Source organism: Streptomyces fildesensis, assembly GCF_016107395.1.
Lineage (GTDB): Bacteria > Actinomycetota > Actinomycetes > Streptomycetales > Streptomycetaceae > Actinacidiphila > Actinacidiphila fildesensis.
In genome coordinates this window covers 1-54,450 of record NZ_JAAIKO010000050.1, presented here as the reverse complement: position 1 = coordinate 54,450, position 54,450 = coordinate 1, and the positions used below count along the sequence as shown (strand labels likewise).

Below are 54,450 nucleotides of genomic sequence, written 5' to 3'. Positions count from 1 at the left end.
AGCGGCCGAGAGGGCGGCAGCGGAGAAGGCGGCCGCGGACCAAGCAGCGGCCGAGAGGGCGGCAGCGGACAAGGCGGCCGCGGACCAAGCAGCGGCCGAGAGGGCGGCAGCGGAGAAGGCGGCCGCGGACCAAGCAGCGGCCGAGAGGGCGGCAGCCGACGAGCCAGCTCGCGGCCGCGTGAAATTGGCGGACACCGTACGGCCCAAGTACGCGAAGATCCGGCCGGATCAGTGGGGCGCTCTTGACCGCATCGCGCGGGAGCTGATGGACGCCAGAACTCGGATCGGCGGCCCGCGGATCACCTCGAACACGCTCATCCGGATTGCGATTGACGCGCTCGTGGCCACGGAGGGATCACTCACTGGCAACCACGAGACAGAAGTACGAGCCCGGTACTTCAAGGAACTTGGGATCCGGAACTCTCAGATCCCCGGAGATCAAGACTCTTGAAGTCTTGAAGTTCAAAGTGAGCGACCCCGGACGCCTCCACAGCAAACCCGGGGCCGCCACTCACTACGAGGAGGGACACTCCCCATGCACTACGGTACGGCCCGAAATGCCGCCCGAGCCACAGCCGCCCAGAATGACCGGAAGTCCGTCGGGGGCGCCCGATGAGTGCACTGACCAGCGCCGCCGCGTGGGTACAGCAGTACCCCGTCCTCAGCCTTGCCGGGGCTGCGGTCGCCGTCGTCCTTCCCCTTCTGGCCGTCCTCAGCCTCAGGGGCCGGGACAAGACGGAGCAGCGCAAGTTCTCCGCCGGTACGATCGCGGCCGCAGTCGCGTTCCTGGTCTGCACCTCCGTCAGCCTCAACACCAGCTATCGGTTCACCTTGGACGGGCTCGATATGCAGGGGACGGCCGAGCGGCTGCTGTCCTGCGCGGCGTTCGAGTCCCTGATTGCGATGTGCGTACTCGGTGCCCGCGAGCGTCTGGCGAGCAAGGCCGGATCACCCGGTTGGTACGGCAGCGCGGTTTGGATCTTCGCGGGCCTGTCGGCGGTCCCGGCCTGGCACGAGGGCGGGGGACTGGGAACCGGCACGATCGTCCGCATCATCGTCGGCTCCTTCGGTGCCGCCCTGTCGGCACACGCCGCACTCGGTCTCGAACTGCGGCACCGGTCGGGTGATGAGTCCCAGTCCCCGATGGCACAGATCGCGCGTGATCTGCGCGAGCGGCTGATGTCGCTGCTGGGCCTGTCGCAGCGCAACCGGACCGCCCAGGAGATCACCAGGGACCGGGCCCTGTCCCGGGCGGTGGTCCTGGCGGACCGGTACGACCGCATCACGGATGCCGACCTGGAGAAGCGGGGCGCCCGGCGGCTCAGCGCGAGACTGGCGAACGCCATGGACGGGGCCGGCATCGCCGACGACCCCGACCGGCACCGCGAGTTCACGGCGCGGCTGGCCCTGCGCCGATCCACCCGCAGCCTGCGGGAGCTCACCCTTTCCTCACCGTGGGACACGGCCGACGACGCGGCACAGACGGCCGGCCTGGACGCCATGGGCGAGCAGATCCGGCACATCGAGGCACTGGCCGACGAGACCGAACGGGCGGTACTGGCACACCGTCCGGGCGCGCACACTGCACCGTCCGGCGCCCCCGGCACACCGGCACACACCACGGCCGCCGTAGCCGTCGGCACAATCGACGCCAGCGCGGCCGAGTGTGTCGACGACGCCGAGGCATACGAGGACATCCCGGAGCAGGCGTCCGGGAAGGCGGCGGCGGCACACGGTGTGCCGAGTGCGCGGGTGACCGCGCGTGTGCCGGATCAGCCCGGCCAGGAGCGGCACACATTCGCTCCGGAGGACACGGCACATGGCCTGGACCTCAGGGGCTACGCGACCAAGCGGGCCGCCCTGGAAGCCCTGTATGTGGTGCGTGTGCGGGCCGGGGATCAGCGGACGACCAACGCCATCACCGAGAACCTGTTGGCGGAGATGGCACAGGCCGGCATCACCCTCGATCGCGGGTCCGCGTGCCGAGCCATCGGCGAACTGCGCGGCACAAGGTCTGTACGCCGGGTCTCCGCCGCCGCGTGACCGGCACATCCGGGGGGCGGATCAGCGGTCCGCCCCCCGGCCCCGCCTGGCACACCGGGTGTGCCGATGACCGGAGATCGAAGGGACCACGATGACGACCAGGACGAGGATCAGCACACCGGCCGCGTTAGTACCGGCACCGCGGAACAGCGCCGACGTGCCACCAGTGCGGACTGTGCCGCCTGTGCCACCGGCGGAACGTGCCGCCGAGTTCGCCGACCGGTTGGCCGCCGCCGAGGAGCGGGTACGGCGTGCGATGGAACTGCGGTCCGCCGTCGAGGCGGCACACGCCGAGGCGGACCAGGCCCGGGGCGAGGCCGAGCGGGCGCGTGCCGAGGCGGCCACAGCCCAGGAGGAGGCGGCACACTGCCGGGCCCGGACCGAGGCGGCACAGCGACAGGCGGAGGACGCACACCGCGAGGTGGCACAGGCCGTAGAGGAGGCCCGCAGCGCGTGTGCCGCCGCCGACGCGGCACACGCCGAGGCGGTGGCAGCCCGTCAGGAGACGGACGCCGCCCGGCAAGAGGCACACACAGCACAAGAGGCCCAGCGGCTCGCCGAGGGCGCCCGGTCGGCGGCGATGCAGCTCGCCGAGCAGGCACAGCACACGGCCCGCATCGCCCAGAGCGAGGCCGGAACGGTCCGGCAGCAGCTCGCCGAGCTGCGGGAGGCGTACCGCCGGATCGAGACGGCACACAGCGGATGCGACCAGACCCGGCACACGGCCGAGGGCGCCCGGTCGGCGGCGATGCAGCTCGCCGAGCAGGCACAGCACACGGCCCGTACGGCGCACGCCGAGGCGGAGACCGCTAGGCGCGAGAGCGCCGAGGCACACCAGCGCGAGCAGACCGCCGCCGAGCGTGCCGCAGCAAGCGAGCTCCAGGCGCAGGACGACCGGAAGGCGCTCGCCGTGGCACACGGTCAGATCCAGGCGGTACAGACGGCACAGGCCGAAGCCGAGGAGCGGGCCGAGTGTGCCGCACGGGCGTGTGCCGAGGCACATCCCCAGCGGACTGCTCCTGTGCCGGCCAAGCCCACCACGGGCCGCCGGTCGGTCGTGGGGGGCACGAAGAGGCGCGGCAAGCGCCGGTGACGTACCAGCTTGAGTACCGACGAAGGGGCCGACCCGTCCGGGTCGGCCCCTTCTGCTCTCTGGGCTCAAGCGTCGAGGTGGCCGGCTTTCACGGCGGCGATGAAGCTTGCGAAGTCGCCGGCCGTGAAGGCGAGGGCCGGGCCGCCGGTGTCCTTGGAATCCCGGACGCCCACGACGCCGCCAGGCGCTAGAGCGATCTCGATGCATTCGCCGTTGGCACTGCTGGCGGTGGACTTGAACCAGTTCAGGGACGCGGGGTCTGTAATGGTGGGCGGGGTTCGGGGGGTCATCACTGTGTCTCCTTTGCGGCGATGAGGTCACGCAGCAACGCTGCGGATTCGTACTCATCGAGGGCGACCGCTCTCATACGGTCGAAATCATGGATCAGTTGTCGAACCGGTTCATCCCGCTCGACGAACAGCGCCCCGCCTCGCCCGTCCACGTACCCGACCCGCGGGTCGGACGGCCCGAATTCCAGGATCGAGAACGATCCGGCGAGGCCAGGATGCGCGCCCTTGGCGAGCGGACATACCTGAATGGTGATGTTGGGTCGCTCCGCCGCCGCGATCAGCGCCTGTACCTGCGCACGCATCACATCCGGGCCACCGACCGGGCGCAGTAGCGCGCCTTCGTCGATGACCGCCCAGACGTCCAGTGCATCAGGACCGTCGGCAAGGCGTGCTTGGCGCTGCATACGGACGTGTACCAGACGATCGACGTCAGCAGACTGCCGGCGAGCGTCGGAGAGCACAGCACGGGCGTAATCCTCGGTTTGGAGGAGGCCCGGGACGAAGCCCAGTTGCCAGGTCTGCACGCTGCGGGCGTCGGACTCCAGGCCCACGTACACGCCATGTCCGGACGGCAGGACTTGTTCGTACTCCGCCTGCTCCCACCAGCCGGTTTCCGCCGCCTGGCGGTGGATCAGAAGCAGCTGATTCCGGGCTTCATCGTCGGTGACCTTGTACAGATCGAGCAGGCTTCGCAGCTCAATCGCTTTGGCCAGGCCCTTGCCCTTTTCCAGGCGAGAGATTTTGGAGGTGGAGCACTCCAGGTGCCGAGCTGCCGCCGCCTGATCCAGATTGGCCGCCTCGCGCAGCCGCCGCAGTTCGCTACCCAGGCGGCGGCGCCGGACCGTTGGACCGCCCATTTCGCTCATCTGCCGCCCCCTTCGCCGCACCGGTCGTCGTGATGGATTTGCCGGTTGCAAGTCTGCCTCATCCCCAACACCCCGGTCAGCCATGGTCACATCGCCCTTCCGCCCAGTTCTGAGGAGTGAAATCTAGTGATGCACTTGTCTCATGGGATTGCATGACACATTCTAGGAGGGAATCCCGTCACGGGATGTAGCGAGCCGGTCGCGCAATGATCAACGGCCGACGGCCCGCGGAACCCATCAAGGGAGTGCGGACATGTCGCCCATCAGCCGAGGAGCCCAGGACTTAGCCGGCCTGCGATCAAACCCCCGCCGCCGTCTGATGCAGGTTCAGCGGCCTCACGGCAATGACGAGTTCCGCCACCGGGCGGAGGAAGCCCGGTCGTGGGCGGGCCGGTACGCCTCGTATGGATGGCAGGTCACGCCGAGCTGTAATGGCCGCCGGGGCCAGGCGCCGGACGGCCTGTCTCTGCCCCCGTTTCCGTGCCCCCTCCAGGACCTGCATCCCGAGGACTCGCACCGGTGGGAGAAGGAGGCCACCACCAACCCGTACGCCCTGGACGTCCTGTGGGCCGAGCGGGCGGCGTACGGGGTGATCGCACGCGGCGGCGGGACGGCGGTCATCGCCTCAGTAGTGGTTGACGGCCTCACCTGCGATGAAGTGAACGAGCGGCTGGCCGGGGTCGGCATCATCGCTCCCGTCCTGCGTACGGCGACCGTGCGCGAGTTCCGCGTCATCGGGGAACGGGCCACGGTCCTGATCAGCAACGCGCCGCAGCCGCAGCCGCTCCCGCAGGTGCACGGGGTCACCGTCCAGGAATGGCCCCATCCCGTCCCGCTACCCGGCGCGGCCGCGGGCGGACACGTCGAATGGGCCCAGGAGCCCGCCCCTGAGATCCCGCTGCCGCAGGCCGCCGCTGTGATGGTCGCGCTCCGGCCGCCGCCCCGTCCCTGACCCCGCACACGCGCGGTCGAGACGCCCGCGCACGGCACCGCACCCGAGGAGGCCGGGCCCATGACGCCGCCCGCCGCACCCCACGAACTCGGCACCACCCTGCCCGTCGTGCACGATCAACCCCGGCCCCGCCGACGGAGGCGCCCGTCGTCAGCATGTGCCGGCCTGATCCTTCCGCGCGCGACCACCTCACCGGGGCGGGCCCGCCAGCACATCCGGGCGGCGTTGGCCGAGTGGCTGGTCGACGAGGTCGACGCCCGAGGCTGCGAACTGATCGTCAGCGAGCTGGTGACCAACGCGGTCGACCACACCGACACGCCGCTCATCCGCGTGATCTGCCGGTTGCTGGACGATGTGGTGACGCTGACCGTCGCCGCCGAGCGGTCCCACCCGGGCGAGATCCAGGCAACTCGACCGGAGGACGGAGACGACCACGGCCGGGGACTGCTCATCGTGCAGATCACCGCGGACCGGTGGGGAGTGCGTCAGATCGTCGGCGACGGTGTGGCTGTAGCCATCTGGGCGGAGTGCACGGTGTCCGCTCACCGGCAGGGGGCAGCGTGCTGACGCGGACCCACAGCCGGGACGAACGCCGGACACTCATCCTCACTCTGCCGGCACCCGGCACCTACCGGGGCTCGCATGACGCCGTGTCAACGACCGGCAGGCCGATCAAATGCGCACGTCAGGCACTGGACACGCCTCAGGACGCCCTGCGGTGGCTCCTCGACCGGCTCGACCGGATCGCCGCCCAGGCCGATCCCCCGCAGGCCCATCCCATCCGGGGCTGGATCGACGACCCGGGGCAACACAGCACTGTGCTACGGGCCCTTGTCGCTGGCGAAGACGTCGCGGTGTCGCTCTCGCCGGACGGAGACGCGCTTCACCACGTGCTCACCCTCCAACAACCCGCCAACCGGAACGAGGACTGATGTTTGCCATCCAGCCGCCACCCTGCCCCCTGCCAGAACCGGCCGCATCCACGCCCGAGCCCGAGGCGGCACGGTCCGGTGACGAACCCGCCACCCCCGTGGCGTCGGGAACCAACGGATCCCTCCAGCGGCGTGCGGACTGATCCTCACCCCTCCAGCCCCCGTCCCGCCGCCGGCCTCCGGCCCGGCGGGACGGGATGCCGGGGACACCTACCGCCGGCACCGCCTCCCGCCGAGCGCGCGGTGACCCCGCAGCCGCTGCCCGCCCCTCACACCCCCGTTGGGGGCGGGCAGCGGCCCCGATCCACCCGGCAGCACATCCCATCACCCAGGACCAAGGAGATTCCATGCGGATCGCAGCACCCTTCCCACTCCAGACACCGGCCCCCGTCGGAGCCAGGCCCGGCCCCGTACGGCCCTACGCCGTCACCGGCGCCCGCCTCCAAACGGCCGACCCCCAGGCGGTGCCCGACCCCCGGCCGGTGTACGACCCGCGAACCCAGACCGCCGCGTACGCCGACGGGACCCCGTTGACGGCGATGGCGACGAGCAAGAAAACCAACCCCGATGGAGACACCAAAAATCCGCCGCAGCACGACGAGGGCGCCGACCCGGGCGTATTCGAATGAGGACCGTCCTGGTAGTCGACGGCCCCCATGAGGCCGCCACCGACTTAATCGTGCAGGCCCTGACCGACCGGGCTGTGCCCGCTTTCCGCATGGACACCGCGCAGTTCCCGGCCGAGGTGGAGCTCAGCGCCCACCACCGCGGCGGACCCGCAGCGGGCCCGTGGGAAGGCCGGCTGACCACCGCGTGCCGCAGTGTGGACTTGGCCGACATCGGCGCCGTCTACTGGAATCGGCCGCAGCAGTTCGAGTTCCCCGGGCTGTCCGTCGCGGACGAGCACTGGGCGCGCGGCGCGGCCCGGATCGGGCTCGGCGGTGTCCTGACCGGGCTTCCGGTGCCGTGGATGAATCACCCCAGCCGGGCCGCCGCCGCCGAATTCAAGCCCGAACAACTTCGGGTGGCGGCCGCGGCCGGGTTGGACACCCTGCCCACGCTGGTGACCAACAGCGCCGAGGAAGTCCGCCGGTTCGCCAAGGAGGTCGGAGCCCCGCTCATCACCAAGCCGCTGGGCATCCCGTACATCGCGCACACCGGCCAGGTGGAAACGATGTATACCCGCCGCGTCGACCTGGACGAGCTCGACGGGATCGAGACGAGCGCCCACCTGTTCCAGGAGGAAGTTCAGGACAAGGCCTACGAGGTGCGGGTGATCGTCATCGGCGGCGCCTGTCACGGGGTGAGGATCGACGCCGGTAGCACGGCGGCCGGCCTGGACTGGCGGACCGATTACGACGCGCTGACGTACAGCTCGGTGGCCGTCCCTTGCTCCGTCGCCGCCGCGATCCGCACCTACATGAAATGGATGGGGCTCACGTACGCGGCGCACGATTTCGTTGTCCGGACCGATGGCCGCTGGACGTTCTACGAGGCCAATCCGTCCGGGCAGTTCGCATGGCTGAACGAGAAGGTCGAGTTCCCGTTGGCCGACACGATCGCCGACACCCTGAAAGGGTGGTGCACATGAAGTGGCGGCCGCACGCCCGCACCCTGGCCCGCACCTTGCAGGAGTCCGGTGACCTGCACGGCGGCCACTGGCGGCGGGCGCTGGAGCAGACGCCCCGGCACCGGTTCGTCCCCGTCTACTACCAGAATGGCGGCGGCAGCCCGACCGTGTGGCGCCAGAGGACCGCAGCCGACAAAGAGCACTGGCTCACCCCCATTTACGCGAACACCTCCCTGGTCACGCGCCTGGACCCCGCCACGGCAACACCCGTCGAGGACGGCGGCTGGCATGGGGTGCCCACCGCCTCCAGCACGCAGCCCAGCCTCATGGTGCGGATGCTGGAATCCCTGGACATCGGATTCAAAGACACCGTGCTGGAGATCGGGACCGGCACCGGCTACAACGCCGCGTTGATCGCGCACCGGCTCGCCGGCGCCGACCAGCTCACCACCGCCGACATCGACCCCGAGCTGACCGAGGCAGCCCGGTCCAGGCTGGCCAGCCTGGACCGGCCCACCCCCCAGGTGGTGACCTGCGACGCCAGCACCCAGCAGTGGTCACCGCGATCGTTCGACCGGATCATCGCCACGTGCGCGCTGGACCGCATCGGCCCGGACCTGGCCGCGGCACTCGCGCCCGGCGGCCGGATCATCGCCAACGTGATGCCGCCGCTCAGCTCCGGCCTGGCGGTCCTCCACGCCATCGCAGACGGAAGCCTGCAAGGGACGTTCCATTGTGACGGCGGTTCATTCATGCGCGCCCGACACCACCCCACGGGCTACGACACCCCGGCAACCCAGCGCCCACCGGCGTCCGGACAGGGCGGCCCGGCCGGCATCCCCCTGGAAGCGTTCGACTCCCCTCACTTCCTGTTCCTCCTCGCCGCCCATCTCCCCGGCGTCGATCTCGAATACGGCATCGACGACCAGGACCACGCCACCCGCCGGCTGGTCATGCCGGACGGCTCATGGGCAAAGGCGTCCTACCCGCCGTCCGGGGCGGCGGCCTACCAGCAGGCCGCCGACCCGGACCTATGGACCGTCGCCGAGGCGTCATGGCGCTGGTTCGACCAGCACCAGCGCCCGTCATGGGGGCGATTCGGCCTGACCGTCACCCCGGACGGAACACACCGTGTGTGGTTCGAGGACCCCGGGAGCGTTGTGGCGAAGTTCTGAGCGAGCGCCCCACATGGACCGGCCCCGCTACCTTCTGGCAGCGGGGCCGGTCCATGTGTCCATGTGCCGGAGCGAGACCCGAGCTACTACCGGCCCAGCATGGCCCGGCACGAGCGCGCCATATCCCCGCTGATCTGCCCGTACTGCACGCCCATGGAGCACACCAGACCCGGACGTGTGGCCACGTCAGACCGAGGGCGGGCCGCCGGCGCAGCGGTGTGCGCTACCCGGGGCCGGACCGCACGCGGCGTTGGATGCCGCCGCCGCTGCGATTGGCGAGCGGGCTCTACCGCCGCGGTGTAGACCGGCACCACGACCTCCACCCTCCGCACCGCCGCCGGGCGCACCGACGGAACCGACGCTGCCGACGGCGGGGGAGTGGTGGGACCGGCGACGAGCGCCAGTTCCGGCCCGATCCCGTCCGCCGCCGGCAGCAACTCCGGCACCGGCGCCGCCGAGGTCGTCGGCCGTACGGACCCGGCAGGCCGGGGCGCCACGGACGGCCCGACGGTGGCACAGCCACCCGTCATCAGCACCACCACGGCGACTGCCACCGCCCGGACACTCAAGATCATGACGCCACTGTGCCCGACGCCGACCCGCCGTCGACACCCGCCAGGCCGGGCACCACCCACACGAGCGACACGGCCGTATTCTCCGCGTGCGCACGCCAACCGACGGCACCTTGCCACCCGCCCGACGTCAGGCTTCTGTGAGTGAACCCCCTCGCCGCCGCCCGCTACCGTTCTTCCCGGCACCGTACCCAGGGCACGGCGCCGGTGACGGCGCCCGTGCACGGGCCGAGACGGCGAGTGCTTCCGTACGCCGGTGACGTCGGCACCGGCCAGGCGTACACCGGAACATATGAAGGGCAAGACGAAGCTGCTCGCCCCCACGCAGGACAGGTGCGACCTGTGCGGCCGGCTGATCGACCCGAACACCGCCCGGTACGGCGCGGCACGTGACTCCTCCGTCATCCACAACCGCGATCCGCAGATGGACGGCAAACGACTCCTCATCGCCTGCGATGCGGAGCACATGACGACCCTGTGGAATCAGTACCAGCAACGCCCGTACTCCGAGCCGGAACTGTGGGCCGGAAAGATGCAGCGAGTGCTTCGGGACCACCGGCGCGGGCTCGACCAGGCAGCCATGGAACGCGCCACGGGCCTGACGGCCGAGCAGATCACTGCCGCTTTCCTATGGAACAACGCCCGCGCCCTCGCGGGAACCTTCCGGCCCCCTGACCCGACCTGATCATTCCCACCGGCCCGCCCCACGAGCCGACGCCCCTCAGCCTCAATCAGCCCCGTCCGGCAGCGGGTGCGGCGATCGGTACCGTCTTCGGTATTCGGTTGTATTCTCGACGTATGGCAGACACCACGATCAAGATTGACGAAGAAGTCCGCAACCACCTGCGGACGGTCGCTGACGAACGCGGCATAAGCGTTCGGGCCCTGGCAGAGAGGGCCTTGCTGGACCTGCCCACCGAGGCCGACCGCGCCGAGCGGGCCGCCCGGGGCCTGGCCTACGTCCGCGCCCACCTGCGCCCCGACCTCACCGACGACGACGTCACCAGCGCCGAGCAGTGGTTCGACGCCATCGTCGCCGGCACCGTGGGAGAGATTCGTTGATCATCCTGGATCACACCGCCGTGCTGGCACTGGCCCGAGGCCACCGCAGGCTCTCCGGCATCGCAGCCGGCCCGGACGCCGAAGGTCGGCCGCGGGCCTACGTGCCCGCGCTCTGCCTGATCGCGGCCGGCGTCGAAGAGCCCGGACCGCAGTTCACCGCCCACGTCGGCGCGCTGCCCGGCCTGGACTTCCTGCCCCTGGACTTCCCCGCGGCCGTGGCCGTCGAGCAGATCACCGCCGACGGGATCGCCTGGCAGCACGCCCACGCCGTCCACGCCGCCAGCGCCTCCCCCCACACACCCGGCAGCTCCGCGATCCTCACCGCCACCCCCCACGCATACGGCACCACCGGCCTTCGCATCGTGGACATCGGCGCAGGCCGCGACGACCACTGACCGGACATTGCCGATATGAGTCCGCGTACTCATGACGGCTGTCAGCGCCCCCTGGCAAGGTGAGGGCAACCACCATTAAGCGAGGGAGCCTCCCATGAGTGACGTCCAGAGCGCTGACAGCGCGGGTGGCCACCGCTTCGCGCGCCTGTTCGGCACCGCGACAGGCAAGGCCCTGCGCCCGCTGTTCCGGCTGGTAGAACCGCTGGTACGACGCGGATACACCACGTACGCAATCGTGATCGTGAGCCTGATCGTGTGCGCCGTCACAACAGCGGCGGGCTACGGCCTGGCGGCGCTCGCCCCCACGCTGCCGGCACCACTGACGCCGCCGACACTCCTTCTCGGTGCCGTCCTGGCTATCGCAGGGAAGCTCGGCTTCGGCGCTCTCGCCATCACCCTCCCCTTCTGGGCGGTAGGCGGCGCACTGCACAAGGACCGCACGGACCGCACCACCGCGTGACGATTGGCCCTCCTGCCGCCCCCGGCGCTCAAGGATCGCCCGCTCTGCCTTAAGTTCCGCAGAAATCACCTCCCAGCCTCTCCGAGTTGGCGCGGCAGACGACTGCGACGGAGCTCCTTGAGCTCCGGAATGTGGTTATACAGCGTCCCTACCGACACGCCGAGAAGCTTCGCGATGGTGGTCACGCTGTTCTCCGGATTGGGCAGCATGTCCCGGGCGGCACGGATCAACTCCGCATTCACGACGGACGGGCGACCGCCGGTACGGCCGCGGGCGCGGGCGGCGGCCAGGCCCTCATGGGTGCCGGCCACGATGAGCTCGCGGATGAACTCAGCCAGTGCGGCGAAGACGTGGAAGATGAGCCGGCCGCCCGGGGTGGTGGTGTCGAGCAGCTCATGCAGGGACTGGAAGCCGATCTCTCGCGTCCGCAGCTCGGCCACCATGTTGACGAGATCCTGTAGCGACCGGCCGTAGCGGTCCAGACTCGGCACGACCAACGTGTCACCGGGCTGTAGGAAGGCATGACACGCCTTCAGCTCCGGCCGGAGATCGTTCCGCCCGGACTTCTTATCCGCGAAGACCCTGCGGCACCCGGCGCCCATCAGCGCGTCGTACTGCCGGTCCAGATTCTGCGCGCCCGTCGAGACCCGCGCGTACCCGATACGGATCTCAGTGAGTTTCGCGGGTGAGGCCGCGAGAAGGTCGGCAGGCTCCAGGGGCGGATTCATGCCCCAGATCCTCTCAGAAAACGGGGATTGGGCGGTTGTTGACGACCGAGGTATTTGAAGGAGTTTTTGAAGGCGTGTCGCCCTCTTTCGACCCCGCCCGGCGGATCCTCAACAAACGATGGTTTGTTGACGCCCGGGGCACCCCTTCTGACATTCGCATCCCGCCAATACGCGAGATCGTATCGACTTCCCATGGGTGCCATGCCATAGTCACTTCCGTCAGAGTGCAGGGCAGCCAAGGAAGTTGGAGGGGTCACCATGGCGATCCGGATCAAGCTCGGCGACTACCAGCGGGTGACTAACGACGTGCTCGGCCGCGACGCGATCGGCTTTTTTCCGCGCATGACGCAAGGCGAGGCTTTGGAAGCAGGCCGCGGAGTATGGCGGCTCGATACGCGGTTCGCGAGCCGCGAACGCTTCGCGCTCGTTGTCGGCCAAGGGCTCGTTCGCGCGGTTGCCGAGATCACCGCTGTCACTGACTACGACACGGACCGAGGCCGCAAGAAGGCTTTGGAGGTCGACCTACTCGGCCCCGGACACCCGATGTACGACACGTACATCGACCAGCCCGATCCGCTCCCTAACCAGTCGCAGAACAGCATCAAGTACGGCGACCTGCCCGAAGAGATCCCCTTCCGCACTCGCGAGTGTGCATGCGGCTGCGGCGAGTCCACTACCTTCGGCTTCATCCCGGGCCATGAACTACGCGCAATTCAGGCCCGTGTCCGCGAACACTTCGGCGGCTCCGCCCTTGCCTTCATCACCTGGCTAGACACCGAACTCCCGCCCACGTCTGGTGCCGCAGTCTCGGCGTGACCTGAGCGCCGGCACTGCGGCACGGAGGGGCCCAGGATGACCCGGGCCCCTCCGTCGTCGCCCACCCCGACCGCGTGTCATCCGTGCGGATCCCACCCTGAGCGTCGGTTCTCTTCGCTAAGGTTGGGCCTGCGGTCGTTGGACCGTGGGCCCGGCTCGTGGCCCGGTTCGTCTGGCCCAGACCAGACGAGCACACCGAAGGTGCCCCGCGCCGAGCCGCCCTCCACCTCGCATCACCCCTGCTGGCCTCGCTCTTGACGGCCGGTGAATTCTGGGATCACCGCAGCCGCAGGAAGAGCTTGAGATGCCGAAGGACCACGCGCGTAAGAACGACCTCGCCCACCTCAAAGAGTCGCTGGGCATCAAGCACGCCGACGCCATCGCTCTCTGGGAGCACCCCGACGCCGACGAGCGCGCGACGCTCCGCGAGTACCTGGCGACGTACGTCGACATCAACACCTACGGGGAAGCCGTCGACTACCTGACCCAGGAGAAGAACGACCCGCGCAACCAGCTCCTGTGCGAGAAGTGCGGCTGGACGAACGCCATGGTCTGTCCCGAGTGCCCCGGGTGCGGCTGCTACAACGGCGAGTGCTCCGGGTGGCGGCACCACGAGTACGCCGATGAGCCCGACGACGACGACCCGGACCACGGCATCTACTGCCGGGAGTGCGGCGCCGGATCCTGTAGCCCGTACGACGAGTGCACCTGTTTCGAGGACGACGAGGAGCAGGACCAGGAGCAGCAGCAGGCGGTTCCGGCATGACTACCGCCGCCGCTGTCGACCTCACCGCCCGCGGGCTGGCCGTGTTCCCAATCCCGCCCGGCGGCCGGAAGCCCGCCGGCCCCTGGCGGTCGCGCTGCCTGACCAACCCGGAACGCGTCCGGGAACTCTGGCGCGACGGCGACAACATCGGCATCGGATGCCGCGCGAGCGGAGTCATCGGCCTGGACCTGGACCTAGACGACGAGGCTGACGGCCTGGCCGTGCTCGCCCACCTCGCCGCCAGGCTCGGGAAGCCGTGGCCCGAGACGCTGACGGCGGCGACCCCGAGCGGGGGCCGGCACATGTACTTCCTCGCGCCGGACGGCTGCACCATCGGCAGCAGCTCCGGCGGACGGACCGCCCTCGGACCCGGCATCGACGTACGCGGCCCCGGCCGCCACACCGGCGGCTACCTCATCGGGCCCGGGTCCGTCGTCGGCGGCAACACGTACACCGTCGCCCACGACGTGCCCGTAGCTCCTCTACCCGGATGGATCTCCGCCCGGCTCCCATCCCTACCCGACCGGAGCACCAGGTGACCGGCCCCAGCCCGGCACGCGACATCGAGGCCATCGCCCGCGCATCCCGGTACGTCAAGCACGGCGCCATCACCCACCGGGGCGGGAGCTTCCCGGACTGCCTTTGCCCCAAAGCCGCATGCGGAGGGGTCGCCGACAACCAGGAACACCCCGACTGTCCGGAACACACGCGGGTTCCGGCCCAGGTGTGGCACTGGGCATCTGAATGCCCGGGGCTCTGATCCCGTCCACGGCCGGGCCGTGGACGGGATCGCCGTTCTCTGGCCGAGACAGAACCCCGGCGCGTACCGTGGAGACGGAGACGAGGAGGAGTTCCGGATGAGCGCGCAGCCCGCACACGAGCCCACACCCCGCAGCCCATACCGGCTGTCCGCAGCCGAGGGCCCCCAGACGCTGCCCGAACTCCGTGCCGCGCTCGCCGCCGTTTCCCCCGCGGATCTAGTCGCGTTCAACACCGCGCTTGACGCCGTCCGCCTGGACGAGGTGAGCAAGCTCCTGACCGAGTACCGGCACGTGTGGGCCCTGCGCACCAGGTCCGAGGTGACGGCCGCCATCGGCGCCTCACTCGCCGGCACCGCCACGCTTCAAAGTGGTCGGGACCTCTTTGCCGCCTACGGGCTCACCGACGAGGCCGGAGCCGCGTGACCTGGACCATCGACATCCCCGAGCGGTTAGGCGAGGAATTCGCACACCTCACCCCCGCCGGCCGCCGGGCCGTGTACGACGCCTGCCGCCAGCTCGCCCAAGACCCGACCATCAATGCCACCTCCGAGCCGGTACGCGGAGCCGACCTCCGCCGCGTGACGACCGACCCGACCACCGGCACCGGCGACCGGATCACCCTGCTCTACCGCATCCATCACGACGAGGGCCGCGTTGAGCTGATCTTCCTGATCGCAGGCCCGTAGGCACCACCGATCTGCCCAGCCGTCGCCCTCCTTAGGGGGCACAGGCCGAAGTGCGCACCGGGTGAGCGTCCAGCATCATGAGCCCTGATGGGCTATTCCCCACGCGGAAGTGCGGTGAGTGGGCATGACAACAGAGAACCGGCCGACGATCAGTCTTGAACAATTCAGGCAGCTCTGCGACGTGCTCTACCAGGTGGGAGAGGGTCATGAGGCCCCTCACGAGCCCGTGCCCGCGAGGGAAAATCCACGCAAGGGCGACCGCGATTGGGCGCTCCACATCTTGAGCAAGCTGGGTCTGGGGCTGCGCGTGGACGAACTTGATGAGCTGAAGCGGTTGATGCTTCTCCGTGCATAGAAGCGTCTCGGTCTCACCTTCGGCCTAGTCAAGACTCTGGAGACCGTCCTCCGCATCGCACACGTCGCAGCCCACCCCCAGCGGCGACGCCATCAGGGCACGGGCCTCAGCCACGGTCAATTTCTTCTCGCCCTCGATCCAGCACCCACCCCGATGTAGGAACCAGCGCTCACCCGTGGCGTAGTACCGCCGGTGAGCCCTCCAATCGGCAGCCGGCGGAGGCCAGCCCCCGGGCTCAGCTTCCGGACCCGGCGCCACCGGTTCCAGCGGCGCCGGTGACAGTTCGTACCACCAGCTCCCATCGGCCGCCCGACGCCGACGGCCCACCGCGCATTCCCGGGTGCTGCCGTCCGGCATGTGCACCACCGCCACGGGCCGCCCGGTCTCCGTCGCTGTCCGACCGCTCTCCATAATTCGATTCTAGTTCGAATAACGTCCGACGTGATGCCGGCAAGGCGGCCACGCTGAGCGGTCTAGGTGGCCAGCCGCACCCCGGCCGCCGGCTTCGTTGAAGCGCGCCACAACGGCCAGCAGGGCGGCGGAGGGGGCCCGGCCGGGCAACCAGCGGCCCCCGCCGCCCGGCACGGGGCCGCGTACACGTCCTCACGCCGCCAACCCCCGGCCGCCGTACACGGCCCGACGACCCGTCACGGGGCTGGCGGGGGGCATCAGCTGCCGCGCTACGGCCGAACCCGGCACAGCCTCCGGCCCCGCCCGCATCGCCCCGGCACGGGAGCGTCACCACGGGGACCCGCCGGACCCCACCAAAAGGCCACCGACCAGCGGTTTTAACCCGATTGGATCATGCCCGCGATTGGACAACGCACCCAGGAACATGGTTTAATGGATCATGTCGGGAGGGGTTGGCACCGCTTCCCGACACACCGCCCCGGCCCACCGGCCGGGCCACTTCCTACACATCAGGAGCACCCCCGCATGACCACCGTCGCAGCCCAGCCGACCGTATGGCCGACCCTGCCCATCGACCGACTCACCGCCCACCCGGGCAACATCCTGCCCGAGCCCGACGCGGACCTGACCGCCAACATCGCCGAGCACGGCGTCACTGACCCCCTGTACGTCGTGACCACGTCGACCGGCGCCCCGCAGGTGATGGACGGCTTGCAGCGTCTGGCCGCCGCCCAGGCCGCCGGACTGACCGAAGTCCCGGTCACCTACCGGCCGATGATCCGGCTCACCGAGCTCACCCCGCACCCGGACAACCCCCGCGAATCCCTGGACCTGAGCGCCGAATTCGTCGGAACCTTCGCCGCCGAGGGATGCCGCATCCCGATCAAGTTCCGCATCCTGCCCGACGGCACGCGGCAGATCGTTGACGGCCACCGCCGCTACTACGCGGCCGAGGCCGCCGGATTGACCCACGCCCCCTACGAGCACGACGAGCGCGACGACGCCGGAACCTACTTGGACATGGTGATCACCGCCCGCCACCGGACCGCGCTCAGCGAGCGCGAGCAGGCGAACGCACTGTTCGGCGCGGCCGAGGCCGGAGCAGGCGTCAAGCGGATGGCCACCGCCGCCGGAACCACCCAAAAGGCCATCAAGACCGCCATGCGTGCACTCAACTCGGAAGCCGCCCGCAAGGCCGAGGCCGCCGCCGGGTCGCTCGATCTCGTGACCATGGCCGCGATCGCGGACATGGAGGCACGCGACGCCGAGGCCGCCGAGAAGATCACGGCCAAGCTCACAGCGGACCCCACGGCGGACGCCGGTTGGCTCATCCGCCGGGCCGGAATCGAACTGGACGCCCGCGACAAGCTCGCCGCCCAGCGCGCGGAACTCCAGGCCAAATCCGCCCGGATGCTCGCCGAAGTGGAGCTGAGTCCGAAGGCATCCAGCCTCTACTACATCGTGGGGGACACCTCCCAGCACGCCGCGCAGTGCCAGGGCGCCGTATGGGTCCTCAAGGACGGCGCAGGGGCGTACGTCGAGTACTGCGCGAACGCCGAGTTCTTCGGGCACCAGGTCCGCGACATCGACGGCCAGCTCAGCAAGCCCAAGCCGGACGGCGCCGAGCGGCGCCGCATCATCGCCGGGAACCTCGATTGGGCCACCGCCGAGCAGGTACGGCGCGAGTGGATCGCCGCCCTGATCACCCGCCGGAGCCTGTCCCGCACCACCGCCGACCAGATGACGCAGACCGCCGCACGGGCCCTGCTGACCCCCTCCACCAACCTCGCCAGCCGCATTGACGGCGACCGCGCCAAGGCCCACCTCCCGAAGGTGTTGGGCATGCCGGACGGCACCACCCGCGCCGAGGTATTGGAGCGGTGGACCCAGCCCAAGGACGCCCCGCGCGTGGCGTTCGCCGCCATCGCCGCCGTGTACGAGGGATACGTGGACCGGTCCGCGTGGCGCGAGTCGACCTCCCACGTCAACGCCAACCGGGACGCCTCCGCCCAGTGGCTCACCTGGCTCACCATCCTCGGATACGAGCCGTCCGCGATCGAGACGGCCGTACGCGACCGCCAGGACTACCAGCCCACCGCCGAGCAGCCCCAGGCCGAATCCCTGAGCTGACCGGCACCGGCCCCGGGGCGGAGCTTCCCCCCGGGGCCGGACCCCGCGCGCACCCGCACACCAGCCGGGACGGCACCCCCGGCCCCACCGCCCGCCAGGGCAACCCCTACACGCCAGGAGATCCCCCGTGCGCTCAACCACCCGCCAGGCCCCGCCCGAAGCCCCCGACGCCGCCGCCGAGCTGTTCGAGTTGGTCGTGACCGGCCCGCTCCGCCAGGTCGAGAGCAACGCCGACGGAAGCTGGACCGTCACCCCCGTCACCGGCCGCCCGCTCATCCTCACCGGCCCCGCCGAGGCCGCCGCCTACGTGCTACAGGCCCGAGGCACCGGCCCGCAGGCACTGGCCCCCACCCGCGAACTGACCGGCGCCCCCGCCGTCGAGGCCGGGTGCGGATGCGCGCCCGCCGCCCCCACCGGCACCCCGAACGCCGATGTCCTCCAAGCCCGCGCCATCCACCGCCACCTCGCGGAATGGCTCACCGCCGACCGCCGGGCCTACGGATGGAACGCCGACGCCGCCGCCGCATCCGTCCGCGTAGCCAGCGCCCACGGCCTGTATGAACTGTTCGTACCGCCGATCGCCAAGCCCTTTCCGGTCTACTTCCAGGGCCGCCGGGACGGCGCCCTAGACGCCCGCCGCGTCCCCGCCACCACCGACTCCCTTGCCGCCACCCTGTACGCCGCCTACCTGAGGGATCGCGGCGAAATCTGACGGCACATCACCACCAAAACCAGGCGCCCGTTTGGCGTGGCGGGGTAGATCCACCACCAAGAACATGGTTTAATGGAAACTGTTCGGGAGGGGTTGGCACCGCCTCCCGGACCACCGCCCAGCCGACCGGCCGGGCCACTTCCTACACACCGAGGAGTCACCCATGAGCAAGCCCACCCCCGCCGCCCGCGCCCTGCTGGCCCAGGCGAGGGCCGACTACGGCACCCCCGAAGACCGTGCCGCCCGCGCCGCCAAGGTCGCCAACCGGCTCCGGGAGGCCCAGGCGCACGCCATCGAGGCCATCCAGGCGCCCAGGGGCCGCCGGTCCGCCTGACCCACCACCCCGCCGGACCGGTCGCGCACCGGTCCGGCGGGACCCCAACCGGCCCCATGGCCAGCGGACTTGCCCCCATTCGGACATCGGCCCGATTGGACACAACGCCACGAACATGGTTTAATAGAGACTGTTCGGGAGGGGTTGGCACCGCCTCCCGAAGCAACCCCCGGCCCCAGGCCGGCCTGAGGCGTACCCCTACACGAGGAGAACCCGTGAACACCGTTACTCCCGATCTGCACGACCCGCAGCAGCTGGACGAGTTCGTACGACTCGCGTTCATCGCGCAGCAGTCCCGCGACTCGCAGCGCTCGCTGCATGCCCGCATCGCCACCACGGCCGTCACTCTCGGCGAGGCCGCCGCCCGCGTGGAGGCGTATTTCGAGGGCGGGGAGTTCGCCGCCGAGGTCGCGAACCGCGTGATCACGTTCCTGGACGCCGTCCGCACCAAGCGCACCCGCTACTGGCAGGTGGAGTACGTCATCCAGGGCAAGGGCTTCCGCTCAAGCAAGATGCACACCGGCGAGACGGCCCGCGCGCAGTACGAATGGGCGGGCCGCCTGCCCGGCGCCGAGCAGGTCACCATCACCGAGTGCACCGACACCCTGACCTACTTCCCGGCCAACGTGGAGGTACTGCCGCGCGAGCAGGACCGCCCGGCCCCCGACGTGCCGGGTGCCTACCAGGTCCACCGCTTCTACAAGTACGACGGCGAAGGCCCCGCCGTGCTGCCGGACGGTGCCGCCGTCCGCCGTGCCCACGCGCACCTGTACGACGGGCGCCCCCGCCGCTACGCGCTCGCGCCGCGCCTGTTGGACGTCATCCGCGTCGTGATGACGCGCCCGGTCGACGTCGACCAGGTGACCCCGCTCCGCTAGTCCCACCGGGCGGGGCGCCTCACCGGCGCCCCGCCCACCCCCGGAGGCTGGCACCGCCTCCCCACCCCGCCCGGACCACCGGCGGACCCTACCCAGGAGGACTAACACCCATGACCGACGCCACCGCCCAGACCCCCGCGCCCGCCGTCCGCGCCGCCCGCGCGATCCTCACCCGCGCTGCCCTCCCCCTCGCCACGCTCAACGCCACCGGCCACACCCTCAGCGCAGGCGCCTACCTCGACCCCCGCAGCGCAACCGGCGAAATCGTCGTCAGCTACGAGCACGCACACGACGACGCCACGAGCAGCGAGGATTACCACGACACCATGCGCCGCTCGTGGGCCATCAAGGACGCCGCCAACGCCTACCGCCGGGCGTTCAAGGCCGCCGGATGGCAGGTCACCACGCTCAACGACTTCCGCATGGGCAGCAACCTCCCCCGACTGATCATCACCCCGCCCCCTCTCACGTGCGAAGTGTTCGTCAGCCCGCAGGCCGGGCACTGCACCGCGCCCGCCACCCGCGTACTGCACCCCGCTGTAGACCCCGCCACCCGCCTACTGGTGTGCGGAGCGCACCCGCAGCAGACGAACCAGTTCTTCCACGCGTGGACCGTCACCGAGCCCCGGGCGTACGAGGCCGATCACGGCCCGCTCACCCAGGACGCCGCGATCCACGGAGGCCGCCAGGCCCCGCAGGCCGCCGCCCCCGCCGTCCGGACCCGGGCCGCGCGGTGCGAGGACTGCGGAGAGGAAATCGAGGTCGACAGCGACGGTTTCCGCACGCTGTGCGCGTGCGACGCGGCCGAATAGCCCCACCGCCCCGGCGGCGGACGGACGGCACCCCGTCCGCCGCCGGACCCCGCCCAACCCCCTACACACCACAGGAGCGCACCCGTGGCCACCGCCGCACTGACCCCCACCGAGATCATCCGCGCCGCCGCCGCCGTCACCCGCGCACGCGGCTACTACCAGCCGCTTACCCGCCAGTGGGAACCCGCCGTACCCACTGCCATGGATGTCGAGCGCTGGCTCTTCGCACAGGACCCGATCGAGCGCGGGGACCGCCAGAGGTTCGCCGCCCAGTGCGAGGCAGCCGCCGCCGAAACCCCCGCCGTCCTGGCATGGTGCGCCGAAGGCGAGCGCGGCAACGCCTACCGGACCACCCTCGCCCGCATCGCCCGCATGGAGCGCGCCAGCACCCGGGACATCCCCGTTCTGTGCTCCGCCGTCGACGCCTACCGGCGCACGCAGCAGCGCGCCGCGATGGCCGCCGAGCGCACCGCTTCGGCCGAGCACTCCCGCCACCAGGGCGCCCAGGGCGAGCGCCTGACGCTCACCGTCACCGTGGCGGTGGTGGTCGACCAGGGCAGCAGCCGTTTCGGCTACAGCGAGCAGCCGCGCCTCTTGGTCAAGTTCCGCGATGCAGACCACCACATCTACGTCTGGGAGGCCAAGACCAAGAACGTCCCGGACAAGGGGGCCCGCGTGCAGGTCACCGGCACGGTGGCCAGCCACGGCCAGTACCAGGGCACCCGACAGACGAACCTGATTCGCTGCCGCTGGACCCCCGCGAAGGACTGACGCCCGCTCAGCCGACCGGGGCCGACCCCCCCCACCGGCCCCGGTCGGACCCAACGGCCCCTGTGATCAGCGCCGTTCACCCATTCGGCGCCCGTTCCGAGTGGACAGCAACACCTGTTACATGGTTTAATAGAGCTTGTTCGGGAGGGGTTGGCACCGCCTCCCGGATCACCGCCCGGCCGACCGGCCGGGCCGCTTCCTACACACCAAGGAGCCACCCATGATTGCCGCCCAGCGCATCGCCCGCCCCGTACCGGCGGTCCGCGATCTGCCCGCCGGAACGCTGGTCAGCGTCCAGCCGCTCGCGCAGTACCCCCGCATCCCCACCGGCTCCGGTGTGGTCGTGGACGCATGGGGCGCCGCAGAGAGCGCCACCATGGTTTTGGTGTGGTTCTGGGGCCAGGGACAGCCGCAGTCGGGCGAGAGCATGCACGCGATCTTCCCGGCCGAGATCACCCCGTTGTCCACCACGTTGGAGACCATGCCGCGCGGCGCGTTCGAGTCCATCGAGCGCGGGCTGGCCCTGATTTCGGCTCCCTGGCACCTGGACTGCCTCGCGCCCCTGATCGAGCGGGTCGAGCGGGCCCACGAGCAGCGCGAGCACCGCGACCGGTAGCCGGTCCGCTGGCCGCCGGGAGCCACCCGGCGGCCAGCCCCGCACCTCGCGACCGGCAGCCCCGCGCCGGCCGCGCCCTGAAAGGACACCCCTTCGGGGCGGCGGCCCCGGCTGCCCGGCGCGTTCACCGCCCCTGCCCGGCCAGGCCGCAGGCGGCCAGTCCGAGCAGCGACGGGCGCCGGGCGTGGGAGCGCGCGCCGGCACCCGGCCACCCCGCAGAGTTTCCACCGCACAACCAACCGACAGAGGTCCCGAATGTCCGAATACCAGCTCCGCGCCGACGTCTATCAGAACAACGCCACCCCTGTCTGTGGGAAGGGTTTTGGGGAGCTGGCGCACAAGCCTGGCCAGCAAGAAGGGGCCGGTGTGGCCTTCTCCTTGCTGTCGTCCGCGCGTTCGGGAGTGCAGCCAAATCACCTTGCTGTAGTGCGGCCCAAAAACCCTCTTACAGACAAGCGGCCGTACAGCGTGCCCCGCATCGCGTGACCCGATCGACCAGCGCGGCGGCAAGCACACTGCACTGCCCCGGGAGCCGGCCGCACGCCGGCCACTCACGCGAGACGACTGATACAGACCCGGGAAACATGCTTTAATAGAATCTGTCCGGGGTGTCGTCTCCCGGACAGCAACCCCGGCCCACAGGCCGGGAGCGCGCACTCTGACAACCGACGCAACGACGACGGCCGACGGACGAATCCGCCGGCCGTCGTCACCTCGGCGGGTATTGGTTGGCACCGCCGCCGAGGTCTCCCTACACAGGAGCACCCACATGGTAAACGCATTCCCCCCCGCCCTCGAATCCGGCAGCCCGCTGCCGTTCGACACCGTCACCCTGTGCCCCGGCAACAGCGCCGGCGTCGAGGCCGGCGCCTCGTTCGTCGTCGCCGATCTCCCGCCCGAGGCCGTGGCCGACACCTACGAGCTCAACCACACCGACGACCACCCCGCTTACTGGGACTGGGCCGCTACCGTGACGATCGCCGACATCGCCACCGTCACACGGTGCACCGACGCCGGTCCCGTCACGTGGACTCCGGTCCGGTGAGCGCCACGACCAGCGGCACCATGCCGCACCCATGGAGACCCGACGTGCCCGGAACGCCCCAGGACAACGACCCCACGCGCCTGATTCCCCCGGCCGAATTCGCGCGGCTCCTCGGTCACAAGGACACCACCACCCTTTCTCATTGGCTGACCAAGCCCCCGGACGGATTCCCCGAGCCGGACAGCTGGGACGAGCTGCCGACCCGCCGGCGCCCGATGTGGCGGCTCGATCGCGCCCAGGCGTACGCCACCACCACCCGGCCAGACCCCGAGCGCCGCCGCAGCCGCGGCGGCCGCGGCGGCGCCCCGGGCCTTGCACCGCGCCCCGACCGCGACCCCCGCGCCGCCGAAGTGGCCCAGTGGATCGCCGACGCGGACGCCGGCCGCCGCCCCCAGGTCACCCGCCAGGACATCGAGCAGGCGTACGCGGTCCCGGACTACACCGCCCGCCGCATCCTGACCCGCGCCCGCACCCGCGGAAACCAGGATCAAAGCGAGACAGAGACGGGGCGGTAGCCACCACGCCGCAGCTGGCCGGCCCCAGTTGCGGCAGTCGGCCCCCGAGGCACCTGACCAGTACCTTCACTCGATCGGCGTAGCAAGAAGGCTGGACAGCCAGAGTTAAACATGGTTTAATAGAGCTTGTTCGGGAGGGGTTGGCACCGCTTCCCGACGCATCGCCCGGCCGACCGGCCGGGCCACTCCCTACACACCACGGAGTTCCCCATGAGCACGAGCAGCAACGACAGCCGCATGACGCCCTACCAGGAGACCGCCGGAGGGCGCCTCCAGGCCGCATTGTCCCGGCAGGGGCTGACCTCTACCGCCCGGGACGTGGCGGGGGGCTGCTGGGCGGTATTCGTCGACCTGGCGGACGGCGCGAGCATCGGCATTGCCGACGACGCCCGGATCCACCACCTGCCCAGCGAGCACACCGCATGGACGGCCGTTCTCTACACCTCCCCCGACGGTGTGTTCTCCGGCGAGCGGGCGGAAATCCTCTACGACGGTGCCCCGGGCCGCGCGTTCGACATCGACACGGCTCACTGCCTCCACGCCCTCGCGCAGTTCCTCACCGCGCGGGATCTGCGCGCCGACACCGACAGTCATGACGACAACGCGCCGGTGATCCCGAGCATCCCCGGCCCGCGCCGCTCGGTCGAACCCCTCCGCTTCCCCGCACAGCGCACGACGGACCGGAAGTAGCCAGCCGCCGGGGGCAGCGACACCGCCGCCCCCGGCCCCTTTCTGGTCCAGACTTCGCATGCACATGAGAATGAGGAAACGGCAGATGACCGACGCCACGGACACCCCCACCGCCACCATCCCCGAGCAGGCCGCAGCCCCGGCCCGCGAGCTCGACCACGGCGGCCGGATCATCGCAGCGTTGGAAACCGCGTGGGCAGCGATCCGCGACCGCCACCCGGACGTACCGCGCGCCGTGCTCATCACCGGCAACCAGAACCAACACGGGGGCGCCCGATTGGGCCACTTCGTTGAGAGGCAGTGGGCCACCCGTGAGGGCAGCACCCGCGCGCACGAGATGTTCATTGCGGGCGAACTCATCGCCCAGGGTGCCCGGGAAGTCCTGGCGGTCATGATCCACGAGGCCGCCCACGGCGTCGCCACCACCCGGGGCATCAAGGACTGCAGCGGCGACGCGCTGAGGTACCACAACAAGAAGTTCGTTGAACTCGCGGAGGAGATGGGCATGCAGGGCCCGCGCGAGTCCGTCCCCACGCACGGCTGGGCGTTCTGCACCCTGCCCGACACCACGGCGGCCGCGTACGCCGAGGTGATCGAGGCCCTGGACGCTGCCGCACTGCCCTACCGGGGATACGCCCCGCGGCCCACCGAACAGGACGAGGCCGGCGACAGCGCCCAGGACGAGGGCGGCGCAGAGCAGGAAGAGGAGAAGGACAAGCGCAACGGAAAGCGCTTCAAAGTCGTGTGCCAGTGCAAGAAGCCGCGATCCATGCAGGTCACTCCGGCCATGTACGAAGCGGGCCCCGTGATCTGTGGTCTGTGCGGGGCCGCGTTCGCCCCCGTCGGCGAGGAGCCCGAGCCCGTTTTCTGCGGCCAGTGCGGAGCTGATTTCGTACCGGTTGCCCCGCAGGAGACCGACCCGCAGACCGACAGCTAGCCTGCCAGGGCGACCAGGTGGGCCACACCGCTCGGTGTGGCCCACCCGCGTTCAACCGATGGTCGATGATGGACAGATGGCAACCCCCGGAGACGTCTCACAGCGCCTGAGCGCCAAGCGTCAGCAGGAGGAAGAGAACCGCCGGTTGAAGGCGGCGCGGCGGGCAGAGGCTGAGCGTCACGCCGCCGCCAAGGCCGAGAAGCAACGCCGCCTCGCCCTACCGCCGCAAGAGCGGTTGGCGGCCGCCAGCGCCCGCGTGGATCAGAAGTGGACGCTTCCGCCCGTCGCCGTGCCGGCCGCCGAGATCCTGGCCGCCCAGCGCGCCACCATGACCAGGGTCGAGATCGTCGAGGTAGTGCGTGAGGTGATCCGCGAAATCACCGTCGAGGTCCCAGCCCCACCGCTGGCCGCAGGCACGTACACCGAATGCGAAGTATGCGTGGGCCGCGGAATGCGCGACCGGTACGGCCAAGTCCCCGCCGCCGCCCACCGCATGATCCTGCGCGACCCCGCCGGCGAGCAGGTCGCCGCAGTGGAGACGTGCCCCACCCACGTGCCGTACGTCGAGACCACCGCACGCCGCCGCGGATTCACCGCCCAGGCGCGCGACACGCCGAGCGGCGCTGTCTGACCGGCCATCAGACCCATTACGATCCGGGCGAATTCGCCCATAGGGCCCGCCAAACACTCCCGTCACCGGAAGAAGTTCTTCCAACACGCCCAGTCGTGCAACATGAACGCGGCTCTTGGGTCTAAGATCGCGATCATGGCAGGACCCAGAGGAGTGCAGCAGCGAGGCAAAACCGGCGCGTTCGCCGCCGATAAGCCGATTCGCGCATCCGTGTTGATGGAACCCGGAGAGCCGGCGCGCATTTGGTACGAGGACCTGATCCGTGTCATGGGTGTGTCCGGGTCCGAAGTACTCCGCCGCGCACTCAAAGAGTTGCACGGGCAACAGGTACCGGCCGCCTCCCGGGAGGCGCGCATAGCTAGCTAAAAAAAAGGCCCCCGTGAAGGGGGCGCCGGACAGGGACAACTGAATGATCTTTGAGTCTCCTCATACGGGCTGCCACCCGAGGAGTCTCATTCCCAAGCAGGGCCCCATCTGACGGATCAACCGCCGGACCGAGCTTCTGTGCGTCCACCAGACCGAAGAGGACAGCGCCATCGTAGCAACAAGCGATGGTGACGGAACAGCTATGCCGCCAATCGGAGTGTCGATCAGCGGACTTGTCGACGTCACCGCCAGCGAAGAACAGAGCATTTTGACCGAGTTCCTGAGCCTTTCTCCAGGCAGGATGCACCGGGCCGCCGGACCGGAGGGAGCCGGATGGGGGAACTATTACCCCGATTCGTTGCCCAACAGCGAGGCGACCACGGCGCGGCCGGTTGCCATGTACCTGGCACGCCGTCAGTGGGCACAGAACGACGTGTACCGCTTCCTGTTCGTGGTGTTCGACCTGGACGCCAGCCGGGGCGGCGCGGTCCGCGTGTGGGCCGACGCGCTCGCGCTGGGCAAGTTGCTGGCGGCTCACGGCATCCGGGCGGTTCCTGTGGCGTCCGGACCGGGCGGGGGAGTGCACCTGTGGACGTCGGTGCCGAAGGGCATGAGCCCGTCCCTCGCGCTCAGGATCATGGAGGCCGCGCAGGCGCTGTTCCCGACGCTCGACACCTCCCCGATGACGAACCCGGCGGCCGGCGCCGTACGCCCGCCCGGATCCCTGCACCGCAAGGGCGGATTCGCCCGGCTGACGGCCCACACGATCGGTGAAGCCGTCGTCATCCTGCGGTCTGGGTCGGCGGTGGAGCGGTTCGAGGATTTCGCCGCGACGTTGGAGGCGATGGCCGGGGCGCCGGCATTGCTCGACGAGCGGCGCGCGGCCACCACCACCGCCTTCCGCACCGAGACGGTACCCGCGCAGCGGGTAGCGGGCCGGGAGTACCAGCGGGGCCGGGTGGTGCCGCCGTCGATCGCGGCACGCGGTCCGGTGCTGCGGCCGATCGCCCAGGATGCCAGCGGGCACGACCGCATCGCGGTGCCGTGGCGGCCGGTGGGGACCAAGGCCCTGGCCGCACTGCACCGCACGCCCGGCACCGGGGCCGGCGACCATCAGCGGATCGTCCATACGGTCCTGGTGATGCTCGCGGCGGCCGGGTGGTCCTATGACCAGGCCGCCCAGCTCGTTGCCGACAAGAGGGCTTCCCCGGCCCTGGAATGGCTGCGGACGAGCAGCAACGGCGCCCGGCGCGTGGCTCTGTCCCCGGCGCAGGCCAGGAGCCGGATGAAGCGGTGCTGGCAGCTCGCCGTCTGGGACGCGGCCCGCCGCCCCCGCCGCGCCACCGACACCCCCGACGCCACCGAGGCACTGACCGAGGGCGCGGCGGCCGCCGCGGACCTGTTGGCCCGGATGGAGGCGGTAGGCGCTGCGTACTGGGCCCGGCAGTCCGGCCCCATGGACCGCGCGATTCTGCGTGCCGTGGCTTACCTCATGGCGCGGTCCGGCAGCGCGGACGTGTCCGCATCCTGCCGCGTCGTGGCGGTGCTGGCGGGGTGCCATGCCGATACCGTCGCCCAGGCACTGCGCGAGCGGCTGTTGCCTGACGGGTGGTTGGCGGAGACCGCTCCCGCCAGCCTGGCCGGGGGCATCGCCCGCCGCATCGCCGTCGCCGCCGAGCACCAGTGCCCCACCAGCGAGCACCACCGATGCGCGCTCCACACCCTCCCTGCCGTCCCCGCTACGCCGCACAAAACCCCAGTTCACACGGGGTCCGACAGAAGTGGTAACACCCCGCCCCCCCCCGCCCTCAATGTTCTTCTCTCGCAGCTCCCCGCGAAGATCGTTTTTCAACAGTCCGGCCTGTGGCACTCCTTGGGTCACCACGCTGCCCGCACCCTGGAGGCCCTGGAGACGGGTGTCCAGCTCTCTCAACTCACCGTGGCTACCGGGTACGGGGAGGACACCATCAGGAGGCACCTGGACGCTCTCCAGACAGTGCAGGTGATCCAGATCAGGACCGACCCCCGGACAGGACGGCAGAGAGCCGTACGCACGTCGAGGAGCCTGTACGAGGCGGCCGCGGAGTTGGGGACCGCGACACGCACCGCGGAGCAGGTGATGACGGCCGTGGTCGACCAGGAGCGGGCGCGGTGGTGGTCACGTGACGTCGAGTGGTGCAGGGAGTTCATCGAGGTGAAGCGCGAGCAGGGCATGAGGGCGCCGGCGGATCAGATGGTGCTGCCGGGGATGGATCCGTACGACCGCAAGTACCCCCGCTTCCCCGGGGCGAAGAGCACCGGCAGCCAGCCCGGCAAAGGCCGGGCGGACCACCGCCGGGCATGGGAGATCGAGGCCCAGCGCATCGGCGCCCTGGAGTACTTCGCGGCCGCCGACGAGCTCGCCCAGGCTGGCCGTGTCGTCGAGCTGCCCGCCGTCCGCAGCCAGCTCGCCCCGCAGATCGCCGAGACCGACACCACGGCGGCCGCCGCGTGAGATCCTGGTGCCCCGTCACTGTCCAGCCGAGGAAAGGCAGCACCGTGGCCCTGAGCGCCGAGGAGCACACGCAGGCCCGCGGATTCCTGCTGGCCCTGCCTGGCCCGGCCGCCAGCAGCGACGCCGCCGGATACGCCGAGCTCGCCCGACTCAGCCACGAGGGCGCCGAGCTCCTGACGAGCGCCCTGGACGCGACGCGGTACGGCGTCGAGCCGCCCAGCGCCCATGACGTCGCCGGTCACCACCGCCGCCGCGCACACGCCCTGGCCCATCTTGCGGCGCGGCACCCGCAGTACGAGGAGCCGGCCCACTTGGCTATCACCATGTGGCAGCTCTGGGAGGACCGGGTGACGGAGGACGTCCTTACCGCAGCCGGCGCCCGACACGCCCACCTGTGACGCTCTCGCCCTCCAGGCCGCGCACGCGGTAGAGTCGCAGACGCACCACCGCGAACCGCACCGGAGCACGACGGCCGGTGAGACTCGCACCGGGAAGCCCAGCACCACCGGGACGACCACTACGGCGCCTGACCTCCACCCGGGCGCCGAGGCCCAGCAGGACCGGCAACAGTTCGCATGCACATGCGGAAACTGACACGGCGTGAGGCGCACAGCCCGCCGCGAGAACGCCGGCACCGAGATGGGGCCGAGAACGCGGACCACGGTCCGCGCAGCGCAACCGGTCGGCGAGAAGCCGACAGAAACCCCACCTAGAATCCGCAATCCGTTGCCAATTTTAATTTCTGGAATACTAGAAACAGTATTCCAGAAATGGTAGGATCGAGACATGATGATGCATCAGCAGGTCGCCGGTACCGCCGAGTTGCCGGATTCGCGGGTGGCGGTCCGGTCGTTGAATTTGCGGGATGACCGGTGGGGTGTGCTGTGTCTGCGCTGCGGTACCGGTGGTGGCTGGACTGTGGTCGAGGAGGGGTTCGAGGAGCGCGGTCCGGCGCTGTTCGCGGCCCGTCGGCACTACGCGGGGCATGAGGAGGCGGTGCGCGAGCTGTTGGACGCGGACCGCCGCGCCGAGCAGGCGGCCCGGCTTGGGTGGAGTGCCGCGCAGGCCGACGCGGTGTTGTGGGCGATGACGGGCTTGTTGCACTGGGCCGACGACGGCACGTTCTTCCGGCTGGATCTGACCCGGGCCTCGCTCACTTCACGAGGCCGCAAGGTGGCCCGCGCCCGGGTCGAGGCCCTGATCGAGGCGGGGTTCCTGGCCCGCGACGAGGGCGGCACCGGATGGGGTGCCGTGGTGGCCACTGCGGACGGTGCCCGCGCTCACCAGGTGTGGCGCAAGGAGGCGCCGGTCCCGGCCGCCGAGGAGGCTGACCGGCTCGCCCCGCTCTACTGCGGCCGCGAGGCCCGCCGCCGGCACGTGGCCGCCCGCGCCGCGATGGATCGCCTGGCGGCCGAGAGCGAGGTCACCAAGGCCCGCGTCCTGGCCGCCGTAGAGGGCGCTGAGCAGTTGGCCCAGGACGAGCAGCACACCGTCCGGGACGCCGCCGACCGGCACGCCGCGGTGATGGCGGTGTGGCGGCAGGTCGACGACCCGGCCCCGGTCGAGTACGGCGACGACCCGGGCGCGGTCATCACCCACTACGGCCCGGACCCGCAGCACCCCGAGCCGGTCCCGGCAGCCGACCGTCAACCGCCCGACCCCCACACCGAGAACGGCGCCGCCGACCCTGTCGGATCGACAGAATTGGTCCCGACCCCTCCAGCACTTCCCGCACTTCGGACACGAGAGCAGCAGCCGCATGAGCGTCAACACCACCACGGGCGAGATGAGCGACGACGAGCCGGACACCGGCGCCGATTCCGAGCAGCAGGGGGAAGCCCCGTACGGGTACTGGCCCGAGCCGTGCGCGTCGTGCGGTGCCCGGATCCCCAAGAGCCGGACCGGGGCCGGACGGCCGCCGGAGTACTGCGACAAGCGGTGTCAGAACGACGCGAAGGCCGCCCGAGCTCGCGAGCGCACGAGTCCGGGACTGCCCGGCCAGTTGATCCGCGCGGAGGAGCTGACGGAGCGGCTGGGGCAGGTCTCCGAGGACTTGATGCGCGAGATCCAGAGCGTCAAGAGCCCCGAGGGCATGGAAGCGCGATTGGCTGCCGCCCGCGCTGCGAACGCCTCCGAGGTGGCGGCCGCCAACAGCACCGCCGCCCGAGCCGCCGCCGACGCCGCGACCGCGCGGGGGGACGCGCAGCAGGCCCGCGCCGAGGCCCAGTCCGCGCAGGCCGCAGCCCAGCGCGACAAGGTGGCCAAGGAGGACGCCGAGAGGGCACGGGACACCGCGCTGTCCGACGCGCGGGAGGCCGCCCGGCTCCAGGGCGAGGCCGAGGGGAAAGCCGTCTCCGCCGAGGCCGCCCGCGTGGCATTCGCCGAGGAGGCCCGCCGTGCCAAGGAGCGCAGCGAGCAGGCCACCGCGCAGGCGACCGCCGCCGACACGGCCCGCGCCGCAGCCGTCGCCCAGCGCGATCAGGCGTTGCGGGATCTCACCGGCCAGACCGCACGCCGGGAGGACGCCGAGCGTGAGCGCACCAGCGCCATCGAACGCGCGGACACCGCCGAGGCACAGGCGCGGGAAGCCGAACGCCAGCAGGTCGCCGCCCAGCGCGCGCAAGACGCCGCCGTTGCCGCGATGGAAGCAGCCCGCACGGCCGCCGAACACGCCGCCGCCGACCGCGCCGCCGCCGTCGAGACCGCGCGCCTCGCGGTCACCCGCGCGGACACCGCCGAGGAGGCCGCCCGCATCGCCGAGGCCGTACGAGCCGCCGCCGTCGAGCGGGCCGAGAGCGCGGAGGCACAGGCCCGGGAAGCCGAACGCGCCCAGGCCGCCGCCGAACACAGCACCACCACCGCCGTCACGGCCAAGGACGCCGCGCGGGCCCTGGCGACCGAGGCCGCCGCCGAGCGGGACCAGATCGCCGCGGAACTGGTCACCGTGCGCGAAGAGCTCGCCGAGCAGACCCGGCAACGCCAGCTCGCCGAGCAGCGCGCGGACAGCGAACAGCGCCGGGCCAAGGAGACCGAGACCCGGGCGGACCGGGCCGAAGCCCGCATCACCAAGGCCGAAGAGCGGGCCGACAACGCCGACGCACGGGCCACCCGGGCGGAGGAGCGGGCGCAGGCAGCCGAGACCGAGGCGCGTGCCATCCGCAGCCAGCGCGGACCCGCCGAGCAGCAGTAACCCGACCCCACGCACAGGAGTTGATACGACTATGGCCAACAAGTACCCCGGGCAGTGCGGTAGCTGCCGTGCCCAGGTCGCCACCGGCGCGGGCATCGCCGAGAAGCGCGGCCCGGTCTGGATGGTGTTCTGTGACACCGCTCATGCCGCCGCCGTCCCGATCCCCGCCCAGGCGCCGACCCCCAGCGGGCCGCCCCCGGCCGAGGTGAGGGTGACGGGCACCGAGCAGCAATGCGCCGCGATCTGGGACGCGCTGCGGCTCTCCGCCGGCATGACGATCATCCGGCGCGAGGACCAGCCGCGCCGCGACGTCGGCGACGACCGCACCGCCGCCTACGGCCGGGTGCAGGTCGATCCGAAGATTATGGATGTCGTCGCCCGCGCCTACGGCCTGGACATCCGGTGACCGCCGACGCCGCCCCCGCCACGACGGGACCCGCACCGAAGGCCCGAACCGTGGTCACCGGGGCCGAGCTCGCCGAGGAACTGGGCGTCACTACCTGGCACCTCACCCGTGGTCAGGAACTCGGTGTCATCCCGCCCCGCGACCACACCCGGGGATGGTCCGCCGCCGCCGCGGACACCATCCGCCCCAAGGCCCCGGACCTCTTGGAGGCCATCGCCGCCCGCGAGGCGTTGGGCGCCCACCGCATCGCCGAGTTGTGGCACCAGACGGCCGGCGTCGAGGCGACCGCCGCTGACGTCCGCGAGATGGCCGACCGCGACCGGATCGCCGTCCTGGACACCTACAAGGGCTGGCCACTGTATTCGGTGCGGGACGCCGAGCGCCTGGCCGCCGAGCACGCCGAGGAACTGGCCGCCACGGTCGCCGCCCGGGTGGCGTGGATCGCCGCCAGCCGCGACCGTCACGAAGCCGCCCAGTACCTCGGATGGAAGGCCCGCGAGTTCACCGACGTGGCCACCGCCCGACACCTGACACCGGGCCGGTTCGACCGGTACGCGAACGCCGACCTGGACGCGCTCGCCGCCGACGAGGCGCTGACCGAGCAGGTCACCGCAAGCCGGCTGATCGGACCCGACCAGGCCGCCGCCGCACTGGAGATCCGGCGCACCGACTGGGATTACGTCGTGGCCGCCGGATGGATCGAGCCGGCCGAGATCGCCACCATTAAGACCGGCACCTACCGCACCGTGGACGTGCCGATGTACACCACCGGCGCGGTGCTCGCCCTGCGCGAGCTCCCGGACGTCGACTGGGACGCGGTCCGCGCCGTGCCCAAGGGAAAACCGTCCGTGCTGCGGGAGTACGCGCACCGATCCCAGACCCGTGCCGCCATCGTCCGCCGGTTCGCCGCCGAGCTCGCCGACCGGCACCAGGTCACCGTGTGGGCTCAGTACGACGGATCCGCCGACACGTGGGCACTGGACTGGGATCACCACGACGGCCGGCCGACCCGCGCCACCGTCGCTCAGGAGCTCCAGGACGACACCGAGGCCGCCCCGCACGCGAGCCGGATCACCCTGGGCACCCCGTGGGGCGAGCACACCCGTTGGGCCCGGCAGATGCTCCAGCCCGGCGCCAGCGCGATTGTGGACACCGAGACCACTTCACTGGCCGGGCTGGTCTGCGAGATCGCCATCACCGACAGCGCCACCGGCGCCCCATTGCTGAACACTTTGGTGAAGCCGGGAGAGCCCGTCAGCGACGGCGCCCGAGCCATCCACGGCATCACGGATGAGGAGCTGGAGACCGCCCCCGGGTGGGGGAAAGTACTCCCGAAAGTACGGCACGTCACCCGAGGGCGGACCGTGCTCGCCTACAACGCGCAGTTCGACCGGCAGACCATCGCCCGCGACACCGCACGGATCGGCAAGCGCCTCATGCACCTTGCCGACGACGACCGATGGGGGTGCCTGATGGCGGCCCGGACCGCCTTCCACGGACTCCGCAGGGATTGGCGCCTGGACGGAGACCACCGGGCACTCGGCGATTGCCACGCGGCCCGTACCATCCTTCTCGACATCGCCGAGGGGCACGGCCACCAATTCACCCCCGCCGACCCCACCCCGTAGACCGCCGACTCCTGGAGCACGAGCTCCACCCGCACGCCGCAGCCTGGATGGACGCCCAGCAGTGGGACCGTTGCGCGATGGAGGCCTACGCCATTCTGGCCGGCGAGTGGTCCGACTTCTGGGGCAACTACACGTGGCAGCGACTCAACGGCGGCCACCGCGCACTGGCCGACTGTCACGCCGTGATCTCACGCCTAGTGGAACTCGCCGCACAACCCGATCCGGAGTGACCTGCCGCGCGCCACCATCGAGCCAGTCCCTGCACCACCCGCGATGCGACCTCAACCAGATGCAACCGCAATTGGAAGCGAGTCACACGATGAATCGACGCACCAAGTACGCGGCCCTCACACTCGCCACAGTCCTGGGCGGATGGGTCGCAGTGCAGCTCACAACTACACGTAGCCGGCGGCCGAACCAGTCGCCTACGCGCTCCGATAAGTTGGCCACACCTGCAAGGTCAACAAGGGGGAGTGACGTCCTGGAACCGATCAGCGGATCTATGGATCCGTACCAGTGGTCATCGGAACGATCAGTTGCATATGAGGCCGCCGTGGAGGCGATTCTCGGCGTGGTGGGCGCCTACACCGAACTGATCGCGGAGGAAGAGAACCGTCCGGAGACAGTGCGGGATGAGCAGAAGCTCACCGAGTACCGGCGCCGTCGGACGGCCAGCCAGCGTGAGCGTGAGGCACTGGACCCCACCGACAGCAAGGGGATTGCCCGGGTGCGGGCCCAGTACGCCGAGCAACTCCACATCCTCCGCCGAGGCGGCCGCGTATGACCGACCCCGAAGCGGAGCACTACACACTCTCTCCCGCCGAAAGCCGGCACGCGTTCGAGACGGGCATCGTGCCCGACCTCTTAGAGGGTCGTCGGCCACAAGAACAGCCCGTAGCCGTCATCCTCATAGGGCAGCCCGGCGCCGGGAAGACGGCAGTGGCCGCGATGATCGCGCGCCAGCTCAACGCCCGAGGTGGGTTTGCCGACATCGACACCGACCTCTACAAGCCGTACCACCCGGCCTACGCCGAACTTATGGCTCGTGACGACCGGCTGATGACGCGCTACATCGGGCCAGCCGGCCGCGAATGGATGCGACAGGCCATGGAGTACACCCGGGACCGCCGGATCAACGTACTCGTCCAGGACATCGCGAACGATCCGGCCGCATCGGCGCAGGCGATCCGCGACAACCGCGCCGCAGGATTCATTGTCGAGGCCGTCGCGCTTGGGGTATCGCGAGCTGCCAGCGAACAAGGCATCCTCAATCGCTACTGGGAACAGGTGAAGGACCGCGGTCAGGGCCGCCTGACCCTTCCGGAAAAGTCGGAAGCGTCGTTCGTCGGGATCCCCGTGCTGGCCGAGACAATCGACGCCGAGCTGTTGGCCCACTACGAAGCCGTCTACCGGCGGGGCGAGGCCAAACCAGGGTTTGCGAACGCCCAGACCGAGAGTGGTCAGTGGCGGGACACTCCTGGCTTTGCGGCGGCCATCGAGCAGGCTCGGAACCATCCGCTGTCGCCAGCCGAGACCTGGGATTTCCTCACGGTCCAGGACAAGCTACGGCGCGAGATGCCGCAGGAGTTCCGAGCCCAGCTAGACCGTATTGACGAGCTTGCCAGACCGCTTCTGCACCCCGATGTCGTGGACCGGCGCAACACGGCACGGATCGCCGGACTCGGTTTCGGCAGAGGCCCCGTCATCGGCGGCAGCTCAGCCGATACCTCCGTCGCGTTGACGCCAGAGGAACCACCACAGCGTGAGCGCGACGAAGAAGCCGAGCGATGACCCTGCCATCCTCGATACAACCCCTGCGGGCCTGGATCGAGAGGCCGAACGCGGCGTGATCCGACCCACCTAACGGTTCCACTCCAGCACGAAGTGGAACCGTTAGGTGGGGTCAAAACAGTCTTTGATGCGCGCCGTAGGGATCGCCCTCCGCCCGCGCGGCGGATACGACCGATGCTAGTTCCACCGGATCGTGCATGCCGTCGCCTACGGCCTCCAGGATGGCCGTCCGAATGGCTCCGGCGGCCGCTGCGGCACCCCGCCGGTCGGCCTTGCCGACTCGGCCGAGATTGGTGATCCGGTCGCGACGTGCAGCGTCCATGAGATTGTCCACCTGGTCTCCGAGTTCGAGGCACTCGGGCCGCACACAAATCGTCAGATCACAGCGGTGCCGGCACACAATCCGGTCAGGGATCGGTCCGTGATGTGCAGCCCACATCCATCGTGATGGCCGCACTACGTCTGACCGGTTTTCGGCTGGTCCGGCCGCCGCCCAGAAGCGCCCGTATCCGTCGTCGCTCAGGCCGCCGGTATAAACCCAACAGGCCGACGTGACGACGATGTACGAACGCATGCGCGTCCATTCACGGACGTCCGCATACCGTGGTTTTGATGCTGGCGGCCGCACGACTTCGGGAACGGTTGGCATCGGGTCTCCAGTCCGGTAATCCTCGCGGGCGTCCGTCGGCAACGATGATGCCGACGGGGCCGGAGGCGGTGCCGGGTCGGGCCACAGCGCGGCAGCTACTGCCCCCCGCCAGCCCCGTGACGTGCTGACGGGCCGCGTACGGTGTCCAAGGGGTCGACGACGTCGGGACGGTGCCCGGCCACGTGCCGGGCGGTAGGGCCGTTCGGTGCCCTCGCCCGGACACTTCCCCCGCCCTGCCCGCCGTTTCGGCGCGCTTCCACGAGAGCCGCACCCGGGGGCCGGGTGGTCACCTAGACCGGACGTCGATGCCGCCCTGCCACCGACTTTCAGGGGCAATCGGACCGTGTGGTTCCCCCGTTAGGCGGTCGCAGCCTCGGAGGCCGCAGGAGCGATCGTGTCCGCTGCCTCTGGCTGGGCCGGAACGGTGCTGACAGATCCCGAGGACTTCCCGCCACGGACCCGCCGAGGCCGACCCGGGAGCTTGACCGTGGGCTCGTTGAACCCCAATCGCTTGAGTTCCTCGGGACTCCACCCAATACGCAGTGCTTCGGCGTACGTCTGGGCCGTGGCCTTGGCCAGGTCGAGCAAAGCCACTTGCGCGTGCCTCTCAGCCCTCGTGTCAGCGGTAAGAGTCTTGATCACTTCGAGGCGCTCGCTGAGGAGGTTCTGCGCCGCCGCCAGGACATCTTCGTCTTTCGGAGGATTGCTCATGACGGCAGCGTACCGGGCGCTTCTCCTCTGGGGCATGCCCATACCGCCGGACACCGTTCACTCTGCTCCGTCTGGCTTCTGACGGCACCTCCGATTCCGCAGGGCCTGAGCCAGCGCTAACCATTCCCGAACGCGCAGGCCAGACAGGGTTTTCTGAAACGGGCAGCCGAAGCAGAGCGGGAGCAAGCTAGTAGATCAGGTAACCTGATCTCGCTTTGCCGCTGGCCGCCTGGCGGCGCGCGGTGCACACTGACGTGTGGTCCCCATTGGAATGGGGTCGCTTCGCTGGGAGGGGTGGGACCGATGAGCGAGCCGAAGCCGCGCCGTGCCGGCGCCCCTTCCGGCGGGCGACTGACCCGTGTTGAGGGCGGACGACGGCACGTGACGAAAGTGCTGATGACCGACGACGAATGGGTGGCGGTGCAGGCCCGCGCTATCGCGATGGGCGTGAGCGTGCCCAGAGCGTTGATCGAGGCGGCTACGGGCACCCCGCCGCAGACTCGGACGGAGCGTGTGGCGCTGTATCAGGAGCTCATGGGGCTGCGCCGACTCGTCGCCAACGTCACGAACAATGTGAACCAGATCGCCAAGACCTTGAACGCCGGTGTGGATGTTCCGAACCGGCAGATCGCGGCCACGCTGGAGCGGGCCGCCGTTGCTATGCGACGAGTCGAGGAGTTCGCTGAGGACGTGCGCCCGTGATGCCGAACGTGACGCGCGGCCAGGACCTCCCGGGGCTCGTCGGGTACCTGTTCGGCCCGGGCCGGGCAAACGAGCACACCGACCCGCGCATGATCGCCAGCCATGCGGGCCTGGCCGCAGAGGGCGCCCCTCATTTCACGCAGGACGGGCAACTCAGCGCGCTATCACGTGAGCTCACCGCACCTAAGACCCTGTTCGGTACCGGCGTGAAGGACGGGTACGTCTGGCACTGCTCAATCTCGCTACCCCCGGAGGACGGCGAGCTGAGCGACGAGCAGTGGGCGACGGTAGCCGGCCGCATGGTCGACGCCATGGGTTTTAGCTCGACATCCGGTAAAGCGCCATGCCGGTGGATCGCGGTGCACCACGGCAAGAGCACCGGAGGAAACGATCACATCCACGTTGCGGTCAACTTGGTCCGCGAGGATGGGACCAAGGCCAACGTGTGGCGGGACCGCCCCCGCTCCCAGCAGATTTGTGGCGAGCTGGAAACGGAACTAGGGCTGCGTATCGTCGAAGGACGACGCGGCCAGAGTGTGCCGGGTATCAAGCGCGGTGAACGCGAGTCCGCTACACGTCAGGGACTTCCCGAGCCTGCCCGCCGTACGCTCGCCCGGCGAGTTCGTGCCGCCGCTGGAGGAGCTAACAGCGAGGCGGATTTCGTCCAGCGTCTGCGCTGTTCCGGTGTTCTTGCCCGTCCCCGTTTCGGCACCGGTGACCGGAGATCGGTCGTGGGTTATTCCGTCGCGTTGCGCAGCGAAGATCGCTCCATGCCGCCCACGTGGTTCGGCGGCGGAAAGCTCGCCGGTGATCTGACACTCAGCGCTCTGCGCATGCAATGGCCGGACAGCGATCCCGCAGAGGCAGTTTCGGCGTGGACGGAGCGCGGCAGCGGGCCTGACCGCGTCATGAATAGTCCGTGGATGCGCGACGAATCCGCATGGGAGATCGCCGCCCAGCAGGTCACCGACTGGCGTGAGCGTCTGGCGGATGTTCCACCAGGTGACAGCGTGCGGTGGTCGCAAACCGCGCGCGAGGCCGCAGCAGTATTTTCCGCATGGTCTGCGCGGATCGAGCCAAACCGTCCCGGCCCGCTGGCTCACGCGGCGGATGTGCTGGCACGCTCGGCGCAGTTGCCCCACGGGCAGCGCCACCAACAGCCCGGAAACCCGGGCGAACTCAGGGGGGTGATCTTGGTGGTCAACCATTCACGCAATGGTGCCTTGGCCCGCATCGGGGAGGCGCTTCTCCTACAGTCCCTCCGCAACACCATGCGTGCCATCCACGGCATGCACCAAGCGCGACACGACCGCGACCAGGCCCGCGAGATCGAGGCCAGTGCACGCGGAGACCTCGCCCGTCTGCAGAGCGCACGGCAGCAACTCCAGGACAGCCCCGGCGCACTGCCGCAGCCAGGCCCGATCTACACGGATCCGAGCTTTGAACGCGGCCCGGAAGGACCGCAGCACGGCCGATAGCCGCGAGCCGGCGGCCCGATACAAGGGGGTACGGGATGAGCCAGACCTACCAAAACGAGACCGAAGAAGTCTACGCCGCGAGCATGGAAGCGGTCGCGGAGTCCATCCGTCTCGCCATCACCATTGCGGCGCTGATCGCTGAGTCCGTGGTGCGGGCTCGCGAACGCGAATACGAGCGGGAGCGTCAGGCCAGCGAGGAACGCAGCCGCCAGTCCGCAGAGCGGCTGCGGGCCGAGCGGGCAGCGGCCGACCCGCTGTTGCGGGCCGCATGGCAGGAGCGTTTTTGGAAGGACGCCGACCCGCGCAGAATCGGCCGGACCTGGCAGGCCGCTTCGGAGTGGGCCGGCGCGGACCCGTACGCCGCCGCGACGCTGGAGCACCTGCGCGAACAGCTCAAGGAGCGGTTCGGAATCGACGTTCCGAACTGGCCGGTGGGCGGGGTGGAACTCGCCCGGATGATCACGTTCACGGACCGGGATTTCCGCGCCATGCTCGACAAGGCACGGGCCGTTGCCGAGGAATCGCCGGGTACCTCGTTCATCATCATCATTCGGGACCGCGAGGACCCATACCGTCCCGCGTACCAGGGCGAGGCTGTCGCCGCCCCGGGCATGCCCGCCGAAGTGTTGGGGGCGGAGGAATTCCTCCGCTGGGCAGCCGATCGTGACATCGGCGACGGCAGCCGGTTCACCGTCGAGGTCATCGAGAACACCGGCGATCTGGACCCCGTACGGGTGCCCGCTGCGGTGTTGAGCGCCGAGCAGGTTCAGCCCGTTCTCGCAGCCGAGCAGGACCGCCAGCGGCGGATCCTGAGCGGTACCGAGGAGGCCACCGACGCTGAACGGCTGTACGTGCTCACCAGCGAGCTGGACCGTCTGCAGGCAGACGAGAAGCTGCGGCTGTCCCGACAGGCCGAATACCAAGCACGACTGGACACCGACCCGTCTCTGTCCGACGCGGAGCGGAGGCGCCTCACCGAGAACGTCGAGGCCGTGAACATCGGTGTCTCGGAGCTGCAGGCGCAACAGGCAGCGATCGGAGTGCAGATTCAGGCAACCACCGCCGCCCTGCGCGGGGAGAACCCCGCGCATGAGGTCCAGGCCCGCACGTTGAGCGAGAGCCTTGACGCCGGGTGGTGGTCGACCGCCAGCGCCGAGGAGATTGCCGGAGTATGGGCCCATGTCGATGGTTGGCAGGAAGGCCGGGCCCGCGATGAAATCCGCTCCCAGCTTCGTCAGAGCATCGCCGATCATCACGGGCTGATCGTCCCGGCCGATGCCGACGCCGAGATGATTGCCGAGCTGTTCGGGGGGCGCGAGGAGCCCGGTCCCGCGGTCCCACTGTCCATCCAGGCCCAGCAGCTCGACGACCAGGCCCAGGCCCTGTATGAGGCCGCTTTCGATGAGTTCGCAGCCGCCCGTGAACTCGACAACGACGCGGAACAACTCAGCCCCGAGGAGGCGGAGAAACTGCGCGCCGTCGGCGAGAGGCTGCGGCAGCAGGCGACCGACGATCACGGCGCCGCGGAACAGCTCACCGAGCAGAGTCGGTGGCTGGAACGGCGTGCGCAGACCGGAACGGCCGAGGCATACACGCAGGGTTCAGCCGAGCCGCTGGCCCGTCTGCGGCAGGAGTACGCCGAACGATGGGGCCGGCCTCCGCAGCCGGAGGCGATGGAGACACTGGCAGAAGAGGCGGAACGGGGCTTTGGGACCGGACCGGTCATCATCGCCTCGCCCGGGGCCGAGGATCCGGCGGTCTGGACGGTGACCGAACTGCCGGAGCAGGCCGCCGCCCCGGACGAGTCGGAGGCGGGCCTCGACGAGGCCCAGGACGCCCGCCGTGTCGAGGCCAGCGCCGCCCTGGCAGGGCTGGCGGACCAGGAGGCGGCCGACGCGGTTCGAATCGCTGCCATGGGTTTCCCTCAGGCAGTAGAGGCCGCCGTGGAATCACCCCCGAGCGCCGCCAAGAACTCCGGCGGAGCCCCGTCAGCCGGACGCGAACGGGACACCGGCATTCAGCTCTGATTCCTCTCCCCCGGCCGGGCACCACAGGGTGCCCGGCCGAGGGATTTTCAGTTGTTGGAGGTGCCGGGGACCGCTTCCGGTGCCGGGGTGGTGCTGAACGAGGGGGACAGCCACAGGGCCGGGTCCGACTTCTCCAGCGGCAGGGGCTTATACGCGTAGTCGGAGTGGCCCTCAGGCGAGCAGGAAGCCAGCGGTCCGGTGTCCGGATGCATCAGGGCCCGAAGGTGCGGGTCGCAGTGCTGTAGCCACCAGACGGACATCCCCAACGCCGGCTCCAGCTGTAGGTTCTCCCAGGCCCGCCACAGGGCGCTCAGCCGCGAAATCGCCTCCGGATGCTTCCACCAGGCCGGGCACCACGTTTGGGTACTTCCGTTGAGTTGACGCCGGATCACCTGCGCGAGGTACTCCGTCACGAACTCGTCGAGGGACTGGAAGACCGGTTTCGGAGCGGGCTTCTTCTTCTTTCCCTTGCGCTTGCCGCGTCCGCCGTTCTTGTCGCTGGACGGGTCGGGCGGGGACGCCGGTTCCGTGCCCGGGGTGGCCGGGGCCTCTGCCCACTCGTCGTCGATTCTCGTCACGGTGTCGTCACCGCCCCTGGGTCGTACTTGTCCAGCGATGCCTGTACTGCTGGCGCGTAGGGCTCCGTCCACCACGGGATGGTCTCGATCAATGTGGGACGGGCGCCGGAGGCCATCACCACGGCCCGGCCCGGCGGTACGGCCGCCAGATCCGCAGCGCTGAGGATTTCCTCCGACCGGCTAGAGGTGCTGGTGGAGCGGGAGCGGGTGAGGAATCCGCTGCCCGGCTGCGGTGGCTGGTAGCTGTGGGAGTAGGTCTCCGGCTCGAAGTTGCCGACGAGGGAGCCGAGGTTGCTGAGGAACTGCGCGCTGGCGGCGCCGCCGCCGTAAACCCGCAGATTCGCGGCCCCCCAGAGTTTGGCCATACCCCCTTCACCCCAGACTTCGACGCCCTGTTCCCAGGACTGCAGGATCGTCATCAAGTTGATTCCGCGGGATCCGTAGTGGCTGTACAGGTTGGGGAGCTCAGCCCAACGGCACACGTTCGCCGCTTCATCGAGGACGCCGAGGATGCCGCCGGGTACCCGCCCGTGCGGGGACTGCGAGGCGTACTGTTCGGCTGCCTCGCAGATCGCCACGGTCAAGGCCGTGACCAGGGCGCCCGCAGAATCTTTGCCCTCGCGGGAGACGAGATACAGGGTGTCGGTCGAGCGCACGAATTCGCGCGGGTCGAGCTGCGGCAGGTCGTGCCCGTTGTCGGTCACCCACCGGGTCACGGCCGGGTTCACCAGGCACGACGCCATTTGCAGGGCGGTTCCGTAGATGCCGCCCCTCTGCTTTTCCGGTGCGATCAGGACCGCTTTGACCGCGTCGGCAGGTAGCACGTACTCCGCGCCAGCGGCGCGGAGAATCCTCTCCGGCTCAGCCTCGCGCGGATTACTCAGCCACCTGTAGACCTGCGTGATCGGGCGCCCGTCGAGCGCCGCCGCCAGCAGCAGGTACGCCAGCAGGTCTTGACCGGCAGGCTCAAAGTAGGCGTCCGTGCGGGCATTGGCGCCCCGGGCGTCCGAGGCGAAATGCTCGGCCATCCGTCGGGCGGGTGCGACGCCAGTCACGAAGGTGAGCGGGTTCCACCACCAGCTCACGGCCTCGCCGATGAGGCCCTGTAGGTCGAAGACACGGATGCTGCCGTGTTCGGAGCGCGGTCCGCGGGTCGCGTCCACCACGTCCCGCTTGTTGCTGGTGACGAAGAGGGGCTTGGCGCCGGCACGGACGATCGCGGGGATCGCCCTGCGAGTGGTCTTGCCGGTACGGGGCCCCCAGATGTCGATCTGCATGTCCTCGAAGGAGGCGAACAGAGGGCGGCGGCCGATGACCGTCCGGCCGACGAAAATACCCGGATCCGGGGACGTGATGCCCCACCGGACTGCGGCCGCACGATTCTGTGCGGCCGAGAGCTTGTCGAGCTCACGGCCCTTGGCCATGTGTTGGGCGGCAGCGTCGATACGCGGCCGTGCACGCCGACGGGCCAGGACCATACGGGTCACCAGCACCGCGAGTACGACCAGGACCAGGCCCTCACCAGCGGCCAACCCGGTCGCCCAGCCGCCGGGCCACACGTAGGTGCCCTTCGCCAGCGCGAACGGCAGGACGAACGGGTTGCCGGGCGGCAAGGGCTTGTCCGACAGGCCGGCGCCGAGGCGTGCGGACGTCCAGCCGACGCCGACCAGCAGCGCGAACACCCCCACCCCGATGGGCAGCAGGAACGCGGACACACCATCGTTGGGGCCGCGGCGCTTGTTGGTCGCGCTCATCGCTGAGCCCACTTGCGGTTCGTGTCGTTGACGTCCCGCTCCGCGCGCGTCAGGTCGACGTGCAGGGGAATCCCGGGCCGTCCGCCCACCTTGATCAGGAAATTGCCGAGCCCCGGAGGCTGTGCCTCGCGCCCCTGGGCGGAGTCCCACGAGGGCGGGGTGGACCAGCCCGAGACCATGTCCTGTTCCACCTGGGACATGCCCACCACCTGTGTGAGGAGCGGCATCTCCGCCGGCGGCAGACCGCCGCAGATCACCATCCCGGACCGCTCGACGAACCCTTTCGCCATCATCCGGTCCTCTTCTGTCGGCAGCGCCAGCAAGTCGTTCATGGTGTGCGTGATCATTGCCATGCCCACGCCGATCTGCCGGTTGAGCCGGGTGAGGGCGTTGACGCGGGCGACCAGGCCGCGCCCGGCGGCGAGCACCCGCCACAGCTCATCGAGGATCACGAAGTAGTGCCGCTGCGGCTCCAGGCCCGCGTCTGCCAGGGCCTGCGCGGCGGTGATGGCGCCGAATCCGTAGGACCAGCAGGCCAGCAGGGAAGCCGCCTGCAGTTGCAGTTCCGAATCGTCGATCGAGGAGACGTCGAAGCAGACCGGGCTGTCGCGGCGCATCGGTTCCGTGGTGTGGCTCGCGAAGGTCTCGCCCAACCGGCCCTCGCCCAGCAAGGAGACCAGGGAGGATTCCAGTCCTTCGGTGATGTCGCGATACCGGTTGATGTCCCCGCGGTCCAGGGCCACCACCCGCACATCCTCCGGCGCGTCCTTGATGACCTGCACCAGGTCCGACAGGACCGGGATCCCCTCGTGCCGGTCGTCCAGGACCTTGAGGGCGGCGGCCAGGATGCTCTCTTCCCGGTCCGTGGGCGGGTTGTTACGCAGGATGGTGATGAGCGACGCCACCATGTTCAGGCGGCGGCCGTGGATGTCGGCCTCCAGCGCCCGGCGGGCGTCGCCGGTCAGCCGGGCCGCCGCCGCCAGGCTCTCGCCGGGGTCGAGGACGTTCAGGTGTCCCCTCCCCCGGCCCAGGCTGATGACCTGTCCGCCCATCGCCCGCACCAAGTCGACGTAGTCGGGCTTGAGGTCACCCAGGACCAGCGGCAGGGTGCCGTATCCGGACAGGCCCAGCGCCATGCGCCGGATGATGGTGGATTTGCCGAGGCCCGGCTGTCCCAGCACGAAAACGCTTGGGTTACGGATCAGCTTCGCGCGCTGGAACCACGAGATCGGATCCGCGCACACGGTGGCGCCGGACATCAGGTCACGGCCCAGCGGGACGCCCATCATGGGGGTGCCGGAGCCGGCCCCGTACGGCCACAGGCCGCACACCTGCACGCTGGTACCGCGCCATTCGGGGGCGGGGTCAATGTAGGTGACCGCGCCGGCACCGCGTCCGGACCAGCCGCGCAGCCCCGGACGAGGCGGCCGGGGCGTCTTGGGAGTGGTGTTGCGGGCCATGGCAGTCCCCCGGGGTGATTAGAAGTTGTCGCGGACGCTGGCCGGCACCGACAGATGGGACGGCAGCACCAGGCCGATGGGCAGGGCGGCCGCGAACGCGGAGGCCTGCGAGCCGACAACCGGACGCAGCCGGATGCGGGCCGGGGCCGAGAGGGTGTCAGTCGCGGCCGCCACCAGCGGCAGGTCCGCCGCGTCGGTGGCGGTCGCGGTGTACAGCAGCGCGAACCGCAGCACCCCGGCGCCGGTGGCTTCCTCGCGGGCGGACTGCTCGGCGGCCCGCAGGGCCGCGTTCTCGCGGGCCTTGCTGACCGGCTCGGCCTGCGCCCGGAACAGCGCGTCGAGCCGGTCCCGCTCGACGATCTTTGCGGCGGCGGCCGGGTCGTGCGGCCGGTACAGCAGCGTCACGCGCTTGCGGGCGATGTCGGAATGCGGCCGCAGCAGGGTCGTTAGGACCGAGGAGAACACCTCACCGCGCGGAGCTTCCGACATGGACCAGGTGACGGAATGCGCGCTGTCGTGCCGGTAGTGCTCCCACGTCTCCTCCGCCCCGATCGGACCGGAATCCGACCAGGTCAGGCCGCTTCCACCAGTCGAGCGGGCCTGTTCAACGAGCGTGGCCACGCTCGGGTCATAGGCGACGCGTACCGCCTCCGCCAGCTGAACGGCCGTCATGGGCCGGGCCGGGCCCGCGCCGGTGGATGCGAGCGTGGAGGTCAGGCCCGGCAGCCGGTTGCCGAGCTCCACGGCCATATCGTTGGCCGTGCGGCGCGGGACACCCGGCCGGGCGGCGCCGGAGTAGGTCAGGGTGATGCGGGTGGAGATCTGCGCGGACCCGGCCGGGTAGATCTCCAGGACCTCCGCGAACATGGCGGCGGCCAGCGCCGGGGCGCCCTCCACCAGGTTGCTTTCCACCTCGTGCCGCAGCCGCACCCCGGTATCGGGTGCGGCCTCGATGCTCACCGACGCGCCCACCAGGCCCGGCTCGTGGGCGAGGCCGGCCAGCCACTGTCCCCAGTGCGCCACCCAGGTATCGACCTGGTCCTGATCGACGAGCCCGGCGCCGTCCGCGTCCGTGGTCAGGACGACAACATGGTGATTGGTGTTGGGGTAGGTGAGCAGGGCGAACGGGCGGTTGTAGGCGTCGGAGGCCTCCATCACGGTGGAGGCAGCGGCCAACCCCGGCAGTTGGCAGGTGCCATACCGGGTGCGGCCCAACGGCCCGGACCGGTACAGGTGGCTGCCGTTGGATACCGAGCGGCGCCAGCCGATCCGTACCGCCATGCGCTGCAGCGCGGTACGGCCGTGCCGGTCGCGGACCAACAAAGGCGCAAGAGCCATCAACAGGAGGACCGCCAGGACCAGGGCCGCCACCACCGAGGCCAGGGCGGTGAGGACCACCACGATCATTCCGCCCAGCAGCAGCAGCGTGCCGCCCAGGCCCAACTTCCCCAACCCGGCCGTCTGCGGCTTGCGCCAGTTGCCGTAGGTCAGCTGAGACGGCGTGCTACTCGTCGGCATGGGGTCCCCCTTAGGTCGTCGTCATCGTGGTCACCGTCAGGACGACGGTTTGGGCATGCGCGGGTCGGGCGCATTGGGCGGCGGTGTCCGGTGGGGCTGCTGATCCGGCGGCGTCTGCCGAGGCTTCTGGTCCGGTGGCGAGGTGTTCGGCGGATTGCGTGGCGGGTCAGGCTGCTGACCGTTGCCCGGCGGTGTGCGGGGAGCGTCCGGAGGATTGCCCGACCCACTCGCGGCCTTCGCCTTCTTGCCCGCCTCACCGGCGACCGCCGCACCCCGCATCTGCGGGACGGCCTTCGCGCCGGTGGCGATGGCGTGGCCCGCGCCGGAGATGACCGCTCCCCCGCCGCCGCCGCCGGAGGCGACCGCCTCGACCATCGGCGTCACGAAACGCATGAGCGCGGGAAGCGTGAATATCGCCAGGATCATGAGCACGACGCCGGACAGCTGGGTGACGAGGTCGGTGTCTTTGGTCTGGCCGATGGAGGAGAAAGCCGCCGCGTACACGATCGCGGCCACCGGTTTGTAGAGGACGAACGCCAGCAGCCAGCCCACCGACTTCTGGAACCAGGCCTTGCCCGCAGGGGTGGAACTCGCGGCCGCCGACAGCGGGAGCGTGCCGGCCAGCACGATGAGCATCGCCGTGCGGCACAGCATCAGCATGATCTGAATCAGGCTGCTGGCCAGCAACAGCAGGGCGATGACCAGCAACATCCCGGGGTTGGTCTTGGCGGTGAACGCCGTCATCGCCCCGACCTTCTCGTTGAAGGCGCTCACGCAGGCGGCGGAGCCAGAGCCCGGGTTGGGGCATTGGGTGGACTTGTCGATGATCCAGGTACTGAACTGGTCGCCCGCCGAGGTGAGCAGGGCCACGATACTGACGGCGCCGCCGGAGACGATGCTCAAGCGGATCAGCCCGGCCAGGGCTTCCTTCGCTGGCTCGCCGCGCCGTTCCCAGGCCATGCGGCCGGCGGCCAACAGCAGGCAGAGCACGGCGATGAAACCCACCAGCCAACTGAGCTGTGTTTGCATCCAGGCCACAGGGCCGAGCGCATGCCCCTTGTCGTCGCCGATGTTGGGCGTCGGGATCTTCACCCACGCGGTCGTCATGGCCTGGACGGTCTGCCCGGCGGCCTCCGCGAACCACTTGACGATGTTCTCGAACGCCGAATCGCCGATGTCCTTCAGGCCACCCCCGACGATGTCGACCGCGATGCACGCGCCCGCGGTGGGCGGGAGCCACTGCAGGATGTCGCAGGCACCCATCAGACACCGGCCCAGACGATGTAATCGGCCAGCGAGGTGACAGCGGTGGGTGTCGCACCGTTGGCCGCGATCTCCAGCTTCCAGTCACCGTGATCCCAGATCATCGGCACCGTGGACACCTGCATCAGGCCGGTGGGGAACCGCCACACCTGCTGGACCACAGCAGTGTTGGCGTTGTAAGTGACGAACTTGAACGCCGCGATCTGCCCGTGGTCCGACGGGGCGTTGGTGGCCGGCCCGGCGGATGCCTCAGCCGCGGTCCGCGTGGTGACGTACTTGGTGCGGCCGTCCCCGATGGTCTGCTTCTCCGTCACGGTCCGCCAGTCCGTGGCGAAGATGAACCGGGTGTTGATCTGGGCGGACGCGAGCAGGGCGCCGGTGGGGGTGTGCGCATAGCACCGGGTCACGTCCCCCTCGGTGACAGCCGGACCGGCCGTCTTGGACGTCGGCAGCGCCACCGTCTGAAAGAGCGTCCATTCCACGCCGGCGGGAGCGGTGGTGGGAACGCGCGTATCGGTGTCGGCCAGCGCCGGGCAGGAACCATCGGCCGGCGCTCCGGTAGGCGCAACCCCGGCCGTGGTGGTGGGCGAGGGGGCCGGGGCCGCGTCGGTGCTGTCATCCCCGCTCGACAGCAGGACAGCGGCCAGCAAGCCGCCCACGCAGGCCATGAAACCGGCCGAGATGATGAACCAGGTCCGGGTGAACGGGCCACGGGTTTCGGTGGACGACTGATCGGTGTTGGTCATGCTGTCCCCCAGTGCGGACGGTGGCGGTCGGTGACGGGCCGATCAGCTCAGACCCACAGGGTGCCGACGATTGCGGATGCGGACCCGGCGATGATGCACGCGGCCCCGACCATGCCCAGTGCGCGGGCGTGCTCGCCGCCCTCGCCGCGGTTGTGGGCCATCGCCATCTTTCCGGCGACGATCAGGACGCCCGCGACGCAGGCGAGAGTGACGCCCCAGGCAACCCACCCGAGGATCGTGAGCAACTTTTGCGCGAACGGCGGCTCGCCGCCCTGTCCCGGGTTGGGGATGGCAAGAGTGGTGAGGTGGTGCGCGGCGTCAGTGGCCGCAAAGACCAGGTCAGACATGACGGCTTCCCGAGGGTGAGGCGAGGCTTTGCAGCTCGCGCGACAGGACGGTGAGTTGGCGGGGAGAGTGATCGGTGGGCGGCTCGCCGCAGCGCCATTCCTCCACCCACGGCACGTCCCACGTGCGGGGTGCACCACCGGAGACCAGGCGCCGCAGGTCGCGTAGCGCCTTGGGCAGCCGGCCCGGGGCATCGGCGACGAGCACCAGGCCGAGCAGCGTCACGCCGGGCACGGCGCCGGAGGCCCATTGCTGGATGGCCCGTTGGGCTGCCTGCAGACCGATGGCATGGGTGCGCGCGGTCAGGACGACCGGCACCGGGCCGCCGCCTTGGACCACCGGCCAGGCTCGATGGGCATCACGGCCGCCGGGTACGGCGTACTCCAGCGTGCTGACGGCAGAGCCGCCGTGGCAGCCCAGCCACCACCACGCGCCGGACGGTGCGGGGTGGACGTAGGCGATGTTCAGGGCCGTGGGCGGAGGCGGAACTCCCGGGCCCTGCGGCTGAGCCGGGCCGGATGGACGCACGGGCGCAACCGTTTGCAGTCGCGAACTGTCCGGAGTAGTACGGGTGTCTGTCGGTACCCAGGGATTGACTGGTGTCTCGGCGGTCACGGCTCCCCCTCCATTCCTCTCCGTAGCATGTCATGAGTGTATCTGTAACGTCGAGTGGCGTCATGTGAGTTGAAAAACCGTCAGCTCAGTACGTGAAGCGCTAACCTTGGTCGAGTTAGGTCATCTTGAGGTCCGGGGGGCTGTCAATGATTAGGATGCGTCGCCATGATCGATGGAGTCGATGGCGGGCTGCTGAGTGGGTATCCGGACGTGCTGACGCTGGAGGAAGTCGCCGGGATATTGCGACTGCAACCGCGCCAGGCACGAACCCTCGCCGCCAAGGGGAAGATCGCCAACGCGTTCAAGGTCGGCGGGGTGTGGCGGTTCCACAACGTCGGCGAGCTGTTGAGCGGGTATCCGGATGTGCTGACGCTGGAGGAAGTCGCGGGGGTCCTGCGGATCAAGCCGCGCCATGTGCGGACCCTCGCCGCCAAGAGAGGACTAGCCGACGCGTTCAAGGTCGGTGGCCTATGGCGGTTCAGCAGATCCGCTCTCGTTGCCCTGATCGCCGGGGAAGGCAGCCCGCAGACCTGAGGACCGCATGAGCGGCACCACCGGCCAAGTCGCCGCCGTCGGCGCCGTGGCGGCGGCGGCCGCAGTCGCCGGCCTATTCGTGTTCAGCCTGGCGATCGTCGGCGCCACCAGCCAGGAGGACGACGACAAGAACCCCGACATCGGCAACGGCATCGGCGACGCCCTCAACATCCACAGCGTGAAGGCCGAGTACGTGCCGTGGGTGATCGCAGCGGGAAAGTTGTGCCCGGCGGTGAAAGCACCAGTCATCGCCGCGCAGATCGAGGCGGAGTCCAATTGGGACCCGCGGGCGGTCTCCGGTGTGGGCGCTGAGGGCATGAGCCAGTTCATGCCCGGCACCTGGGCGACGTACGGCGTCGACGCCGACAAGGACGGCAAGGCCGACCCGTTCACCCCGGCCGACGCGATCATGACGCAGGGCCGGTATGACTGCCAGCTCGCGAAGGAGATCTCCGGATACAAGGGCGTGACCGGCGACCCCACGGAACTGATGCTCGCCGGGTACAACGCCGGCCCCGGCGCGGTCCAGCAGGCCCACGGCATTCCGCCGTTCCCCGAGACCCAGCAGTACGTCAAGCGCATCATGTCGCTGGTCCCCAAGTACTCCGACCTGACCGCCATCGACGTCTCCACCCCGTTCGGGCAACGAGTCGTGGCAGCAGGGAAGAAGTGGCTCGGTACCCCGTATTCGTGGGGCGGCGGCACCGTGGACGGGCCCAGCCGCGGATTCGCCCAGGGATCCGGAACCGTCGGCTTCGACTGCAGCTCCCTCGTGCAATACGCGATCTTCCACGCGTCGGGCGGCAAGACCATGCTGCCCCGTACCTCGCAGGCGCAGGCGGCCGTTGGAACGGCAGTCAAGACCGGTGACCTGCGGCCGGGCGACGTGATCGCGTTCGCGCTGCACGGTGGCACCGACTACGACCACATCGGTATCTACATCGGCGACCGCAAGTTCCTGCACGCCCCGAAGACGGGCGACGTCGTCAAGATTTCCTCTCTGGACGACCCGTACTACACGGGCGTCCCCCAGACCGTCAGGCGGTTCGGATGACCAGGCCCCGCACCCCAAGGACACTCGCGGTCACGGCCGCCGTGGCGACCGTCATTCTGGCCGGCGGCTGCTCGCACGACAGTACCGACGACCGGCCGAGCCCTGCCCCGACCCACGCCGCCATCACCACCGCACCGGCCGGGACCGGGCCCTACCCGGACCCCACCGGGTCTCCCACCGTCCAGCCGCTGCCGTCCGCCACCACCGGCACCCCGCACGGCGGGATCCCCGTCCCGGCCAGTGTCGACCAGCGCGACGCCACCGACGTGAGCAAGGGCGCGCTGACCGTGATGTGGACCTATGACACCGCGTTGGACGTCTCCACCCACGACGCGAGCGTGCGTGCGGCCGTCGCCGGGTGGCTGACGCCCGAGTACGCCGGCCTGTTGAAGGCGCACAAACCCCAGACCGACCCCGGCGCCCAGTGGCACGAGTGGGCCAAGCACCGCGCCTACACCACCGTCTCGCTCGCCCGTACCGAAGACGCCGCCCGCCCCGTCGACACCAGCGCGCACGCCTGGCGCCAGTGGACGATCACCACTACGCCACACGGCCGCGACGCGTGGACCGGCAAACCCACTACCGACGTCGCCTATGTGGAGCTGATCCGCACCGCGGACGGCCAGCCCTGGCACGTATCCGCCGTCACCATCCAGTGAGAGGAGCCCCGCCGTGCCGAAACCCACCGCTGACCAGGTCCCCGCCTGGCCCTGCTACCAGCTCACCGCCGCCGACGATGGCACCGTGACCCTCTCCGGGCCGCTCACCGGCCCCGGCCCCTACCCGGGCCGGGCCGAGGCCGTCGCCGCGGTGGCGGCCGCCATCACTGGCGCTGAACTCCCCCGCCCCGTCCGCGCACAGGCCACCGACGCGGACGGCACCGTCTGGCCACTGATCATCAGCCCCACCGGTGAGGTGAGCGAGGCCGGGGACGGCCGTCGCACGAAAACCACCAAGCGCGGGAAGAGGGGACGGGTGGAGCGACCGCGCACAGCCACGCCGGGCACCCCGCCGCCCGCACCCATCGCCGTCACTCCCCCGGAGCCCACCCCCGTACCGCAGCTGGTCCCCGGATACGCCCCATCCCTCAGCACGCCGCCGGAGCCAGCCCCGAAGCCGGTCGCCCCGGAACCCGCCCCGCCCCGGACCGCCACACCTGACACGACGCCAGCAGCCCCCCAGCTCAGCGCCCCTGCCGTCCGCTCGATCCCGGACCCGCGCGTACCCGCTCCTGCGACATACCTACGGATCCGGGCAGCCGTCGAGGCCGGAGCGTTCGCCCGAGCCCTTGCCCTAGCTGCAGAGCTCGACGAATCCGCGACCCGCGTGCATGGACCCAGCCACCCCGCCGCTCTCGGCGCCCGCGAAACCCGTGCTCACGTCGCCGCCGAGAGCGGACAGCTCGCGGCCGCCGTCGTGATGTACGCCGAGGTAGCCGAACGCTGGTCGTACAAGAAGGACAACGCTGCCGCACATGAGGCGGCCAAGCGTGCACACGCACTCTGGCTCACGATCCAGAACCCGGACGAAGCCGCAGCGGTTGGCGCCGCTGTTCTGCGCATGCGCCAGATCATCCCCGGCGAGAAGAACACGGCCTACCTGCACGCACAACGGCACCTCAAGGAACTGGATGCTGCCACCCGCGACAGCACCGCAGTCCCTCAGCAGCGATAGGCCAGAACACCAGCGGGGCCCGGGAGAACTCCCGGGCCCCGCTGGCATTCACGCGGTGCTTACGCGGCGCCGGCCCCCAGCACCGTTCCGGCCGCGTACCGGTCGACGAACACGTCATCGCCGAGAGCTGACAGATCCCGCACCGGATCTCCTGTGTCCCCGTACAGCGCCGCCAGGCCCGCCACCACCCCCGGCTCAAGCCGCATCACACGCACGCGGTTAGCCGCCGCCGCATCGGCCTGCAGCGCGTCCCGCTCGGTCCAGCACTCCCCTACGCTCATTCCAGATCCTCCAAACAGGATCAAGGCCCCCGGCGCGTCAACGCCGATCAGGGCCGAACTTGAGGGGCCGGGCCGTCGGAAGCCCGGTCCCTCTCTTGCGTCCAAAGCTAAGTTCAAGACTCTTGAACTTAGGCTGAACCATACTCCCTAAGTCTTGAACTTCAAGACTTAGGGAGTATGGTTCTTTGCGTGTCGCGTTGTTCGGATGTTCAAGCCTCTTGTGTACTCGGTACCGTGGGCTCAGCGGCGGCTTGTGGCGCCACAAGGCTGTAACTCTTGAACATCAAGAGTTGGGAAGTTCAGGAAGGCCGTGAGTATGGAACATCAAGAGTCTTGGATTGCGCCGCCCCGAGATGACGGACCGTTGGTTGTCTCTGTGTGGGGAGGCAAGGGCGGAATCACAAAGTCCACGGTCGCCTTCCTGTCCGCGTACATGCTCGGGCAGCTGGGCCCGACCTTGCTGATCAATGCCGACAGCAAGCAGACGGACGGGGGAGTGACCGAGATGGCCCAGAACCTCGCGGTCCCCATCCCGTTCGAGCTGACCGAGAGCGATGATCCAGCCGAACTTCACAGCGTGCGACAGATGACGCAGTTCCGATACGTCGTGACCGACAACGGTCCTCACCGTGACCTGGAGAAGATCCGAGCGGCGGCGGACGGAGACCTGACGATCGTTCCTCTTATGCCGGAGCGATCGGTAAGCAAGGCCGTGATGGGGAGCATCCGCGACCACCTGTCGCCGATGGGGGCCAACTACCGGATCTTGTTGAGCAAAGTGGAGTACACCTCGCTCGGTCGGGCGAGGCAGACCAAGACCAGTCTGCGTGACCTTGGGTTGCCGGTATTTGACACGTGGCTCCGCAAATACGGGGCTCACGAGATGCTCGACGGCCAGCCGGTCTTCCTGAGCCAGGAGCTCAACGCCTACAAGGCCGCAGCGGACGCTTACGCCATGGGCGATGAACTGCTTGCCGCGCTTGGCGAGCCGTACAAGGTCATTCGGCTCGGTGCACCGGCATGAGCGAGATCAACAGGCCGAAGCAGTTCGCGGATTTGGTGGCGGCCGCCGGCAAGGATATTGCTCCACCCGATCCCGACGCGCGGAAAGACCGCCAGCTTAGGGAAGCGGCCGAGAGGGCGGCAGCGGAGAAGGCGGCCGCGGACCAAGCAGCGGCCGAG

The 54,450-nt window shown here is 70.0% G+C and carries 64 protein-coding genes; 47 read left to right on the top strand and 17 right to left on the bottom strand.

What is annotated here, in order from left to right:
• The 3 genes from C6N31_RS36965 to C6N31_RS36955 all read left to right on the top strand — a co-directional run.
• Nucleotides 1-451: hypothetical protein (locus tag C6N31_RS36965; RefSeq protein WP_198359199.1), on the top strand; the 451-nt coding region annotated here is incomplete at its 5' end.
• Between the two features lie 161 nt (nt 452-612).
• A complete protein-coding gene (locus tag C6N31_RS36960; protein WP_198359198.1) occupies nt 613-2,043 on the top strand; it encodes a hypothetical protein in 1,431 nt (476 codons plus the stop codon).
• Between the two features lie 184 nt (nt 2,044-2,227).
• Nucleotides 2,228-3,136 (top strand): hypothetical protein, encoded by a 909-nt coding sequence (locus C6N31_RS36955; RefSeq protein ID WP_198359197.1) that lies wholly within the window; start codon nt 2,228-2,230, stop codon nt 3,134-3,136.
• A 65-nt stretch (nt 3,137-3,201) separates the two neighbouring features.
• On the opposite strand, the gene C6N31_RS36950 is transcribed toward C6N31_RS36955, so the two are convergent.
• Nucleotides 3,202-3,426 carry a DUF397 domain-containing protein gene (locus C6N31_RS36950; RefSeq protein ID WP_198359196.1) on the bottom strand — a complete coding sequence of 75 codons (225 nt, stop codon included), beginning with the start codon at nt 3,424-3,426 and terminating at the stop codon, nt 3,202-3,204.
• Nucleotides 3,426-4,292 carry a helix-turn-helix domain-containing protein gene (locus C6N31_RS36945; protein WP_198359195.1) on the bottom strand — a complete coding sequence of 289 codons (867 nt, stop codon included), beginning with the start codon at nt 4,290-4,292 and terminating at the stop codon, nt 3,426-3,428. The genes C6N31_RS36950 and C6N31_RS36945 overlap by 1 nt, the downstream gene beginning before the upstream one ends.
• A gap of 319 nt (nt 4,293-4,611) precedes the next feature.
• On the opposite strand from C6N31_RS36945, the gene C6N31_RS36940 reads away from it, so the two are divergent.
• The 6 genes from C6N31_RS36940 to C6N31_RS36915 all read left to right on the top strand — a co-directional run bounded on the left by C6N31_RS36940 (nt 4,612) and on the right by C6N31_RS36915 (nt 8,921).
• Nucleotides 4,612-5,244 carry a bifunctional DNA primase/polymerase gene (locus C6N31_RS36940; RefSeq protein ID WP_198359194.1) on the top strand — a complete coding sequence of 211 codons (633 nt, stop codon included), beginning with the start codon at nt 4,612-4,614 and terminating at the stop codon, nt 5,242-5,244.
• Between the two features lie 60 nt (nt 5,245-5,304).
• Complete coding sequence (locus C6N31_RS36935; RefSeq protein WP_198359193.1) at nt 5,305-5,811, top strand: ATP-binding protein; 507 nt, start codon at nt 5,305-5,307, stop codon at nt 5,809-5,811.
• 83 nt (nt 5,812-5,894) lie between these two features.
• On the top strand, nt 5,895-6,176 hold the full coding sequence (locus C6N31_RS36930; protein ID WP_198359192.1) for a hypothetical protein: 282 nt from the start codon (nt 5,895-5,897) through the stop codon (nt 6,174-6,176).
• A gap of 347 nt (nt 6,177-6,523) precedes the next feature.
• Nucleotides 6,524-6,805, top strand: a complete 282-nt coding sequence (locus tag C6N31_RS36925) for a putative ATP-grasp-modified RiPP (RefSeq protein WP_198359191.1) — start codon at nt 6,524-6,526, stop codon at nt 6,803-6,805.
• Entirely contained in the window at nt 6,802-7,767 is a 966-nt protein-coding gene (locus tag C6N31_RS36920; protein WP_198359190.1) for an MvdC/MvdD family ATP grasp protein, read from the top strand. Before C6N31_RS36925 ends, C6N31_RS36920 begins: the two co-directional genes overlap by 4 nt.
• Nucleotides 7,764-8,921, top strand: a complete 1,158-nt coding sequence (locus C6N31_RS36915) for a methyltransferase domain-containing protein (RefSeq protein ID WP_198359189.1) — start codon at nt 7,764-7,766, stop codon at nt 8,919-8,921. Before C6N31_RS36920 ends, C6N31_RS36915 begins: the two co-directional genes overlap by 4 nt.
• 86 nt (nt 8,922-9,007) lie before the next feature.
• Here C6N31_RS36915 and C6N31_RS36910 read toward each other — a convergent pair whose 3' ends face one another.
• The gene (locus tag C6N31_RS36910) at nt 9,008-9,496 is read right to left on the bottom strand and encodes a hypothetical protein (RefSeq protein ID WP_198359188.1); all 489 of its coding nucleotides are present in this window, start codon (nt 9,494-9,496) and stop codon (nt 9,008-9,010) included.
• Nucleotides 9,497-9,785: 289 nt separating this feature from the next.
• Between C6N31_RS36910 and C6N31_RS36905 the strand changes: the two genes are divergently transcribed.
• From C6N31_RS36905 to C6N31_RS36890, 4 genes are all read left to right on the top strand, one after another.
• Nucleotides 9,786-10,178, top strand: coding sequence for a hypothetical protein (locus C6N31_RS36905; protein ID WP_198359187.1), 393 nt, complete (start codon nt 9,786-9,788; stop codon nt 10,176-10,178).
• A gap of 113 nt (nt 10,179-10,291) precedes the next feature.
• Complete coding sequence (locus C6N31_RS36900) at nt 10,292-10,555, top strand: hypothetical protein (RefSeq protein WP_198359186.1); 264 nt, start codon at nt 10,292-10,294, stop codon at nt 10,553-10,555.
• Entirely contained in the window at nt 10,552-10,950 is a 399-nt protein-coding gene (locus C6N31_RS36895; RefSeq protein ID WP_198359185.1) for a PIN domain-containing protein, read from the top strand. Before C6N31_RS36900 ends, C6N31_RS36895 begins: the two co-directional genes overlap by 4 nt.
• A gap of 94 nt (nt 10,951-11,044) precedes the next feature.
• A complete protein-coding gene (locus tag C6N31_RS36890) occupies nt 11,045-11,410 on the top strand; it encodes a hypothetical protein (RefSeq protein ID WP_198359184.1) in 366 nt (121 codons plus the stop codon).
• Nucleotides 11,411-11,475: 65 nt separating this feature from the next.
• Here the strand turns inward: C6N31_RS36890 and C6N31_RS36885 are convergent, their stop codons facing one another.
• Nucleotides 11,476-12,138 carry a recombinase family protein gene (locus C6N31_RS36885; RefSeq protein WP_198359183.1) on the bottom strand — a complete coding sequence of 221 codons (663 nt, stop codon included), beginning with the start codon at nt 12,136-12,138 and terminating at the stop codon, nt 11,476-11,478.
• A 258-nt stretch (nt 12,139-12,396) separates the two neighbouring features.
• On the opposite strand from C6N31_RS36885, the gene C6N31_RS36880 reads away from it, so the two are divergent.
• The 6 genes from C6N31_RS36880 to C6N31_RS36855 all read left to right on the top strand — a co-directional run bounded on the left by C6N31_RS36880 (nt 12,397) and on the right by C6N31_RS36855 (nt 15,522).
• Nucleotides 12,397-12,954 (top strand): hypothetical protein, encoded by a 558-nt coding sequence (locus C6N31_RS36880; protein ID WP_198359182.1) that lies wholly within the window; start codon nt 12,397-12,399, stop codon nt 12,952-12,954.
• A 304-nt stretch (nt 12,955-13,258) separates the two neighbouring features.
• A complete protein-coding gene (locus C6N31_RS36875) occupies nt 13,259-13,720 on the top strand; it encodes a hypothetical protein (protein ID WP_198359181.1) in 462 nt (153 codons plus the stop codon).
• Nucleotides 13,717-14,259 (top strand): bifunctional DNA primase/polymerase, encoded by a 543-nt coding sequence (locus C6N31_RS36870; protein ID WP_198359180.1) that lies wholly within the window; start codon nt 13,717-13,719, stop codon nt 14,257-14,259. Before C6N31_RS36875 ends, C6N31_RS36870 begins: the two co-directional genes overlap by 4 nt.
• A gap of 318 nt (nt 14,260-14,577) precedes the next feature.
• On the top strand, nt 14,578-14,904 hold the full coding sequence (locus C6N31_RS36865) for a hypothetical protein (protein WP_198359179.1): 327 nt from the start codon (nt 14,578-14,580) through the stop codon (nt 14,902-14,904).
• Nucleotides 14,901-15,167: a hypothetical protein gene (locus C6N31_RS36860; protein ID WP_198359178.1), complete on the top strand. Its 267-nt coding sequence runs from the start codon at nt 14,901-14,903 to the stop codon at nt 15,165-15,167. Before C6N31_RS36865 ends, C6N31_RS36860 begins: the two co-directional genes overlap by 4 nt.
• Nucleotides 15,168-15,291: 124 nt before the next feature.
• Entirely contained in the window at nt 15,292-15,522 is a 231-nt protein-coding gene (locus C6N31_RS36855) for a hypothetical protein (protein ID WP_198359177.1), read from the top strand.
• Between the two features lie 24 nt (nt 15,523-15,546).
• On the opposite strand, the gene C6N31_RS46245 is transcribed toward C6N31_RS36855, so the two are convergent.
• Nucleotides 15,547-15,879 (bottom strand): DUF6233 domain-containing protein, encoded by a 333-nt coding sequence (locus C6N31_RS46245; RefSeq protein ID WP_368860191.1) that lies wholly within the window; start codon nt 15,877-15,879, stop codon nt 15,547-15,549.
• 579 nt (nt 15,880-16,458) lie between these two features.
• Between C6N31_RS46245 and C6N31_RS36850 the strand changes: the two genes are divergently transcribed.
• The 14 genes from C6N31_RS36850 (at nt 16,459) to C6N31_RS36785 (ending at nt 29,262) form a co-directional block, all read left to right on the top strand.
• Complete coding sequence (locus tag C6N31_RS36850) at nt 16,459-18,063, top strand: ParB N-terminal domain-containing protein (protein ID WP_198359176.1); 1,605 nt, start codon at nt 16,459-16,461, stop codon at nt 18,061-18,063.
• Nucleotides 18,064-18,190: 127 nt separating this feature from the next.
• Complete coding sequence (locus C6N31_RS44580) at nt 18,191-18,775, top strand: hypothetical protein (RefSeq protein ID WP_232486109.1); 585 nt, start codon at nt 18,191-18,193, stop codon at nt 18,773-18,775.
• Nucleotides 18,776-18,938: 163 nt separating this feature from the next.
• Nucleotides 18,939-19,109 carry a hypothetical protein gene (locus tag C6N31_RS36840; protein ID WP_198359175.1) on the top strand — a complete coding sequence of 57 codons (171 nt, stop codon included), beginning with the start codon at nt 18,939-18,941 and terminating at the stop codon, nt 19,107-19,109.
• Between the two features lie 215 nt (nt 19,110-19,324).
• Nucleotides 19,325-19,987, top strand: coding sequence for a hypothetical protein (locus C6N31_RS36835; RefSeq protein ID WP_198359174.1), 663 nt, complete (start codon nt 19,325-19,327; stop codon nt 19,985-19,987).
• Nucleotides 19,988-20,097: 110 nt separating this feature from the next.
• Entirely contained in the window at nt 20,098-20,799 is a 702-nt protein-coding gene (locus tag C6N31_RS36830; RefSeq protein ID WP_198359173.1) for a hypothetical protein, read from the top strand.
• An 84-nt stretch (nt 20,800-20,883) separates the two neighbouring features.
• Nucleotides 20,884-21,570 carry a hypothetical protein gene (locus C6N31_RS36825; protein ID WP_198359172.1) on the top strand — a complete coding sequence of 229 codons (687 nt, stop codon included), beginning with the start codon at nt 20,884-20,886 and terminating at the stop codon, nt 21,568-21,570.
• Nucleotides 21,571-21,790: 220 nt separating this feature from the next.
• Entirely contained in the window at nt 21,791-22,186 is a 396-nt protein-coding gene (locus tag C6N31_RS36820; protein ID WP_198359171.1) for a DUF6409 family protein, read from the top strand.
• Nucleotides 22,187-22,955: 769 nt separating this feature from the next.
• Nucleotides 22,956-23,231 (top strand): DUF6211 family protein, encoded by a 276-nt coding sequence (locus tag C6N31_RS36815; protein ID WP_198359170.1) that lies wholly within the window; start codon nt 22,956-22,958, stop codon nt 23,229-23,231.
• Nucleotides 23,232-23,275: 44 nt separating this feature from the next.
• The gene (locus C6N31_RS36810; RefSeq protein WP_198359169.1) at nt 23,276-23,746 is read left to right on the top strand and encodes a hypothetical protein; all 471 of its coding nucleotides are present in this window, start codon (nt 23,276-23,278) and stop codon (nt 23,744-23,746) included.
• Nucleotides 23,747-23,956: 210 nt separating this feature from the next.
• Nucleotides 23,957-24,436 (top strand): hypothetical protein, encoded by a 480-nt coding sequence (locus C6N31_RS36805; protein WP_198359168.1) that lies wholly within the window; start codon nt 23,957-23,959, stop codon nt 24,434-24,436.
• Nucleotides 24,437-24,521: 85 nt separating this feature from the next.
• Nucleotides 24,522-25,373, top strand: coding sequence for a hypothetical protein (locus tag C6N31_RS36800; protein ID WP_198359167.1), 852 nt, complete (start codon nt 24,522-24,524; stop codon nt 25,371-25,373).
• Between the two features lie 76 nt (nt 25,374-25,449).
• Entirely contained in the window at nt 25,450-26,004 is a 555-nt protein-coding gene (locus tag C6N31_RS36795; RefSeq protein WP_198359166.1) for a hypothetical protein, read from the top strand.
• Nucleotides 26,005-26,728: 724 nt separating this feature from the next.
• A complete protein-coding gene (locus C6N31_RS36790; RefSeq protein WP_198359165.1) occupies nt 26,729-28,864 on the top strand; it encodes a hypothetical protein in 2,136 nt (711 codons plus the stop codon).
• 44 nt (nt 28,865-28,908) lie between these two features.
• The gene (locus C6N31_RS36785) at nt 28,909-29,262 is read left to right on the top strand and encodes a hypothetical protein (RefSeq protein ID WP_198359164.1); all 354 of its coding nucleotides are present in this window, start codon (nt 28,909-28,911) and stop codon (nt 29,260-29,262) included.
• Nucleotides 29,263-30,022: 760 nt separating this feature from the next.
• Here C6N31_RS36785 and C6N31_RS36780 read toward each other — a convergent pair.
• Nucleotides 30,023-30,514 carry a hypothetical protein gene (locus C6N31_RS36780; RefSeq protein WP_198359163.1) on the bottom strand — a complete coding sequence of 164 codons (492 nt, stop codon included), beginning with the start codon at nt 30,512-30,514 and terminating at the stop codon, nt 30,023-30,025.
• A 109-nt stretch (nt 30,515-30,623) separates the two neighbouring features.
• Between C6N31_RS36780 and C6N31_RS36775 the strand changes: the two genes are divergently transcribed.
• The 6 genes from C6N31_RS36775 to C6N31_RS36750 all read left to right on the top strand — a co-directional run bounded on the left by C6N31_RS36775 (nt 30,624) and on the right by C6N31_RS36750 (nt 35,879).
• Nucleotides 30,624-32,054: a coiled-coil domain-containing protein gene (locus C6N31_RS36775; protein WP_198359162.1), complete on the top strand. Its 1,431-nt coding sequence runs from the start codon at nt 30,624-30,626 to the stop codon at nt 32,052-32,054.
• A 31-nt stretch (nt 32,055-32,085) separates the two neighbouring features.
• Nucleotides 32,086-32,460 (top strand): hypothetical protein, encoded by a 375-nt coding sequence (locus C6N31_RS36770; RefSeq protein WP_198359161.1) that lies wholly within the window; start codon nt 32,086-32,088, stop codon nt 32,458-32,460.
• Nucleotides 32,457-34,088, top strand: coding sequence for a 3'-5' exonuclease (locus C6N31_RS45750; RefSeq protein WP_198359160.1), 1,632 nt, complete (start codon nt 32,457-32,459; stop codon nt 34,086-34,088). The genes C6N31_RS36770 and C6N31_RS45750 overlap by 4 nt, the downstream gene beginning before the upstream one ends.
• 77 nt (nt 34,089-34,165) lie before the next feature.
• On the top strand, nt 34,166-34,318 hold the full coding sequence (locus tag C6N31_RS36760) for a hypothetical protein (RefSeq protein ID WP_198359159.1): 153 nt from the start codon (nt 34,166-34,168) through the stop codon (nt 34,316-34,318).
• 323 nt (nt 34,319-34,641) lie between these two features.
• Nucleotides 34,642-34,872 carry a hypothetical protein gene (locus C6N31_RS36755; protein WP_198359158.1) on the top strand — a complete coding sequence of 77 codons (231 nt, stop codon included), beginning with the start codon at nt 34,642-34,644 and terminating at the stop codon, nt 34,870-34,872.
• Nucleotides 34,869-35,879, top strand: coding sequence for a zeta toxin family protein (locus tag C6N31_RS36750; RefSeq protein WP_198359157.1), 1,011 nt, complete (start codon nt 34,869-34,871; stop codon nt 35,877-35,879). The genes C6N31_RS36755 and C6N31_RS36750 overlap by 4 nt, the downstream gene beginning before the upstream one ends.
• A 112-nt stretch (nt 35,880-35,991) precedes the next feature.
• On the opposite strand, the gene C6N31_RS36745 is transcribed toward C6N31_RS36750, so the two are convergent.
• Both C6N31_RS36745 and C6N31_RS36740 read right to left on the bottom strand, forming a co-directional pair.
• Nucleotides 35,992-36,453: an HNH endonuclease gene (locus tag C6N31_RS36745; protein ID WP_198359156.1), complete on the bottom strand. Its 462-nt coding sequence runs from the start codon at nt 36,451-36,453 to the stop codon at nt 35,992-35,994.
• A gap of 432 nt (nt 36,454-36,885) precedes the next feature.
• Nucleotides 36,886-37,239 (bottom strand): hypothetical protein, encoded by a 354-nt coding sequence (locus C6N31_RS36740; RefSeq protein ID WP_198359155.1) that lies wholly within the window; start codon nt 37,237-37,239, stop codon nt 36,886-36,888.
• 303 nt (nt 37,240-37,542) lie between these two features.
• On the opposite strand from C6N31_RS36740, the gene C6N31_RS36735 reads away from it, so the two are divergent.
• From C6N31_RS36735 to C6N31_RS36725, 3 genes are read left to right on the top strand one after another with little or no spacing between them, the layout of a single operon-like run.
• Nucleotides 37,543-37,941 (top strand): hypothetical protein, encoded by a 399-nt coding sequence (locus C6N31_RS36735; protein ID WP_198359154.1) that lies wholly within the window; start codon nt 37,543-37,545, stop codon nt 37,939-37,941.
• Entirely contained in the window at nt 37,941-39,419 is a 1,479-nt protein-coding gene (locus tag C6N31_RS36730; protein WP_198359153.1) for a relaxase/mobilization nuclease domain-containing protein, read from the top strand. Before C6N31_RS36735 ends, C6N31_RS36730 begins: the two co-directional genes overlap by 1 nt.
• A 35-nt stretch (nt 39,420-39,454) precedes the next feature.
• Nucleotides 39,455-41,446 (top strand): coiled-coil domain-containing protein, encoded by a 1,992-nt coding sequence (locus C6N31_RS36725; RefSeq protein WP_198359152.1) that lies wholly within the window; start codon nt 39,455-39,457, stop codon nt 41,444-41,446.
• A 47-nt stretch (nt 41,447-41,493) separates the two neighbouring features.
• Here the strand turns inward: C6N31_RS36725 and C6N31_RS44570 are convergent, their stop codons facing one another.
• Genes C6N31_RS44570 through C6N31_RS36685 form a run of 8 tightly spaced genes read right to left on the bottom strand, consistent with a single transcriptional unit; the run spans nt 41,494 to nt 49,638 of the window.
• Nucleotides 41,494-42,024 carry a DUF4913 domain-containing protein gene (locus C6N31_RS44570; RefSeq protein WP_307811583.1) on the bottom strand — a complete coding sequence of 177 codons (531 nt, stop codon included), beginning with the start codon at nt 42,022-42,024 and terminating at the stop codon, nt 41,494-41,496.
• Entirely contained in the window at nt 42,021-43,778 is a 1,758-nt protein-coding gene (locus tag C6N31_RS36715; RefSeq protein ID WP_198359151.1) for a type IV secretory system conjugative DNA transfer family protein, read from the bottom strand. The genes C6N31_RS44570 and C6N31_RS36715 overlap by 4 nt, the downstream gene beginning before the upstream one ends.
• Entirely contained in the window at nt 43,775-45,238 is a 1,464-nt protein-coding gene (locus C6N31_RS36710) for a putative type IV secretion/conjugal transfer ATPase (RefSeq protein ID WP_198359150.1), read from the bottom strand. Before C6N31_RS36710 ends, C6N31_RS36715 begins: the two co-directional genes overlap by 4 nt.
• A gap of 18 nt (nt 45,239-45,256) precedes the next feature.
• On the bottom strand, nt 45,257-46,756 hold the full coding sequence (locus C6N31_RS36705; RefSeq protein ID WP_198359149.1) for an SCO6880 family protein: 1,500 nt from the start codon (nt 46,754-46,756) through the stop codon (nt 45,257-45,259).
• A gap of 36 nt (nt 46,757-46,792) precedes the next feature.
• Nucleotides 46,793-48,019 carry a TrbL/VirB6 family protein gene (locus C6N31_RS36700; protein ID WP_198359148.1) on the bottom strand — a complete coding sequence of 409 codons (1,227 nt, stop codon included), beginning with the start codon at nt 48,017-48,019 and terminating at the stop codon, nt 46,793-46,795.
• A complete protein-coding gene (locus C6N31_RS36695) occupies nt 48,019-48,765 on the bottom strand; it encodes a DUF8175 domain-containg protein (protein ID WP_198359147.1) in 747 nt (248 codons plus the stop codon). The genes C6N31_RS36700 and C6N31_RS36695 overlap by 1 nt, the downstream gene beginning before the upstream one ends.
• A 47-nt stretch (nt 48,766-48,812) precedes the next feature.
• Nucleotides 48,813-49,112, bottom strand: a complete 300-nt coding sequence (locus C6N31_RS36690) for a hypothetical protein (protein WP_198359146.1) — start codon at nt 49,110-49,112, stop codon at nt 48,813-48,815.
• On the bottom strand, nt 49,105-49,638 hold the full coding sequence (locus C6N31_RS36685) for a DUF6668 family protein (RefSeq protein ID WP_198359145.1): 534 nt from the start codon (nt 49,636-49,638) through the stop codon (nt 49,105-49,107). Before C6N31_RS36685 ends, C6N31_RS36690 begins: the two co-directional genes overlap by 8 nt.
• A 252-nt stretch (nt 49,639-49,890) precedes the next feature.
• On the opposite strand from C6N31_RS36685, the gene C6N31_RS36680 reads away from it, so the two are divergent.
• Genes C6N31_RS36680 through C6N31_RS36665 form a run of 4 tightly spaced genes read left to right on the top strand, consistent with a single transcriptional unit; the run spans nt 49,891 to nt 52,987 of the window.
• Nucleotides 49,891-50,259: a helix-turn-helix domain-containing protein gene (locus C6N31_RS36680; protein ID WP_198359144.1), complete on the top strand. Its 369-nt coding sequence runs from the start codon at nt 49,891-49,893 to the stop codon at nt 50,257-50,259.
• A 7-nt stretch (nt 50,260-50,266) separates the two neighbouring features.
• On the top strand, nt 50,267-51,313 hold the full coding sequence (locus C6N31_RS36675; protein WP_198359143.1) for a C40 family peptidase: 1,047 nt from the start codon (nt 50,267-50,269) through the stop codon (nt 51,311-51,313).
• Nucleotides 51,310-51,972, top strand: a complete 663-nt coding sequence (locus C6N31_RS36670; protein ID WP_198359142.1) for a hypothetical protein — start codon at nt 51,310-51,312, stop codon at nt 51,970-51,972. The genes C6N31_RS36675 and C6N31_RS36670 overlap by 4 nt, the downstream gene beginning before the upstream one ends.
• Before the next feature lie 13 nt (nt 51,973-51,985).
• Nucleotides 51,986-52,987: a hypothetical protein gene (locus tag C6N31_RS36665; RefSeq protein WP_198359141.1), complete on the top strand. Its 1,002-nt coding sequence runs from the start codon at nt 51,986-51,988 to the stop codon at nt 52,985-52,987.
• Between the two features lie 59 nt (nt 52,988-53,046).
• Here C6N31_RS36665 and C6N31_RS36660 read toward each other — a convergent pair whose 3' ends face one another.
• Nucleotides 53,047-53,268: a hypothetical protein gene (locus tag C6N31_RS36660; RefSeq protein ID WP_198359140.1), complete on the bottom strand. Its 222-nt coding sequence runs from the start codon at nt 53,266-53,268 to the stop codon at nt 53,047-53,049.
• Between the two features lie 316 nt (nt 53,269-53,584).
• On the opposite strand from C6N31_RS36660, the gene C6N31_RS36655 reads away from it, so the two are divergent.
• On the top strand, nt 53,585-54,292 hold the full coding sequence (locus C6N31_RS36655) for a P-loop NTPase family protein (protein ID WP_198359139.1): 708 nt from the start codon (nt 53,585-53,587) through the stop codon (nt 54,290-54,292).
• Nucleotides 54,293-54,450 lie beyond the last annotated feature (158 nt).

Bases quoted from the DNA above. Each gene is read 5' to 3' on its own strand.
- C6N31_RS36945 (WP_198359195.1), bottom strand. From the start codon at position 4,292: ATGAGCGAAATGGGCGGTCCAACGGTCCGGCGCCGCCGCCTGGGTAGC.
- C6N31_RS36775 (WP_198359162.1), top strand. From the start codon at position 30,624: ATGAGCGTCAACACCACCACGGGCGAGATGAGCGACGACGAGCCGGAC.
- C6N31_RS36655 (WP_198359139.1), top strand. From the start codon at position 53,585: ATGGAACATCAAGAGTCTTGGATTGCGCCGCCCCGAGATGACGGACCG.
- C6N31_RS36670 (WP_198359142.1), top strand. From the start codon at position 51,310: ATGACCAGGCCCCGCACCCCAAGGACACTCGCGGTCACGGCCGCCGTG.
- C6N31_RS36705 (WP_198359149.1), bottom strand. From the start codon at position 46,756: ATGCCGACGAGTAGCACGCCGTCTCAGCTGACCTACGGCAACTGGCGC.
- C6N31_RS36885 (WP_198359183.1), bottom strand. From the start codon at position 12,138: ATGAATCCGCCCCTGGAGCCTGCCGACCTTCTCGCGGCCTCACCCGCG.
- C6N31_RS36935 (WP_198359193.1), top strand. From the start codon at position 5,305: ATGACGCCGCCCGCCGCACCCCACGAACTCGGCACCACCCTGCCCGTC.
- C6N31_RS36840 (WP_198359175.1), top strand. From the start codon at position 18,939: ATGAGCAAGCCCACCCCCGCCGCCCGCGCCCTGCTGGCCCAGGCGAGG.
- C6N31_RS36850 (WP_198359176.1), top strand. From the start codon at position 16,459: ATGACCACCGTCGCAGCCCAGCCGACCGTATGGCCGACCCTGCCCATC.
- C6N31_RS36855 (WP_198359177.1), top strand. From the start codon at position 15,292: ATGACAACAGAGAACCGGCCGACGATCAGTCTTGAACAATTCAGGCAG.
- C6N31_RS36770 (WP_198359161.1), top strand. From the start codon at position 32,086: ATGGCCAACAAGTACCCCGGGCAGTGCGGTAGCTGCCGTGCCCAGGTC.
- C6N31_RS36730 (WP_198359153.1), top strand. From the start codon at position 37,941: ATGCCGAACGTGACGCGCGGCCAGGACCTCCCGGGGCTCGTCGGGTAC.
- C6N31_RS36760 (WP_198359159.1), top strand. From the start codon at position 34,166: ATGGAGGCCTACGCCATTCTGGCCGGCGAGTGGTCCGACTTCTGGGGC.
- C6N31_RS36940 (WP_198359194.1), top strand. From the start codon at position 4,612: ATGCAGGTTCAGCGGCCTCACGGCAATGACGAGTTCCGCCACCGGGCG.
- C6N31_RS36700 (WP_198359148.1), bottom strand. From the start codon at position 48,019: ATGGGTGCCTGCGACATCCTGCAGTGGCTCCCGCCCACCGCGGGCGCG.
- C6N31_RS36710 (WP_198359150.1), bottom strand. From the start codon at position 45,238: ATGGCCCGCAACACCACTCCCAAGACGCCCCGGCCGCCTCGTCCGGGG.
- C6N31_RS36875 (WP_198359181.1), top strand. From the start codon at position 13,259: ATGCCGAAGGACCACGCGCGTAAGAACGACCTCGCCCACCTCAAAGAG.
- C6N31_RS36890 (WP_198359184.1), top strand. From the start codon at position 11,045: ATGAGTGACGTCCAGAGCGCTGACAGCGCGGGTGGCCACCGCTTCGCG.
- C6N31_RS36740 (WP_198359155.1), bottom strand. From the start codon at position 37,239: ATGAGCAATCCTCCGAAAGACGAAGATGTCCTGGCGGCGGCGCAGAAC.
- C6N31_RS36915 (WP_198359189.1), top strand. From the start codon at position 7,764: ATGAAGTGGCGGCCGCACGCCCGCACCCTGGCCCGCACCTTGCAGGAG.
- C6N31_RS36920 (WP_198359190.1), top strand. From the start codon at position 6,802: ATGAGGACCGTCCTGGTAGTCGACGGCCCCCATGAGGCCGCCACCGAC.
- C6N31_RS36820 (WP_198359171.1), top strand. From the start codon at position 21,791: ATGATTGCCGCCCAGCGCATCGCCCGCCCCGTACCGGCGGTCCGCGAT.
- C6N31_RS46245 (WP_368860191.1), bottom strand. From the start codon at position 15,879: ATGCCGGACGGCAGCACCCGGGAATGCGCGGTGGGCCGTCGGCGTCGG.
- C6N31_RS36925 (WP_198359191.1), top strand. From the start codon at position 6,524: ATGCGGATCGCAGCACCCTTCCCACTCCAGACACCGGCCCCCGTCGGA.
- C6N31_RS36950 (WP_198359196.1), bottom strand. From the start codon at position 3,426: ATGACCCCCCGAACCCCGCCCACCATTACAGACCCCGCGTCCCTGAAC.
- C6N31_RS36800 (WP_198359167.1), top strand. From the start codon at position 24,522: ATGACCGACGCCACGGACACCCCCACCGCCACCATCCCCGAGCAGGCC.
- C6N31_RS36735 (WP_198359154.1), top strand. From the start codon at position 37,543: ATGAGCGAGCCGAAGCCGCGCCGTGCCGGCGCCCCTTCCGGCGGGCGA.
- C6N31_RS36715 (WP_198359151.1), bottom strand. From the start codon at position 43,778: ATGAGCGCGACCAACAAGCGCCGCGGCCCCAACGATGGTGTGTCCGCG.
- C6N31_RS36695 (WP_198359147.1), bottom strand. From the start codon at position 48,765: ATGACCAACACCGATCAGTCGTCCACCGAAACCCGTGGCCCGTTCACC.
- C6N31_RS36795 (WP_198359166.1), top strand. From the start codon at position 25,450: ATGGCAACCCCCGGAGACGTCTCACAGCGCCTGAGCGCCAAGCGTCAG.
- C6N31_RS36905 (WP_198359187.1), top strand. From the start codon at position 9,786: ATGAAGGGCAAGACGAAGCTGCTCGCCCCCACGCAGGACAGGTGCGAC.
- C6N31_RS36680 (WP_198359144.1), top strand. From the start codon at position 49,891: ATGATCGATGGAGTCGATGGCGGGCTGCTGAGTGGGTATCCGGACGTG.
- C6N31_RS36870 (WP_198359180.1), top strand. From the start codon at position 13,717: ATGACTACCGCCGCCGCTGTCGACCTCACCGCCCGCGGGCTGGCCGTG.
- C6N31_RS36675 (WP_198359143.1), top strand. From the start codon at position 50,267: ATGAGCGGCACCACCGGCCAAGTCGCCGCCGTCGGCGCCGTGGCGGCG.
- C6N31_RS36910 (WP_198359188.1), bottom strand. From the start codon at position 9,496: ATGATCTTGAGTGTCCGGGCGGTGGCAGTCGCCGTGGTGGTGCTGATG.
- C6N31_RS36815 (WP_198359170.1), top strand. From the start codon at position 22,956: ATGGTAAACGCATTCCCCCCCGCCCTCGAATCCGGCAGCCCGCTGCCG.
- C6N31_RS36690 (WP_198359146.1), bottom strand. From the start codon at position 49,112: ATGTCTGACCTGGTCTTTGCGGCCACTGACGCCGCGCACCACCTCACC.
- C6N31_RS36900 (WP_198359186.1), top strand. From the start codon at position 10,292: ATGGCAGACACCACGATCAAGATTGACGAAGAAGTCCGCAACCACCTG.
- C6N31_RS36660 (WP_198359140.1), bottom strand. From the start codon at position 53,268: ATGAGCGTAGGGGAGTGCTGGACCGAGCGGGACGCGCTGCAGGCCGAT.
- C6N31_RS36865 (WP_198359179.1), top strand. From the start codon at position 14,578: ATGAGCGCGCAGCCCGCACACGAGCCCACACCCCGCAGCCCATACCGG.
- C6N31_RS36805 (WP_198359168.1), top strand. From the start codon at position 23,957: ATGAGCACGAGCAGCAACGACAGCCGCATGACGCCCTACCAGGAGACC.
- C6N31_RS36750 (WP_198359157.1), top strand. From the start codon at position 34,869: ATGACCGACCCCGAAGCGGAGCACTACACACTCTCTCCCGCCGAAAGC.
- C6N31_RS36880 (WP_198359182.1), top strand. From the start codon at position 12,397: ATGGCGATCCGGATCAAGCTCGGCGACTACCAGCGGGTGACTAACGAC.
- C6N31_RS36960 (WP_198359198.1), top strand. From the start codon at position 613: ATGAGTGCACTGACCAGCGCCGCCGCGTGGGTACAGCAGTACCCCGTC.
- C6N31_RS36725 (WP_198359152.1), top strand. From the start codon at position 39,455: ATGAGCCAGACCTACCAAAACGAGACCGAAGAAGTCTACGCCGCGAGC.
- C6N31_RS36830 (WP_198359173.1), top strand. From the start codon at position 20,098: ATGACCGACGCCACCGCCCAGACCCCCGCGCCCGCCGTCCGCGCCGCC.
- C6N31_RS36745 (WP_198359156.1), bottom strand. From the start codon at position 36,453: ATGCGTTCGTACATCGTCGTCACGTCGGCCTGTTGGGTTTATACCGGC.